This window comes from Micromonospora sp. NPDC049801 (assembly GCF_040656575.1).
GTDB lineage: Bacteria > Actinomycetota > Actinomycetes > Mycobacteriales > Micromonosporaceae > Micromonospora.
In genome coordinates this window covers 112,547-170,217 of sequence record NZ_JBFAMS010000012.1, presented here as the reverse complement: position 1 = coordinate 170,217, position 57,671 = coordinate 112,547, and the positions used below count along the sequence as shown (strand labels likewise).

The window sequence follows — 57,671 nt, the reverse complement described above, 5'->3', positions numbered from 1 at the left end:
AGCCACCGCCTCACCGTCATGACCCTCATCCTCACCTCGGTCGGGATCGGCATCGGGGCCATGGCCGTCGGCGACGCACCTCGTGCGGTCATCGCCCTCACCCTGGCCATGTTCGCCACCCTCGCCGCACTCGCCGCCATCACTCTGCGCTGGAAGATCAGCGTGCACACCGCCGTGGCTGCCGGCGCCACCGCCATGCTCGCCAGCCAGCTACCGACTCTCTCGATCGCCGCCCTGGCCGTCGTCGTGGCGGCCGTGGGATGGTCCCGCGTCGCGCTGCGCGACCACACCACGGCGCAGGTCGTCGCCGGCGGGCTCCTCGGCACCGTCGTCGCGGGCCTGATCTTCGCTAGCCTCACCTGATCCCGTTAGCGATAGTTGACAGCCGAGCGCCTCGCTCGGCTATTCTCGGCGACACTTCGTGCCGTTTGCAATCGCATACAGGCTGACCTGCGTCCGTCCGAGGTGCCCCATGCCTACGCCCCTGCCGAGGCGGCGATGAGATCGCTCACGCTCGCACCCCTCGTACCCCTGGCGCTCGCCCTGAGCGTCGCCGTCGCGGCCACCGGCAGCGGCAGCCTCGAACCCGCCGCCTCCACCACAGGCTGCCTACCCGCCCTGGCGCCCGGAAGCGCCGCGCAGACCGAACTGAAGGACCTCGCGCCGACCGCTCTGGCGCACGCCCAGAGCATCTACACCGCGTCCGTTCAGATGAAGCTGCCCGCCAGGGCCGCCGTGATCGGCATTGCCACCGCTCTGCAGGAGTCCCACCTCAGGAACCTCGCCAACGCGAACGTCCCCCGCTCCCTGACCCTCCCCCACGACGGAGTCGGCGCCGACCATGACAGCGTCGGGCTCTTCCAACAACGACCACTCCCGCCCGACGGAGCAGGCGGATGGGGCACCGTCCAAGAACTCATGACCCCGGCCATCTCCGCCACCAAGTTCTTCACCAAGATGCGCGGCATACCCGGCTGGGAAACCCTCCCCCTTACTGTCGTGGCCCAGCGCGTCCAGGTCAGCGCCTTCCCCGACGCCTACGCCCAGCACGAACCCCTCGCCACCGCCATCGTCAGCGCACTCACCGACGGCAGCCTCACCTGCTCACCGGGGGCCGGCACCTGGGTCAAGCCCATCAACGGCACCTTCACCAGCGGCTTCCGCACACCCGAACGCCCCACGCACGACGGCGTGGACGTCGCCGCACCCAAGGGAACCCCGATCTACGCCGCCAGCGCCGGAGTCGTCATCACCGCCAAGTGCGGCAGCGCCAACTGCGACATCGACGGCTCACTCAACACGCCAGGCTGCGGATGGTACGTCCAGATCCGCCACGCCGACGGCACCGCGACCCGCTACTGCCACATGCTCCACCGCCCATACGTCACCGTTGGGCAGACCGTCAGCCCCGGACAGCAACTCGGCGTCGTCGGCACCAGCGGCCACTCCAGCGGGCCACACCTGCACTTCGAAACCCACACCAGTAACCCACCGAACAGCGCCAACGCCACAGAGCCCTTCGCGTTCATGACCACTCGCGGCGTCCACCTAGATTGATCGTGACGTAGGGAATAACTGCTCAGGCCCAAGTCAACGAGTCAGACGACGACGTTCCGAACGAAACCTCCACGGGCTGCACGCTCGCGCGTTCGCGTTTCGACCCTCCGAGCTAATCTGGCACCGTCCAACACGGACGAATGAACCATGGGATCCGACCGGCCTGGGAAGCCCGGTGGACCCACGCAGGCATCACAGTCAGCGGCGTAGCGATATTCATTGACAACCAGCCTTCCCTGGCCACGGACCTTGACAACTGAAGCGCCCTGACATTCAGCAGATACCCGCCACCCTCCGCTGGTCCGGAACCGTCTGCGATCACACCACAAGCGCAAGGTTCCGAACCAGCAAACCCACTCAAAACCGTCATCGCAGACACCAGCCAGACCCAGATCCATGAGTGCTCATCTATTTTCCCAGTCCGCGAAGGGTTCCACCAGTCGGATACGACCGGTCTCCGTTGCAGGTCGCCGGCGGGCTGCAGCATGTGCATCGGGGTCCGGGTTCCACCGGTCGGATACGGCCGGTCTCCGTTGCAGGCCCTGGGCAGACGTCATCGTCACCCAGCTCAAGATGTCGTTCCACCGGTCGGAGACGGCCGGTCTCCGTTGCAGGGCCATGATCAATGTCCAGACGTCGCCGCCCTTGCCGCAGTTCCACCGGTCGGAGACGGCCGGTCTCCGTTGCAGGGTGGTCACGCTGCTCGCGGAGCGGCCGTGGTCGGGGTTCCACCGGTCGGAGACGGCCGGTCTCCGTTGCAGCGGGTACGGGCACCGCTACCACGACCGCGACTCGCTGCGTTCCACCGGTCGGAGACGGCCGGTCTCTGTTGCAACTCTGGTCCGTTGGGGGCAAGGCAGGATTCCCCCCGGTTCCACCGGTCGGAGACGGCCGGTCTCCGTTGCAGCGTCGTCGCGGTCGCGGTCGCCTCGTGGGCGCGCGCCGTTCCACCGGTCGGAGACGGCCGGGCTCTGTTACTGCAGGCGACAGGGCATCCGGAGCGCCGAAGGAATCTCCCGTGGCTGCAATCTCCGGCGAAGGGCCTTCCCTCAGCGGATTCCTTGTCGCCCGCCAGTCGGCTGAGCAGTCTTCGCGGCCGAACTATGTTCCGGCAAGAAGATGCCATATCCGAAATGGCTCAGTTGTCCGAGAATGAGTGGCCCCGGCTGCTCATGGTCGAACTCCAGGCGTAGTCCGATTCCGCGGCGGGCGTTGGTGAGTTTCTCCGACTGACGGTATCGGCGGTAGGTCAACGCCCATCGGTCGGACATTCCTTCTTCTGGGTTTAGGCGGGTGACGGTTGCTGGTGGCAGATTGCGGTATCCGAGTTCGGTTCGGATGTCGGCGGTGATGTATTGGTCGAGGGTTTGCCGTTTCGGGTATCGGACGGCGAGGTATGGAGTGAGGCTGCGCCATCGGCGGGCGGGGCCGCACAGCTCTGGTGCGACCTGCTGGACGGTGCCGGTGGCTTGCAGCATCAGCTTGACGTCGGGGAGGCCTTTCACGTGGTAGTCGCCGCGGCGTCCGGAGGCGCTGCGGATGCCGATGAGTTGGCCGATTTCGTCGAGCATGAGTCCGCCGGGCACCCAGACAAGGAAGCTGGTCACGCCAGCGCCGGCTTGCGCTCCGCTGGGGATGGGGATCCAGTGTGCGTGCTGGTGGTTCGTGGCGGCCCCTTGTTGGCCGAACAGTCCGGGTCGGTTGCTGTCGAGTTTGGTGGCGGCGAGTCGGTGGATTTCGTCGGCGAGCAGGACGGCGTGGGTGGCCTTGAGCGGTGCACGTGAGGTGATGGCGAAGCGGATCGCGGTCACCGCGCTGTCGACGTCCCGCTTCCCAGCGGGTGCTGATGGTTCGGCGGGTTCACGGGCGTAGCGGACCCAGCGTGTGTCGGGTGGCAGGGTGCGGCGTCCCTTGCGTACTTCCAGGGTTGTCGCTTCGAGGATTGCCCGTCGGATCGGCCCTGCCGGAGCGAGTAGCCGTACGGTTTCGGTCCCGGCCGGCGTCGGTCGCCACCAACTGGCGTCGGGCTCAGGGTTGGTGTCAAGGAGCCGGGCTTCGCAGACGGAGTCGGCTCGGCCGAGGTAGGGGATCAACTCGACGAGCTTCGCCAGGGTGTTCCGCTGCTCGTTTGAGAGGGTCGCCGGCCACTGGATGAAGAGGTCTTGGTCGCGCGGAACGGACAGGTACGGATCAAGGGTGAGGTCGGTAGACCCAGTCGCCCCCGTGGTGTGGTCGGCGTCGGGCAGGTAGTGGCGGCTGTGGCCAGGGCCTGCGGGTGGGGCTTGGTAGATGGGCAGGTCACCGAGGGTGTGGAGGAGTTCGTCGAGTGTGGGGGCGGGGAGGTCGGGCCAGCGGGTGTACCAGGTCGCGACGAGCGCGCGGAGCAGCCGCCATGGTGATGGTGGCCATTCGACCGCTCCTTCGTTGACGCTGCGGTCCCAGGCGGTGGCGTGGTAGCGGCCGAGGGGGAAGCGGACCGCGAGGGTGATCGTCATCCCTTGCCCCGTCCGGTCCAGACGGCGGTGGTGACGGTGCCGAGCTGGTCGCCGCATTCCTCGATGAGTTTGGCGACGCGGCGGGTGGCCTCGGCGGTGTCCGGCCGTTCCCCTTCCATGCCGACGACTTCCAGGTCACAGGCGGTTCGCAGGCGGAGTCCGCCGTCGAGCAGGGTGCCGATTTCGAAGTCGATGAGTGCTTCCAGCAGCGCGGTGGCGGAGTCGGACAGGCCGTAGGAGCGTAGTTGTGCGTGGTCGACGGAGAAGTAGGCGGTGATTTGCTTCGCGGTGTACTCGACGCGGTGGTGCGGCACCGTCCCGTATCCCTCGGCGGTCGCGCCGTCCTTCGCCTCGTTGATCACCACGTCGCGTTTGACCCCGCCGCTGACCGCCGGGCGGACGTCGTATGCCTCGATGAAGCTGGTGACCGCGCGGGCGATCCGCGGCTGCCACGGCCACCCCTTGCGGGCGAAGAACACGCCGTGGACCAGGGACACCGGGTCGAGCGCGAAGCAGGCGCGGGCCACCGCGCGGTGATCCAACGGTCGGCCGGCGGTGAGTCCGAGGCGCTCGCGCATCCACTGCTCACCTTTGACGCCGTCGACCGCGCCGTTCATGACATAAGCGGAGGCCAACCGGTGTGCTTCAAGCCGGCTGGAGGACAGGAACGCGCCGTCGCCGTCGACGACGCGCACGTACGGCAGACCGGACAGTTCTTCGCGCTGCTCGGCGCGGGCGTCGTCCCAGGTCGTCGCCTCCAGGCGGTTCGCCATCGACTGGGTGGACTCGACCAGCAACGCCCTCCCGTCGGTGGAGTCGAACTCCGCGGCGCCGAGGTCGGGGAACCCGGCGGGTTGGAACCGGGATCCCATGAGCGGACGCAGGTCAGCCTTGATCACCGTGCGGTGGTTGGTCACAACGTCTCCTTCAGGAGTTCGGGGGCGTGCGCGGTCTCGCGCGGTTCGTCGGAGGCGATCGGGGTGCCGAAGTAGCGGCGCAGCATTCGTTGGGGTTGCCGGCAGCGCGGGACCAACGCCGCCGCGAGCGCGTGGCCGTCGATCGGGATCTGTGCCGGCGCCGGCACCGCGTCCCAGCCGGCTTGGCGGAGCCGGCGGACGGCCTCGGCGTGCACGGCGGGTAGGTGTCCAGCGGCGAGCCGGGCGGGCCAGTCCGGGCTGAGCGCCCACCGGGGCACGTCACCCTGGGCGCGGCGTGGGGGTGCCATGCCCTCGGCCAGGGGGTGAAGGAGCCCGAGGGTGGCGATCGGGACGACGGGTTCGTCGGGGTCGGCCCAGGTGTGCTCGACGCCGTCCCAGCGCAGGGCGAGGCAGGCGCGTAGCCACAGGTCCAGGGCGTCGTCGTCGAGGCGGTTGGGTGTGGCGAAGGCGTGTAGGTCGAGAGGGGGAACCCGTATTCCGCGGCGGAAGGTCGGGAAGCCGCGGAACGTCTGCTCGCTGGGCTCGTCCACGGCGGTACGGCTGCGCCACAGCAGCACGTCGGTCAGGACCTGGCGCAGCGGTCGCAGTCCGAATCCGGGCACCACCGGGCTGGCACGCCACCGCGGGTGCGGGTCGACGGGCAGCAGCAGGTGACGCATGGTCCGCGACTCTTGCCGGGGGGCTGCTGTGGCGGCGGAGGCTATGCCCACCGCGATCCGCAATTCGGGGCGGCTGGCCCGCGTGAGCACCTCAAGAAACTCGCCCGCCGGCGGTGGTGTCCGCACGGGCACAGCGTCACGGGTGCGCCCGCTGCGGCCGACGGCCTGTTCGAGGTCGGTCACCGAGGCGAGGAGCCGGGCCAGCGGCAGCGCTCCGCCGTCGCGGACGTAGGCGAGGTGGGCGGTGTCGAAGCGGCGCAGCCGTTCCCCGACCGAGCCGGTGCCCGCGCCGCGGCGTACCCAGGACACCCAGTCCTCCAGCCGGGCGGCGAGGCGTACCTCCGGTCGGTCCACGACCGTCACCCGGTCCAGTGGGACCGCGACGTGGGCGAGGCCGTTGCGTTGGTGCAGGCCGTAGCGGGCGAAGGCGTCGACGCCGCGTGCGACGCCGAGGCTGCGGGTGGCGGCATAGAACTCGACGGACCGGCGGGCGGGCCGCCCACGCCAGGCCGCGCGGGCGTCGGAGAACAACTGCCGGGTCTCGGACAGGCTGAACGGCCGCTCCCACAGCGGCGCCCAGATCTCACCCCGGCTCACCTCACTGGAGGCGCCGCTCGTCGACCCGTCCGGGGTAGCAGCCACCGTGAACGGGATCGCCGCCCGCCCCGCCTGATGCTGATGGCGGCGCACAGCGGTGGAGGCGAAGAACAACGCCCCCTCGACCATGAGCACGAAAGCCCACGGATTCACGATCGCCTCCGCCGCACCGAACGGCGACGAGTTCGGCCCACCCGTAGACAGCGGGTCGAACTGACCCGCGGAGGCCCGACTCAGCGGCACCGTCTCCTGACCCGTGAGCAAATCCTGGGCGAGGGCACGAGAGCGGTCGACCTGCACCGGCTCGGTCGCGAGAACCTCGAGTAACCGTTGATGGAAGGAGGTGGAGAACTCCAACCGGCCGTCGTTGCCACCCGAGCCCAGCAACGGCGGGAAGTAACTCTGGTCGCCGACGAGGACCACCGTGGCGTCGATCCACGGCAGCAACGCGTCCGGGGCCCGGTTCCGGAACTGGCGGATCGTGCGTTCCTTCGTCCACCCCTGCGAACGAGACCGCTCGCCCACTGCCGTGGCGGTCACCATCGCTTGCCGGAACGCGTCGAGGCGAGGTGAGGGATGCGCGACCAACGCGTCGAGGGCCTGTTTCGGGGTCTTGTCCTTCGCCCCGAAACCGCTTCCCTCGTTCCACGGGCTCAGCACCGGCGTCGGCGTATACCGATCCACCAACCACCCGCCAAGGTCTGGCACCGTCGTGTCGAGCACCAGCCCGTCGTCGGTCCAGCAGGCGGTCACCTCCGGGTCGGTCTGCTCGCCCAGCACCCGGAACAGGCCAAGACCAGCGAGGTACGCGCTCAACGGCGTCGGACGCAGCCCCGCCAACACGTGCCGGGTCACGCGGCTGTCCCCGGGTTCGCGCTGGCCCGCCAGTCGGCGATCCGCACCAACGTCTCCAGGTACGCCAGCACGAACGGCCCGTACCGATCCCGCAGACCAAGAGCAGTCCGCGTCCATGACCGGGCACCACCGAGGCCGAACTGATCCAGGTCGACGGTCAACGTGCCGCCTGGTTGTCCCAGCAGGTCTGAGGTCAGCACCACCTCGTTGCGTTTCAACCCGAGCAGCCGGTCGTCGTCGGTGTCATCCGGCCCGCGGACCTGGACCCGCAGCTTCCCGTGATGAGCCAGCACCAGATACCGCACCAGATCCGGATCCTCAACGCCGGCGAGCAGGCCACGTAACGGACCATCCAACAGCAGCAACGACACCAACTCGTGCCGGAAGTTCGTGACCCCACCCGCGTAGGCCAGCCGGCCGGCGACCGCGGACTTCGCCCACGGACGCCCACCCTCAACGTGCTCACGCTCATCCGGCGGCGCCAGGGCGCAGAGAGCGTCCTGCCAGGCCGGATGAGTCTTCCCCGCGTCGTGCGCGTACGCGGCGACGGCCACGGCGTGCAGCACCGGCGCCGGGAGAACCGGGTTGATGCCGCTGATCAACGCCCGCGCTTGGGCGCGTACATCCGTGCTGTGTTGCTCCAGGCTCACCCACTGCGGCTGCGCGACGCTGGCATCATCCTGCTGATACGCGTCCTCCGCCCCGGCGGCTTGGTCCATACCGGTCGCGGGCACGGGAACGGGGTCCAGCGAGGGGCAACCCGGCACCGGCCGACGCACCGATGGATCGAAGCCGGACTCCGGGTCATAACCGCCCGCGCTCGCCGCGACCACCAGCACCTCACCCGGGCGGGCCGGCTGCCGATCACTGACCCGAGTCCACTGACCCGTCGCCTGCGCGAAGCGCCACACTGGGACGCGTTTCGCGAGAGCGCGCAACTCACCGAGGGGCACCCGGCAACGCCACCTCGCCTCCGGCGCCTTCGCCTCCCCCGCCGGCCGCCCGCTGGCGTCCGTAGGCGCCCACACCGCCCAGGCGAGCAACACGTCAAGCTCGTCGGCATCGCGCACATACGGGCCCACATCCAGATCCGCCCCGGTCAGATCCGGTGCGGTATCGAACAACGCGAGGAGATCCGCCCGGCGCAGAACGGTGACCTCAGGCTCCGTAACGAGCACATCGCGAGCGAGGAGATCCTCACTCGTCACCGCAACGCCGTCCAGCACCGTCAGCTCGGCGACGCTCGCGCGCACATCCGCTTCCTCATACGGCAGGTGCTTGACCGGCGGCAGCCACCACAGCTCCGCATCGGTCAGCAGACCCCGCCGGTTACACCGCCCCGCCCGCTGCACAACCGACGGCCACGGAGCCGCCTCCGTGACCAACACCGCCGCATCAAGATCAAGGCCGGCCTCGACCACCTGAGTAGCGACCACCACGTGACCAGCGCCCGAAGGCTCGGCGCTGACTGCCTCCGCCAAGCGCTCCCGTTCTATCCCCCGAAACCGGGAGTGCAGCAGCGTGAGGGGTACCGATTCCTTCCGCAGGGCCGCGTGCACACCGCGTGCCGCAGCGACCGTGTTCATCACCACCAGGGTCAAAGTCCCCGGCCGGTGCCGCCGCAGCACCGCCGCCGCGATCGACGCGTAGTCGCCGGGCTCCACCGGAAGCCGGGCAACCGAACGCTTCGCGTTCAACCGGACAGCCAACTTCCCCACCCGGTCGCCCGCCTCGACGCGCACCACGTCGGACTCGACCGGGACTGGGTTATCCACCGTGTCGAGCAGGCTCGCGGAAACGGTGGCCGACATGCACGTCAGGCCGGTCGGCTCAGCCGTCGGCCACGACCCCCCGCCACCGGTACGAGTGAACGCCGCGAGCTGCCGCAACGTCGTCGTCGACTCCGGACACAACTGGATCTCATCAATCACCCACTGGGCGCCGTTCAGGACCAGGGCGAAGTCGATGGGGTAGATGGCCCGAGAGATGCCATAACCGCGGTTGAGCGCCTTACTGACCAGCGAGTCCACCGTGCCGATCAGAATCGCCAGCTGATCCATCTCCAACCGCCAACGCCGCTGAGACTCCCCCGCCCCACCCATCACCACATGCAACGCGACCGTCTCGGACAACCCAAGGTTCGCCAACCACCTCTCGGTCTCCCGCGCTACCTGCTCCACCAACGACCGCTGCGGCAGCGCAAAGACCATCCGCCGCGGCGTGCCGACCGGATCAGGCCCGTGCAGCCGCCGCCAGAGCCACGCCAGAATGATGCCCGTCTTCCCCGCACCCGTCGGCGCCTGAACCACCGCAGGAAGACCATCGTGCGCCAACCGCGCCTGGTACCCATACGGCAACTCACCGGACGCCAACTCGAAGAACGCGTCAAAAGACGTCACACAAACTCCTCATCGGACCCGTCCGGGAGCATCGTCCACCCGAACCCATCGAGCCGGACCACCAGACGATCGGGAGACAGCCTCATCGACTCCACGTCATACACCCTCGGTATGACACTGTCAGGATCCAGACGAAACCCGGCCACGACCCAAGCCCGCCAACCGACCAACGCCAGGCACACTGCCCCGCACGCCAGGCGCACGCCCAGGGACCCTCACGTCAAGCTATGCACCGCGTCGATGTTGCTTCGACTCTCCCGGTAGAGACTCCGAGCTAATCTGGCACCGCCCGACACGACGACGACGCGACGGGACCCGATTGGGTTTAGTAAGTCTGGCGAACTCACGCAGGTATCGCCGCCAGCGGCACCGGGCCATTCATTGACAGCCAGCCCCCGGCCACGGACCTTGACAACTAAAGCGCGGCCATCTCCGGCAGGCACACGCTGCCTCCGCGGTTCGGAACCGTAGGCGATCACGCCACAAGCGCGAGGTTCCGAACCAGCAAACCCGGGCAAATCTGGCATAGCAGGCACAGCATAAGCGCGACTACATTAGTGCCCATGCATTTGACCAGTTCAGGAAGGGTTTCACCGGCCGGACACGGCCGGTCTCCGTTGCAGCTTGGTGTTGGCGTCGAGCGGCACGTCCGGGAGGTAGAGGGTTTCACCGGCCGGACACGGCCGGTCTCCGTTGCAGCTTGCCCTTGTGATCCTCGGCCCAACTGGCGAGAGCGAGTTTCACCGGCCGAACACGGCCGGTCTCCGTTGCAGCGCCTGCGCGTTGCCCGGGAGCGCGTAGTCGACGGTGGTTTCACCGGCCGGACACGGCCGGTCTCCGTTGCAGCGCCGTCAACACCACCACCGGCACCAAGCTGCTGTACGTTTCACCGGCCGGACACGGCCGGTCTCCGTTGCAGCGTCGACGCGGACAGCGGACCGAGGGTGACGCCGGCGTGCTTCACCGGCCGGACACGGCCGGTCTCCGTTGCAGCTTCGACGGCTGGCTAGCGAAGGTGAAGGCCCGTTACGGTTTCACCGGCCTGACACGGCCGGTCTCCGTTGCAGCGACGAACGGATCGCGCCGTGGCGCACCGAGCACTACAGTTTCACCGGCCGGACACGGCCGGTCTCCGTTGCGGCGCTGCCGGGGTGAAGCGGAAGTTGGCACCGCAGATCAAGTTTCACCGGCCGGCCGGTTACGGCCGGTCTCCGTTGCAGCGCGATCTGGCCCAGTAGGTGGTGCGGCGGGGTCTGGGAGTTTTACCGGCCGGATAAGGCCGGTCTCCGTTGCAGCACCCACGCCCGGCCGCTGGTTGAGCGGTGGCGGCTGACTTCACCGGTCGGAGACGACCTGGTCTCCGTTGCAGCGCCACCGACGCAAGCGCGACGGCTTCCCACGAACGCCCTTCGGCAGCCGTTCCATCAAAGAACGATTCGGCCAGTTCCCGTAGCAGCGAGGGCGGCACCCAGCTGGATGCGACCGTGCCGGCGAGGCCGTACCTTGGCATGGCTGACGAGGCCTCGACTGGCGACGTCACCGTACGTAGCGTCCACCCGGGCCCACACTCAGCCGCGTTCCCCCATTGAGTGAACCTAACCCGGCATCCCGAAGGCCCCCTCGGACCGTCAACCAGGAACTTGGGACATGCAGATTTAACGATGAACTTGCCCAGGATTTCCCCATAACGACGATCGAAAACTGCCCGAGCTAACCGAAGATACTCCAAAAAGTGACTACTGAGTCACTCAGAGTTGGCGCACTATGGCACCTCGCAGCACCCGCGCTGAACTGGGAAAACAACTCTCCACTAGCCCCTCCAAGGCCGGCCTCCCATTACGACCAACCCAGTCTGGTCGCCGCCGACCAAGATCTACACCATTTTCGAGGGTACGTCCGAGATCCAGCGACTGGTCATCTCCCGAGCGATCTCCGGCATGCAGATCCGCTGACCCTCCGCTCCTCGCGCCCGACCAGCGTCGGGTCGGCGGCCGCTCCGGCCGACGGCCCGACCGGTCGGCGCGGGCCCAGGTCGGTGCCGCCAGACCCGTACCCGGCGATCCTGCTTCTGCCTAACCGTGCCGACTACGTCACCCCACGCCGACGTCGGCTGGGCCGCCCGGCGCGTCGGGTGCATGATCAAGGAAGACGCCCCGCCGGATGGGGCTGTCCGCGCACCGCCCCCAAGGAGGTCTGCGGCATGGACCTGCCGTTCGTCGTCACCACGCTGACCCGTCGCGGTCTGCTCACCCCGGGCCGCCCGGTCCGAATCGCCTCGCAGCTCAACGCGCTGCGTACCTGGGGATGGAGCCTCGCCGGCGAACTACGCCAGGCGGCCGCCCGCGACCCCGGGCGACCGGCGATCATCGACGAAAACGGCGTCGAGCTGACCTACCAGGCGCTCCTCGACCGGGCCGAGCGGATGGCCCGGTCGATGCGGTCCGGGCTCGGCGTACAACCCGGCGAGCGGATCGGCGTCCTCTGCCGCAACCACCACGGGCTCATCGAGACGATCGTCGCGGCGACCCTGCTCGGTGTCGACGCGGTGCTCGTCAACACGGGCCTCTCCGCCGCCCAACTCGCGACCGTCGCCGAGGAACAGCGGCTGCGGCTGTTGGTGCACGACGACGAGTTCGCCGAACGGGTCCTCGGCCTCCCCGCCGAACTGCCCCGCCTCGACGAACGCGCCCGCGAGGAACTGGTGGCCGGGGCGCTACCGGGCGAGCTGCACCCGCCGGAGCGCGACGGCCGGATCATCGTGCTGACCTCGGGCACCACCGGTGCTCCCAAGGGCGCCCGCCGTCCCACACCCAGCGGCTTCGGGCCGCTCGTGTCCATCATCGACCGCATACCCCTGCACACAAAGGACCGGGTGCTGATCGCCGCCCCGATCTTCCACACCTGGGGATTCGCCGCGCTCCAGGTGTGCTTCGCGCTGCGGGCCACCATCGTGCTGCACCGCCGCTTCGACCCGGCCGCCACGCTCGCCGCCCTGGTCACCCACCGCTGCGACGCCCTCTTCGCCGTACCCGTGATGCTCCAACGACTGCTGGAGGTGCCCCCACCGGACCCACGCCCCACGCTCAAGGTCGTCGCGGTCAGCGGATCGGCCCTGCCCGGCGGGCTCGCACCGAAGTTCATGGACGCGTACGGAGACGTCCTCTACAACATGTACGGGTCCACCGAGGTCTCCTGGGCGTCCATCGCCAACCCGGCGGACCTGCGCCAGGCACCCACCACGGCCGGCCGACCACCACACGGCACCCGACTGGAACTGCTCGACAACGCCGGCCAACCGGTCCCGCCGGGACAGGTCGGGCGCATCTTCGTCGGCAACGAGATGCTCTTCGAGGGATACACCTCGGGTGCCACCCGGGAGACCCGCGACGGGTTGCTCGACACCGGAGACCTCGGCCGGCTCAACCCCGACGGACTGCTCTTCGTGGACGGCCGGGCCGACGACATGATCGTCTCCGGCGGCGAGAACGTGTTCCCGTCCGAGGTGGAGGACCTGCTCGCCCAGCTACCGCAGGTACGCGAGGCCGCCGTGATCGGCGTACCCGACCCCGAGTACGGCCAGCGACTCGCCGCGTTCCTCGCCCTGCACCCCGGCGAGACGCTCGACCCCGAGGCGGTCCGCGAGTACGTCCGGCACTACCTGGCCCGCTTCTCCGTACCCCGGGACGTGGTCTACGTGAAGTACCTGCCCCGCAACGCCACCGGCAAGGTCCTCGCCCGCGAGCTGCGCCGCTACTACGGCTGAGAGGTCAGCCCGGGATCGTGATCCGGCCGGCGATCGCGGCCGCGGCGATGTCGGTGCGATGCTGCGAGCCCGCCAACTCCACCCCGTCCACCAGCGCGTACGCCGCCTCCCGGGCAGCCGCCAGGTCGCGGCCGGTGGCCGTACCACAGAGAACCCGGCCGCCGGCGGACAGCAACGCGCCGTCGCCGGCCCGGCGGGCGGTGCCCGCGTGGATGATTCCCGGCCGGTCCGCGCCGGTGATCACATCGCCGGTGCGCGGCGCGGCCGGGTAGCCCTGCGCGGCGAGCACCACGGTGACGGCGGCGCCGTCCCGCCAGCGCAACGGCGGGTGCTCGGCCAGCGTGCCGGTGGCCGCCGCCTGCAACAACCCACCCAGGGGAGTCTCCAGCAGCGCGAGCACCACCTGGGTCTCCGGGTCACCGAAGCGCGCGTTGAACTCGATCACCCGGGGGCCGGCGGCGGTCATCGCCAGGCCGACGTAGAGCAGGCCCGCGAACGGCGTGCCCCGGCGGCGCAACTCGGCCAGCGTCGGGTGCACCACGTCGCGCATGACGTCGTCGACCAGGCCCGGCGGTGCCCACGGCAGCGGCGCGTACGCTCCCATGCCACCCGTGTTGGGGCCGCTGTCGCCGTCGCCGATCCGCTTGAAGTCCTGCGCTGGCAGCAGCGGCAGGGCGGCCTCGCCGTCGGTGACCACGAACAGGCTGACCTCCGGGCCGTCGAGGAACTCCTCGACCACGACTCGGCCGCACTCCGCGGCGTGCGCCAGCGCGGCGGACCGGTCGTCGGTCACCACCACGCCCTTGCCGGCGGCGAGACCGTCGTCCTTCACCACGTACGGCGCGCCGAACTCGTCGAGCGCACGCGCGGTGCTCTCCTCGTCCGTACAGACGTACGCCCGGGCGGTCGGCACCCCGGCGGCGGTCATCACGTCCTTGGCGAACGCCTTCGAACCCTCCAACTGGGCGGCCTCGGCCGACGGGCCGAAAACGGCGATGCCCTTGGCTCGTACGGCATCGGCGACACCGGCGACCAGCGGCGCCTCCGGGCCGATCACCACCAGGTCGGCTGCGGTCTCCACCGCCAGCGCCGCCACGGCGGCCGGATCGGTCGCGGTAACGGCCTTCAGCTCGGCGACGTCGGCGATCCCCGGATTACCCGGAGCGGCAATCAACGCGTCGACAGCCGAATCGCGAACCAACCCGAGGGCAAGCGCATGCTCGCGCCCCCCACCACCCACCAAGAGAACCCGCACAACGCCCCATCCTACTGCCCACCCAACCCCCCACCCCGCCCCGCCGCCCCGCCGCCCCCCGGGCCCTCGCCCCCGGCCCCGGCCCCCAGCCCCCGCCCCCCCCCGGTGATCAAGAGGTTTGCGTCAGGAAGGGGCGCGGATTTGACGCAAACCTCTTGATCATCGGCGTTGGTCCTGGTTTTTCGTGATCGCCTTGCGGACGGTCCAGGGGATGTAGTCGGGGCGCAGGGTGTCCTGCCAGGTGAAACGGAGGATCGTCCAGCCGGCGTTGACCAGGCGATTCTGACGGTGGCGGTCAGCGAAGGCGGCCTCCGGGGTGTCATGGGCGCTGCGACCGTCGGCTTCCGCTATCACCCTCGGCGCGCGCCACCCGAGGTCACCGATGCCGAGCAGGTAGCCGTCGTCGTCGCGTACCTCCAACTGCAAGGCGTCCGGCGGCACCCCTCCGTCGACACATCGCAGCCGGGTACGCGTTTCCAGGGGCGACTGTGCACGGCCGTCTGCTTCCGCCAGCCAGGGTCGTGCCGCGACCGCACCCCGCCGACCCCGGATCAGACGCGGGATCACGTCGAGGTCGTCCGGCGTGACGAGCCCCTGGCAGAGCGCCGAATCGAGGACGGAGACTGCCGAGTATCGATCAGCACGCAGAATGACGTCCGAAATCGTGCGAAGCGGAGCGGTCGCGCGGACACCCGCGACCGTTGCTATCTCGCCGGGACCCACGGTGACCTGGTGTACGACCAACCAGGGCGCCAGCGCGCGCTGAGGCCGGGGCCTGTCGACCGGCACCGATACGTGCACCTGTGACGTCCGCCGCAGGCCGGCGATGCCGTGCACCTCGAGCGCCGTGTCGAGGACCGCGAAGGCAGCCGGCCCGAGGCTCGCGGTCGCTGCCCGGATGCGGGCGCGTCGCAGCGTCGAATCGGACGACGCTGCCTCCGGGACGTAGCACCCACGCAGGAGCCCCTGCCACCTGCCGGACCGACACAACTGTCGGACCTGGTCTCTCGTCAGACCGGCGCGCAGGGCCTGGGCCAGGGTGACGATCCCGTCCTGCCCGGCCGCTACATCACGAAGCACCTGGTGTGGTCCCACCCCCACACCCTGCCCACCGCCACACCCGCACCCAAGCCCCTGTGGATAACCCCAGTTCCCCTGTGGAAAACCCAGACGGCTTGTTCCCGTCGATCAAGAGGTTCGCGTCAAATTCGCGCCGATTCCTGACGCGAACCTCTTGATCACCGAGACGAATGGGGTGGGGGTGGGGTGGGGTGGGGGTTGGGTTTGGGGGTTAGGGGAGGAGGGGGTGTTGGAGTACGTTTTCGTCTCGGCCTGGGCCTACGCCGATGACGCTCACCCTCGTGTTGCAGAGTTCCTCTACGCGGGCGATGTAGCGACGGGCGTTCTCCGGCAGGTCTTCGGGGGTGCGGGCCTTGGTGATGTCCTCCCACCACCCGTCCAGCTCCTCGTACACCGGCGTGGCGTGGTGGAAGTCCGTCTGGCTCATCGGCATGTCGTCGACCCGCTTGCCGTTGATCTCGTAGCCGACGCAGATCGGCACCTTCGGCAGCCCGGTGAGCACGTCCAGCTTGGTGATGACCAGGTCGGTGACGCCGTTGAGGCGGCAGGCGTACCGGGCCACCACCGCGTCGAACCACCCGCACCGGCGCTCCCGGCCGGTGGTGGTGCCGTACTCCGCGCCGATCTTGCGCAGGTGCGCGCCGTTGGCGTCGAACAGTTCGGTCGGGAACGGCCCCGAGCCGACCCGGGTGGTGTACGCCTTGCTCACCGCGATCACCTGGTTGATCGCGGTCGGCGGGATGCCGGCGCCCACGCAGGCGCCACCGGCCGTCGGGTTGGACGAGGTCACGAAGGGGTACGTGCCGTGGTCCATGTCCAGCATGGTGGCCTGCGCGCCCTCCAACAGCACCGTCTCGCCCCGGTCCAGCGCGTCCCAGAGCATCGCCCGCGTCTCGGCGATGTACGGCTTGAGCCGCTCCGCGTACTCCAGGTACTCGTCGACCGTGGCCTCGAGGTCGATCGCCTTGCGGTTGTAGACCTTGAACAGCATCTGGTTCTTCTCGCGCAGTGCGAGTTCCAGCTTCTTGCGCAGGATGCCCGGGTCGAGCAGGTCCTGGAGTCGGATGCCCATCCGGGCGACCTTGTCGCCGTACGCGGGGCCGATGCCCCGACCGGTGGTACCGATCCGGGACGAGCCGAGGTACCGCTCGACGACCCGGTCCAGTGCCCGGTGGTGCGGCATGATGAGGTGCGCGTCACCGGAGATCCGCAGCCGGGACACGTCCACGCCACGCTCGGCGAGACCGTCGATCTCGGCGAGGAGCACCTTCGGGTCGACGACCACGCCGTTGCCGATGACGATCATCGCGCTCGGCGAGAGCGCCCCGGAGGGCATCAGGTGGAGCGCGTACTTCTGGCCGTCCGGGGTGATCACCGTGTGCCCGGCGTTGTTGCCGCCGGAGTAGCGCACGACGTAGTCGACCCGCTCACCCAGCAGGTCGGTAACCTTGCCCTTGCCCTCGTCGCCCCACTGAGCGCCGATGAGCACGATCGCTGGCATCTCTTCCGCCTCCAGAAGGCTCGGGTGCCAGATGGCGACCGGTTGGCGAGCCCGGGGTGTCAGGTTAACAAGTAGTGACGGCGCGACCGGCAGGGGTCGCGTCGAGAGGCGGGAGGCTCCTTCGGTGTACGACGTGGTGCTGCTCACCCTTGCGTCGGAGCGGGACGCTTCCGGCGGGTGCGGCAGCGGCGAGGCCTGCTGCGGCGGCGCGGACGCGACCGGCGCGGGCGTCGACGGAACCGGACCGACGCCGGGTGACGCCGACAGTTGCGCCACCGATCGGCCCCGGGTGCCGGTGCTGGCCTGCGCCGACGCGCTGACCGCCCGGGGTGCCCGGGTGCAGATGGTCACCGCCCGCTCGGACGCGGAGATCGACGCCGTACTCGCGCAGCTCGACGGCCCGGCCCGTCCGGACGGCCTCACCTGGCCGGACGCGGACGGCAAGACCCGGCTGGTCGTCGCCACGGCCAGCGACGGTCAGTTGCGCGCCGTGCTGCGCCGGCTCGTTCGGCGGTACGCGCCAGCGCCGAGCCGTCGCCCGGCGGACCTGCGTGACGACCGGACCCTGCCCGACCTGCCGCCGGTCGCCGTACTCCCGCTCGACCCGGCGCGCGGCGGCGCCCAGCGGGACCTGGCCGCGCAGTTCGGGTTGCCCCGCGACCCGGCGGCCGTGGCGGCCGCGGTGCTCGACGGCACGCCGCGTCGGCTGGATCTGCTGCGCAATGACGGCGGCTCGGTGACCCTGGACGGCGCGCTGTTCGGGGCCGCCGACGACGCGGGTCGGCCGCTGCACTGGCGGGCCCGGGTGGAGGTCGACGACACCGTCCTCACGAACGGTGACGAACCGTTGCTGGCCTGCGCGGTCGGCAACGCCGGCGGGTACGCGTCGCTCGAGGACGTGACGTTGCTGGCCGCGCCGGACCCGGCGGACGGCCAGGTCGAGGTCGCGGTGGCCGTTCCGGTGGTCGTCAGGTCGACGTGGGGTCGCAAGCGGGTACGCCTCGAAGTGCGGCGGGCTCGCGGACGGGCGGTGTCGGTGCTGCCCCGCGAGGGAAAGGTGCCCTACCTCGACGACGGCGTCGAGGGTGAGCTGACCCGCAAGCGCTCGTGGTGGGTCGAACCGGGTGCCTGGGCGGTCTGGGTGGTCTGACCCCCGTTTCGCCGACCGGCCCCGGTCGGCCGGTGGGCCTATCCTCGCAGGAGGACTGGGGAGGAACCGTAATGGACAAGAACGCCGACCGGGCGCAGGTGCCCGGCCAGCAGCCGGTGCCGGAGCGGGACATCGAACCACTGTGGCCGCCGGATCCGGCCGAGCAGGGCGCAGAGGTGGTACCGCCGTGGGCAGCGGTCGCCGAGCAGCGCGGCGCCCCGTCGCAGTCCGCGCCTGCGGCCGTGTCACCGCCGGTCGCCGCACCGCCGATCACGGCGCCGTCGGTCGGCCGTCCTGGCGTCCCCGGGCAGCCGGGCGCGGCGGCCCTGCCGCCGCCGTCGCCGTCGGACTATCCGTCGCTGACCGGGGCGGTGCCGCCACCGACGGGCTGGGGCGCGAACGGGCCGGGCGGGCCGGGCACGGGCTGGGCGCCGGCGCAACCGAGCTGGCCTCCGGCCGACCCGCCGGCCGCGGCAACGACGTCGCCCGCTCCTCCGGCGCTGCCCGCACCGCCGACGCCACCGCTGCCGCCCGCCGTGGGCGGGCTCATCGGAGCCGGCAACGACTCGTCGCCGTCGTCCACCGGCACGCCGACCGCCGAGGGCGCCACGCCGAACCCGGCGGCCACCGCCGCCGTCCCGACCCCCGGCCAATCGGGCGTGTCGGGTGGGGTCGACCTGGATCTACCGTTCTCCCTGGATCGCCCGCCGGTCGTGGCCGCGCCCGCCGACGGTGCGGCCACCGCAAGCCCCGGAGCAACAGCGCCACCCGCAGCAGGGCAGCCCGCAGCCGGCGCGGCAACGGCAGACCCCGGCACGGCCGGCCAGGCCGCAGGGCCGGCAGCGGAACCGGTGTCGCAGGGTGGCGGGGAGACCACGCCTGCCGTCGGGGCGGCTCGGCCCGCGGCCGAGTCACCCTGGGCGTATCCACCGCAGCGACCGGCCAGCCCGACCCCATCGGCACCGGAGCAGGTCGACATTCCGCCGCCACCGATCCCCACCCCGCCGGTTCCGCCACCCCCGACACCCGCCGTCGACAGCGGCGGCGCGGCGGGGCAGACGTACGCGGGGCAGGTCTACGGCGGCCAGGCGGCGATTCCTGGCCAGGCCGGCCCGGCGAAGCCACCGCAGCAGGACGCCGTCCCGACCCCGCCGCCTGGGCCGTTCCCCCCGTCGCCGGGCTGGTATCCGCCGCCCTGGCAGCAGGGCGCGGCGGCGGCTCCACCGGTCCCGCCGCAGCAGTACCAGGAGACCGACCCGGTGGCGCGGGTGCCGGCCACGGGCTACCCGGACGCCACGTGGACGCCGGAGACCACGGCCGCGCCGACGGCGGAGGATTTCGCCCGCCGTCGGCAGGTCCGGCCCGCCGACCCGGTGGCCACCATGGGCGTACGGGCGGTGGTCAACAAGATGGGCCTGCTCCGGCTCTCTCCGGGGCGGCACGAGCAGGAGCTCAAGCGGGACATCGAGATGGTGCGCCGCAACTTCGGCGGGCTGCGGCAGGTGACCGTGGTCAACCCGAAGGGCGGCGCCGGTAAGACGGTGGCCATCCTGCTGCTCGCCATGACGTTCGGTCAGAAGCGCGGCGGCTACGTGCTGGCCTGGGACAACAACGAGACCCAGGGCACCCTCGGGATGCGCGCCCAGCAGGACTTCCATGCCCGCACGGTGCGCGACATGCTGCGTGATCTCGGGCAGTTCCAGGGCGCGCACGGGCGGGTCGGCGACCTGTCGCAGTACGTGCGGTCGCAGGGCGAGGGCATGTTCGACGTGCTCGCCTCGGACGAGTCGGCCACCGGCGGCGAAATGCTGACCGCAGCCGCGTTCGCCGAGATCCGCGAGGTGGTCAGCCGGTTCTACAAGCTGATCTTCGTGGACACGGGGAACAACGTACGGGCGCAGAACTGGCAGGCGTCGATGGACGCCACCGACCAGCTCGTGGTCACCATGTCCGCCCGTAACGACTCGGCGGAGACCGCCGCCCGGATGCTCGACCACCTCGAGCAGAGCGGCCGGCAGCGGCTGGTCCGGCAGGCGGTGACGGTGGTGTCGATGCCACCGTCCCGCAAGGAGATCGACCTGCCGGCCATTCAGGAGCACTTCGCGGCTCGTACCAGGGCGGTGCTGCTGGCGCCGTACGAGCGGCTCATCGACAGCGGCGAGCCGATCCGGTACGGCGGTCTCTCCGCGGCCACCCGGGACGCCTGGCTGAAGATCGCCGCAGCGGTCGCCGAAGGGCTCTGAGCAGCCGACGGCCGGCCCGGTGTCGGGCCGGCCGTCGGAATGAGGTCAGTTGCTGGCCAGCGCGTCCGCCGCTGCCGGGTCGCAGTCGCGCAGGAACTGGGCGCAGCGGGCCGCCTCGTCGGCCTCGCCGATCTCGTCGGCGGCGCGGGAGAGCACGTACAGGCAGCGCAGGAAGCCCCGGTTGGGCTCGTGGGACCACGGCACCGGCCCGTGGCCCTTCCAGCCGTTGCGGCGGAGCTGGTCCAGGCCACGGTGGTAGCCGGTGCGCGCGTACGCGTAGCCCGTCACCACCGCGCCGGTCGCGAACGCCCGGGCGGCGAGCGCGCCCCACGCTGCGCTGAAGGTCGGGAAGCGGGCCGCGACCTCGGCGTACGCCTCGTCGGTGCCGGCCTCCTGGGCAGCGGCCAAGGCGGCGTCGGCCTCGTCGTTCGCGGGCAGGAGGGTGGCCGGTGGCTCCGGCAAAAGGTTCTGCATCGCCCCATTCAACCCGCTGGACAGGGCGACATGCGAGCGGGTCGGCGGACGCGTCCCGCTGAACGGCTGAGGAGTTCATCACGCCTGCGGCCTATGCCGCCGCCAGGTGTTTTCCACTACAACTAATGGTCCGGAGCCTCCCCAGGACCCGGTTACGCAGGAGCCCGGTGGCCACGACCGCCGGGCTCCTGTCGCGTCCCGGGGCCATCCGGGGTTTGGCCGACCCCGCCGAAGGGGCAGGATGGCCCGGTGCCGACCCCACCACCCACCGACGTCATCGAACCGCACCTGCACGCCGACGAGATCCAGACCCGGGACGAATTCGACCGGCAACTGGTCACCGGCCGGCTGACCGGGCTGACCGTGCAGGGGCTACGCCTCGACCTCGCCCCGGTGCCCGACCTGACCGGCATCGAGGTCACCGGCGCCCTCTTCGTCGGCTGCCGGTTCGCCTCCCGGGAGGTCGGCGCCGACCTGGTCCGGCGCGGCGCGAACGTGGTGCCGCCGTTCTCCGGGCTGCCGTACCCGACCCAGCCGGCGCACCTCTACACCCCGGACGACCTTGCCGCCGGGTTCGTCGAGGGCGGGTTCGCCGGGATGTACGACACCCGGGTGTACGAGCACTACCGGGCACACGGCGGCGCGCTGCCGGACGTGAAGGAGGCGCTCGGCCAGCGGCTGCACGACCACGGCGTGGACAACGCGCTGGGTGACGCCACCCGGGCCTGGTTGGCCGCGCACGGGTCACAGTCGGTGGTGGGCATCATGGGCGGTCACGCGGTGCGGCGCGGCAGTCCCGCGTACCGGATGGCGGCGGTGCTGGGGTGGGAGCTGGCGCGGGCCGACCGGCTGGTGGTGACCGGCGGCGGCCCCGGGGTGATGGAGGCCGCGAATCTCGGCGCCTTCCTGGCGGACCGACCGGCGGCGGACCTGACCGCGGCGATCGACCTGCTGGCCACCGCGCCCGACTTCACCGACCACCACCGGTACACGGCGGTGGCGTTGACGATCCGGCAGCGGTACGCGGGCGTACCCCGCCAGCGGGGCGACGACCTCGGTTGGGCGCGGGCCGGCGGGCTGGCCATCCCGACCTGGTTGTACGGGCACGAGCCGGCGAATCTGTTCGCGGGGCGGATCGCGAAGTACTTCTCGAACGCGATCCGGGAGGACACCATTCTGCGCCTCGCCCGGGGCGGCATCGTGTTCGCGCCGGGGCGGGCGGGCACGGTGCAGGAGGTGTTCCAGGCGGCCACCAAGACCTACTACGGCACCGACGGGGCCAGCGGCGCGTACATCTTCCTGGACCGTGACTACTGGACGCGGGAGCTGCCGGTGGAGGCGCTGCTGCGCCCGCTGCTGGCCGCCTCGCCGTTCGGTGACCTGTCGTCGACGATCCACCTCACCGACGACGTCCGCGAGGCCGTCTGCCTGCTGACCGCTTGAAAGGAAGGGCCCCTTATTAACAGACGTCTGTTAATAAGGGGCCCTTCCTTTCAAGCAACTACTTGGTCATCGTGGTGCCGGTGGAGCGCAGGTGCTCGCACGCCTCGACGACGCGGGCGGCCAGGCCGGCCTCGGCGGCCTTGCCCCAGGCGCGCGGGTCGTACTGCTTCTTGTTGCCGACCTCGCCGTCGATCTTCAGCACGCCGTCGTAGTTGCGCAGCATGTGGTCGGCGACGGGCCGGGTGAAGGCGTACTGGGTGTCGGTGTCGATGTTCATCTTCACCACGCCGTAGTCCAGCGCCTCACGGATCTCGCTGAGCAGGGAGCCCGAGCCGCCGTGGAACACCAGGCTCAGCGGCTTGTCCTTGCCGTACTTGGCACCGACCGCCTCCTGGATCTGGTTCAGGATCTCGGGGCGGAGCTTGACGTTGCCCGGCTTGTAGACGCCGTGCACGTTGCCGAAGGTCAGCGCCGCCATGTAGCGGCCCTTCTCGCCGAGGCCGAGCGCCTCGACCATGGCCAGGCCGTCCTCGGTGGTGGTGTAGAGCTTGTCGTTGATGGCGTTCTCGACGCCATCCTCCTCACCACCGACGACGCCGACCTCGATCTCCAGGACGATCTTGGCCTTGGCGGCCTCGTCGAGGAGCTGGGAAGCGATCTGCAGGTTCTCGGCGACCGGCACGGCCGAGCCGTCCCACATGTGCGACTGGTACAGCGGCTCCTCGCCGCGCTTGACCCGCTCCTGCGAGATGGCCATCAGCGGACGCACGAACTTGTCCAGCTTGTCCTTCGGGCAGTGGTCGGTGTGCAGGGCGATGTTCACCGAGTACTTCTTGGCCACCTCGTGCGCGTACGCGGCGAACGCCACCGCGCCGGTGACCATGTCCTTGATCGAGGGACCGGACAGGTACTCCGCGCCACCGGTGGAGACCTGGATGATGCCGTCGCTCTCCGCGTCGGCGAAGCCCTTGAGCGCCGCGTTCAGCGTCTGGGAGGAGGTCACGTTGATCGCGGGGTACGCGTACCGGCCAGCCTTGGCGCGGTCCAGCATCTCCGCGTAGGCCTCGGGGGAAGCGATGGGCATGTGATGTGCTCCTTACTTACCACTCTCGGCCGTGCTGGCCGCTGTTGTTCGTCTGTGCGCCGGACCGCGCTGTCCTCCGCCCGGCAGTATCCCGCAGGTGAGGTGCGCAGGACCAACCGAGGGGGTGTCAGCCGCTCACCGGGTGTCCAGACGGTCCGGCACGATGACGCTGATCAGCCAGGTGACCACGGTCATCACGATCGCTCCCCAGAACGCCGCCCAGAAGCCGTCCACCTGGAACGGCAGGTCGAGCCCGCGCGCGATCCGGTCGGTGAGCAGGAAGAGCAGCGCGTTCACCACCAGGGCGAACAGGCCGAGGGTGAGCAGGTAGAACACACAGCCGACCACCCGGATGATCGGCTTGAGTACGGCGTTGATCACACCGAAGATGAGCGCCACCACGATCAGCGTGAGCACGGTGTTGCCACCCGAACGGCCGTGCACGTCCACCCCGGGCACGATCAGCGTGGTCACCCACAGCGCGACCGCGGTGATCGCCAGTCGGATGAGGAAGCCCACGGCACCATCCTGGCACCGGCTCCCGCCGTCCCGGGGTGATTCGGCCGACTCGGCTTGCCGGCGCGGAGTGGCCGCAGCCCGTACGGTGGTGGGAGCCGTGCCCCGAGACCCCGGGAGGGACGATGGGTCAGCCCGATGAGGACTTCACCCCCGGCGACCACCTCGCCGCGGACGAACGCGATCCGGAGGCGGAGCCGGCCGACGCGGTCGAGCAGGCCACCTCGGTCGACCCCGCCTACGTCGACGGCGAGCCACACCGCGGCATGGAGGTCGACGACTGGGACGCCATGGAGCAGGCCCGGGTGGTCACCGGGGACGAGGACGACTACCGCTGACCTGCCCCACGACCGTTGTCCGTTGGGGCAGAGGTGTCCAGCCGTTCGGTTCGTTCGACAAATATCGATAGCACCGGGTCACCGAAAGTGTCGGGGTCTCCCTAGGTTGGGCGAGCGCCACCACTGTCTCATCGGGAGGACCCCCATGCTCAAGCAATCGATCCGCTGGCTGGCGGGGCTGGGTGCCGCAGGAGCGTTGATCGTTGCCTCGGCAACCCCCGCCGTCGCCGCGGCAACGATCGAGCCGTACTTCCAGGACTCCACCCTGGCCGGCGGCTCGGAGAAGGTCAGAAGCCTGTTTCTGTACGCCGACGAGGCGACGAGCCTCAGCGACGTCGCCGTGCGGTACGACTACCGCTCACTGGCCAACAAGATCACTATTGCCCCCTTTGACCAGCAGGAGTGCGCCACACCGGAGCCGGGCGTTCTCGTCTGCGCGGAGTCCTTCGGCGTCACCCTGAACGAGGTGCCGCCGCTCGGCAGCGGGATCTACCGAGGCGCTACCAAACGGGTGGCCCTGACCGCCACTCAGGACGCGCAGCTCGGCGACTCCGGCGACGTGGTGATCAGCTTCGAGGCAGCGGGCGGGCGGCAGGGCAGCTACACCTCGCGGGTCCGCATCGGCGAGGGCGTCGACCTGGCCGGCGGGCCGTTCACCTACCCTTCCTCGAAGCCGGGCGGGAAGGTTTCGGTGCCGCTGGCCGTGTCCAACGTCGGCGACGAGACCGTCACGGGCTTCGTCGCGGTCTTCGACCTTCCGTACGCGATCCGGACCAAGGATCGGTTCAGCAACTGCCTCTACTCCGACGACCACCTGGTCTCCTGCCAGTTCGACCAGGAGATCCCGGCGGGCGAGGGGCTCGCCACCACGTTGAACCTCGAACTCGCCAGGGACACCTACGCCCCGAGCAACCTGTCCGGCTATGCCCAGTTCATGACCGCTGCCGACTTTGCGGACCTGACCCGGGTTCGCGAAGCCGTTGGCGCGCGAGAGGGCGCGCGTGGCAGCGGCCCGAAGCTGACCCTGACCGCGGCACCCAGCGGGATGCGGCAGGCCGACCAGACCGACGTCGGCCCGGGCTACGACTACACCGGCTGGATCATCAAGGTCACCGGCAGGAACGGCACCGACCTCGCGGCGATCGGCGCCACGCTCAAGGGCAGGGCTGGCGCTGTCGTCACGGCCACCGTCGGTTTCCGGAACAACGGCCCGGCGACGCTCGACAACGTGAGCGAGGAATACGAGGCCGCCACACACACAGTCGTCGAGCTGCCGCCCGGCACCACAGCCGTCGGAGTCCCCGACAGTTGCGAACTGCGGCCGGGCACCCGCACGTACCAGTGCGCATCGGAAATGCTCCTGGTGGCGGGCGAGACCTACACCGTGGAGTTCCGCCTACGTATCGACAGGGTCGTCCCCAACGCCAAGGGCACGGTATGGGTCAACGCGCCGTGTGAGTGTCCCGCCGGCGGGGGCTTCAGGGGCGACATCAAGCCGGCCAACGACCGGGCCACGATCCTGGTCAACCCGGGCCAGGGCGGCGGCAGCGGTGACGGAGGCAGCGGTGGCGGTGGTTCGCTGCCCATCACCGGCACCCCCACGAGCCTGCTCGCCAGCCTCGGTGGCCTGCTGCTCGCCGCCGGCCTCGGCGCGTACCTGATCGCCCGACGTCGCAGCAGCCACTTCGTCGCCTGACCGACCCCGCCTGACCGGCACCCCGCCGTCGTTCGTCCCCTTGGCGGTGGGGTGCCGTCGCAGTCCACGGAGTCACCGGGCTTGGTCGACCAACGTCGGGTGACGGGCCGCCCAGTCGCCGAGGCGGTCCTCCCGCAGCGCCTTCAGGAAATCCGGCACGAACGTCGGGTCGGCCCGCAGCGAGCGGTCCCTCGCGCTCGGCAGGGCCACCGGCAGACCGAGCCCGACCGGCTCGACCGACCGCAGCGTGGGCACGAGCCGCAGCAGGTCCAGCACGGCCGCCCGGTCGGGTGACACCACGAGGTCCGGGCCGACGGCGGCCAGCAGTCTGGCGAGGCGTACCGGATCGGTGAGTGCGCCCCGGTCGGTGGTCTGGCGGACGAGACCGGCGGCGAAGAGACGGGCGTTGCGGTCCCGGTCCTGGCTCCCCGCGGGCAGACCGTAGCGCTGGCGGAGCAGGTCGACCGACGCGGCGCCGTCGAGACGTTGGCAGCCGGCCGGGAAGACCCGCCGGGTGTGCACGGATCGCACCCGCTCGCTCAGGCAGACCGGCACACCGCCCACGGCGTCGGTCAGCGCGCTCACGGTGCGGTACGTCAGCACCACGCCGGCATCCACCCGTACCCCGGTCAGCTCGGCCACCGTGCGCCGGGTCAACTCGTACCCCTTGGTCATCTCCGGCCGGGTCGACCCGACGCCGGCCGGAAAAGCGGCGTTCAGCTTGTCGGTGCCGTGGCCCGGGATCGACACGCCCAGGTCGCGGGGCAGCGACACCAGGTACGGGCGACTGCGGTCGGCCGGGATGTGCACCAACAGCACCGCGTCGGCCCGCGTCGCCGCCGGCCCGTCGCCGTCGATGCCGAGCAGCAGGATGTTCAGCGCGCCGGTTGGCACCGGTCGAGCGGACTCACCGAGCAGTTCGGCGGCCGGCGGCGGCCCCCCGCGCTCCGGAGTCAGCAGCGGCACCCCGATCCCCAGCACCCCGAGCAGCGCCAACGCGACACCACCGGCCTGCCAGCGGCGACGCCGACGGCGACGGCGGATGGTCAGGCGGTCGATCGCCGCGCGCAGCGGGCCGGTCGGCGGGGTCAGCGGCTCGTGCCGGGCGAAGGCGGCACGCAGGTCATCCTCGATCATGAGGGAACCTCCACGTACTCGGCCCGGAGCGTGGCAAGGGCCCGGGAGATGGACGAACGGACGGTCCCGACGGCACAGCCGAGGATGTCGGCGATCTCGGCGTCGGGCAGATCCTCGTAGTAACGCAGCACGAGGGTGGCGCGCTGCCGGCGCGGCAGCCGGGACAGCCAGGTCCAGATCTGGTCCCGGTCCACGGCGGACTGGGCGTGGTCGGCGGACGCCGGCAGGGACTCGTCGGGCTCCCCGCGCAGCAGTACCCGACGCATCCACGAGCCGCGCTTCCAGTCGACGTACTGGTTGGTGAGCATGCGGCGCACGTACCGCTCGGGCGAGTCCGCGCGGGCGACCCGCCGCCAGTTCAGTTGGACCCGGACCATCGTCTCCTGCACCAGATCCTGCGCCTGGTGCGGATCACCGGTGAGCATCACCGCGTACCGCAGCAGCGGGGCAAGCCGCGTGTCCGCGAACTCCTCGTACGTCACTGCACCTCCCGGGTTCCTGCTTCAGTTGACGGGAGCGGACCCGCTGAACATTGCGGTGGCGGTGATCAGCCTTTCGGTTCGTCCTGCTGACCAGGCGGTGATCAGGGACGACGCCGAACCTTAGCGGTTCCTTAAGATCCACAGGCTGCACCTGAATCCCCCTACTGGAGGAATCCCCCTCATGCTCACCCACTCCAGCCGGCGCTGGCTCGCCGGACTGGGCGTCGCAGGCGCGTTCGTCGCCGCCTCCGCCAGCCCGGCCCTCGCCGACGAGGCCCGTTTCGATATCGCCACGCATGACGTGCTCGTGGCACCGGGTCATTCCACGTCCGGCTACCTCTACGCCCGGCCGACCGATGACGAGTCCGAGCCGACGTTCGGCGAGACCTCGGTGGACGTCGACCTCTCCGCGGTCGCGGACTTCGCCATCGTGGAGCCGATGTGGGGCTGGACCTGCGACGTCTCGCCGACGAAGCTGCACTGCGAGAGCGAAACCGAGGACGGCAGGCCGCCGTGGTTCGACTACACGGTCTCGGGTAAGGACGACGCGAAGCCGGGGCAGCAGGGCTCCCTGGCGATCAGCATCACCTCCGGCGGCAAGACCGCCAAGGCGACGGCAGGCGTCACCATCGCCGAGGGCGTCGACCTGGCGGGCGACCCGACCGTCGAGGCCAGCGGCGCCCCGGGCACCACGGCAGGACTGCCGGGTGTCGTTCGTAACACCAGCGAGACCGCCATCGATGGCGCCGTTCTCGTGTTGCAGGCCCAGGAACTCGCCGCCTACGGCGGCGACCACTCGAACTGCAGGTCCGACGAGTGGGGCATGGTCGCCGTCTGCGCGTTCGACACGAAGATCGAGCCGGGCAAGTCGTACAAGCTCTCGAACGGCATGCCGATCAAGGTGAGCGCGAAGGCACGCACCCGTGCGACCTTCTCAGTGGCGCTGTCCTGGTGGACCACTGACGACTGGGACCTGGCGTCCAAGGACTCGCCCATGGAGGACTTCAAGCCCGGCAACGGCGACAAGCTCCGCCTGGTCGAGCAGTCGATGCAGGCAGCACGGGTGCCGCAGACCGACGTCGACGTGTCGAACGACGTCACCATCGGGAGCGTTCGGGTAACCGGCAACACTTCGGCTGACCTCGCGGCCAAGGGCGCGACCGCAAGTGGCAAGAAGGGCGACGTGGTCACCGTCGCGCCGAGCTTCACCAACCTGGGGCCGGCGGTGCTGGAGTACATCGGCCAGGGCACGCCGGACCTCGGGATGGAGGACCTGCCGGTTCGGGTGACCGTTCCGGCCGGCACCACGGCGGTAGAGGTCGACCCCAACTGCGTGCCGTTCAAGCCGGGCACCGCGTGGGACCCGTGGGACGCGGCCTGGGGTGAGCCGGGCGCGAAGGAGTACGCGTGCCTGAGCCTCGAGACCTGGCCGGACGACGTGACCACGTACGAGTTCCGACTTCGGATCGACAAGGTCGACGCGAACGCCTCGGGTGCTGTCACCACCGTGCTCGCCGGTGACCCGAACAAGGGCAACAACACGGCGACGATCGTGATCAACCCGGCCTCGTCCAGCGGCGAGGGTGGCGGCAACGGTGACGGTGGCTCGCTGCCGATCACCGGTCAGTCGACCGGCCTGCTCGCCGGCCTCGGCGCGCTGCTGCTCGCCGCGGGCGTCGGCGGCTACCTGGTGGCCAAGCGCCGCCGGACCCGCTTCGTCGCCTGATCCATCCCAGCGGTACCGGTGCCCCGTCGACCACGCTGGTCGGCGGGGCACCGTCGTATCCGGCAACCGGGTGGTGAGCACCGGTCCGGCGCGGCCCGGACTGCGGGCTTCGGTACCCTTTGTGGCCGTGGACACAGCTGAGAAGACCCGCGCTCTCACGGAGAGCGTCGCCCTGAACCCGCTCGATCCCAAGGACCTGTTGCAGACCTTCGGGCTGGTCGGCGTCTGGGTGATCCTCTTCGCCGAGACCGGCCTGCTGGTGGGCTTCTTCTTCCCCGGCGACTCGCTGCTGTTCCTCGCCGGGGTGGCCGCCTCGCCGGTGGCGGACGCTATCTTCGGCGACGGAACCCGCCTCTCGCTGGCCGGTCTGCTGATCGGGGGACCGATCTGCGCGATCCTCGGCGCGCAGTTGGGGCACTGGCTCGGTGCGCGGTACGGCCGACGGATGTTCGAGCGGCCCAACTCGCGGCTCTTCAAGAAGGAGTACGTGGAGAAGGCCGAGTACTACTTCCAGAAGTTCGGCCCGGCCAAGGCCGTGGTGCTGGCGCGTTTCATCCCGATCGTGCGGACGTTCCTCAACCCGGTCGCCGGGGCGCTGGGCATGCCGGCCCGGCAGTTCCTGCTGTGGAACATCGTCGGCGGGGTGCTCTGGGTGGACGGCATCCTGCTGATCGGCTACCTGCTCGCCGACCGGATCTACAAGGCGATCGGCGATAAGATCGACCACTACATCCTGCCGGTGGTCGCACTGATCATCCTGATCTCGGTGCTGCCGATCTTCTTCGAGTTCCTCCGCGACCGGCGGGCGCGCAAGCGGGGCGAGGCGGTCGCGGTCGTCGCGGCGGCCAGCGCCGCGGGCGCCGTGGACGCGGTGCGTGAGAAGTTCGACCACGACGAGCACCCGCACGACCGTCGCGGGGGGCACGGCAACGGTCAGCAGCGCTGATCCCGGGTACGACGACGGCCGGCCCCCTGGTGTGGGGGTCGGCCGTCGGCATGTCGGACCCGGCCTCCGGCGGTGCGGCCGGGGACGAGCAGGTATCAGCTACCGGTGGCGCCACCCCTGGTTCGCCACCGGACACCGCCCCGGGTACGAGACGGTGCGCAGCGCCTTACGTCAGCGGGCCTTCTTGGTGGCCCGCTTACGCGGCGGGGTCAGCAGGTCGGCGATCGTCGCGATCGCGCTCGGGACCAGCCGGTAGTACGCCCAGACACCGCGCTTCTCCCGCTCCAGCAAGCCGGCCTCGGTGAGGATACGCAGGTGGTGACTGACCGTCGGCTGGGAGAGGCCGAGCGGCGCGGTCAGGTCACAGACGCACGCCTCGCCCTCGGGGGCCGACTGGATCAGGCTGAGCAGCCGCAACCGGGCGGGATCCGCAAGGGCCTTGAGGACCCCCGCGAGACGCTCGGCATCGGCACGTTCGATCGGCTCACCGGCAAGCGGCGAGATCTGAGGCATAGTCATTTCGGCCAACGCAGTTCCCACGTATTCCATCCTTCCACCAGCAGCATCGATCCGCCTGCATATCAGCAGATACGAATCGGCAGACTTTTACGCCACAAGGCCGAGGTCAGCCAACGTATAGGCCGCCCGGTACGGCAATCCGGCGGCTCGCACCGCGTCGCCGGCGCCTCGATCAACAATAACCGCCACGCCCACGACTTCGGCTCCGGCCTCGCGAAGAGCCTCGACGGCGGTCAACACACTTCCGCCCGTTGTGGACGTGTCCTCCACCGCCAACACCCGGCGGCCGGCCACCTCCGGTCCCTCGATCCGTCGCTGTAGACCGTGTGCCTTGCCCGCCTTGCGCACCACGAAGGCGTCCAAGGCGCGGCCGGTTCCAGCGGCGGCGTGCAGCATCGAGAGCGCGACAGGGTCCGCGCCCAGGGTGAGGCCACCGACCGCGTCGTACTCCCAGTCGGCGGTCAGGTCGAGCAGCGCCTTACCGACCAACGGAGCGGCCTGGTGATGGAGCGTGACGCGTCGCAGATCGACGTACCAGTCTGCCTCGCGCCCCGATGACAACGTGACCCGTCCGTGGACCACAGCCAGGTCGGTAATGAATTTGCGCAGGTCGTCGTGGTCCCCCATGGCGATAGAGGTTACTGCGCAACTCTGAACGCCGTGTGGACGGGCCTGCCGAATCAGGGCGGTGAGACACCGATGACGGGCGATGTCCGACTACGCTCAGCGACTGGCTCGGTCGCGGTGCGCCAACGACCGACGGCGGCGTCTCCGGCGCGACGACGCGCCCAGGGCTCAGCGTTCCTCGCGACCGATCCGGCCGCGGGTGTCGCGCGAGACCACTTCGAGTAGCCGGCGCGGCGCGTGCCGCAGACCGGCGACGGCCACCTTGTACTTCCACGCCGGAACACTCACCAACTTGCCTTTGCGCAGGTCACGCAGGCCCTCTTCGACGACGTCCTCGGCTCGCAGCCACATCCAGTTCGGCGTTTTGGACATGTTGATGCCGGCCCGCTCGTGGAATTCGGTACGGGTGTAACCGGGGCACAGAGCCATCACCCGGACGCCGAAAGGGCGGGCCGACTGGCCCACGGACTCACTGAAATTGGTGACCCACGCCTTGCTGGCCGAGTAGGTCGACCCGGGCATCACCGCGCCAAACCCAGCAACTGAAGAGACATTTATCACTGCCCCATCGCGCCGTTCGGTCATCGGACGTAGCGCCGCCAGTGTCAATCGCATGACGGCGTGCACATTGAGGCGGAGCAGCCGCGCCTCGTCCTCCGCTGTGGAGCGCAGGAACGGCTTGTTCAGGCTGATGCCGGCGTTGTTGACCAGGAGGTGAACGGGAGCGTCGGACGCCAGCCGCTGTTCGACGGTGGCGCAGCCGTCATCGGTGGACAGGTCCGCCGGCAGCGTCTGGACGTCGTGCCCGTGTCGGGCGCCCAGCTCCGTGGCCATCGCGGCCAGTCGATCCGCGTCCCGGGCGACCAGCACCAGGTGCCAGCCGTCGGCCGCCAGGCGCCGGGCGAACGCCGCGCCGATGCCGGCGGTGGCGCCGGTGATCAGGGCCCGTCGCTCGGGGGTCGTGGATTCGAGCGTCACGGGCGGTCCTCACCTGGGCGGGTACGGGGGCGTGGCCGGCGCCTGCGGGGGTTGGTGCGACGCGGGCGGGAACGCGGACGGCGCGGTCGGTGCCGTGCGGCGGTGTCGACCGAACCAGGCGTTCGCCGCCGGCAGGGCCAGCAGCGCGGCTACCACAAGGTAACCGAGGGCCTGCCCGACGGAAAGCCCGGCATTGAGCGGAATCCACCAGGACGGGTACGCGTCCGAGAGCAGGCCCAACAGCTCGGCGGTGGCCCGCTCGTCCGCCCCCAGCCGCAGCGGCGCGGCGCGTTCGCCGACGAGCACCGCCACGCTGCAACAGCCCGCGAGCAGGCCGAGCCCGCAGACCACCCAGATGGCCACGCGTACGCCCCGTCGACCCGTCAACAGTCCGAGGGCCAGTCCGGCGAGCACGAGCGCGGACAGCCCGGCGACCACCGCGGTCAGCGCCGCCGACGCGCGCAGCAGGGCCACCACACCGTCGATCTGCTGCGGGCTGGCCGAGGTGTTGCGCGCCACGGCGCGGAACTCCCCCACCGTCCGGCCCAGCACCGCCAGGTCGACGGCGGCGTACGCGAGCGCGCCGACCGCCATCAGCAGCAGCACGGCCGTGGCCGCCGGGACCACGGCGGGCCGGCGGGGCGGTGCCGGTTCGGGGTACGACACGACGGATCCCTCCGGTAGGCGTCGGGTTGCAACCTACTCGGAGGGATCGTCGGCGTCGTGCCTATCCGTGGATCAACTCGTCGACGGCCCGGTGCTGCCGGGGCGGTCCGCCGGCGGCGTGTCGTCCGGACGGTCCGAGCTGGACGGGTTGGCCGGCGGGGCGGTCGGCTGCTCCGGCCCGGACGCCTGGCCGGGAGTCGACGGGTAGGCCGGCTCCCCGCTGGACGGCTGACCGGGAGTCGACGGGTAGCCGGGCTGGTCGGACGCCTGCGGGTAGCCGGGCTGGCCGGACGCCTGCGGGTAGGCCGGGTAGCTGGCGCCCGGGGTCGGCGGCTCCCACGCGGCGGCGGGCTTGCGGAAGAACTCGTTGGACTTCGGCAGGGCCAGCAGGATCAGTGCCGCCAGCAGAGCGAGCAGGCTGACCACGCCGAGCAGGAGGCTGACCGGGGTGATCCAGGACGGCAGCGCCTCGTCGAGGCGGCGCTGGACCTCTTCGGGGCTCGGCATGTCGCCGCTGCCGCTCCCACCGGTGTTGAAACCGCCGGCCGCCCCGCTGAGCAGGGTGCCACCCGTGCAGCAGACCATGATGCCGCCGACGATCCAGGTGGTGATCCGGGCGCCGTTACGACCCTGGTTGTTGAAGATGGCCAGCACGCCCAGCACGACGGCCAGCAGGAGCACGAGGATCGCGCTGCCGAGGCCGAAGGCGAAGAAGAAGTCCGCGACCTGCTCCGCCCCGTCGGCGGAACTGCCCGCGTACGCGTCGCGGAGCACGTCCCGGGTCTTGCCGATGGTGGAGAGGGTGATGATGAGACTGATCACCTGGCACGCCAGGAACAGGTAGAGCAGATAGCTGGAAATCGTCACGGTGGAGGGCCGTTGGCGGGTCGGCGTGCTCGGGGAGTCGACCACGATTCTCCTTTCCTAGATTGGGCCCACACCGTATCGGCAACCGGCCACTGCGGCATGCCGTGCCGAAAGCGGCGCGCCCGGCGAGGTCGCTCAGCGCGCGTCGTCGACGGGTCGGATCGCCAGGTCGGCCGGATCGAGCAGGTCACCGCGCGCGACCCGCCAGCCCTCTTCGCCGTACGCCTCGAAGGAGAGCCGGTCACGCCCGCCCGACTCGTAGTCGTGGTAACGCATCGTCCCCGCCGCCGGCAGGCCGGTCTCCCCGGTGGAGGTGTAGCGCGCCTGCCCGGTCTCGGCCCAGGTGTACCGCCGCCCGCCGAGGTCGATGGTCGGCGCGCCGGGGGTGACTGTCGCGCCGGGCTCGGCGGTCCAGAGCACCAGCTCCAGCTCGGGACCACCATCACCCTCCACAGAGAGCCGGTGCGGCGTGCCGGAGGCGTCGTCGAGGAGGTGCTGCACCCACGTCCAGCCCCCCTCGACCAGTCGGATGGTGCCGCTCACGACGTACTCCCGCTGGCGGATCCGCACGCGGTCACCCGGAGCCAGCCGGCGGGTCGGCGGGAGGCCGGTGGGCCCGGCCGCGGCCCGGCGCCGGGCGCGCACGACGGCCACGAGCACGACCGTCATGAGTACGACAACGGCACCCACCAGGGACGCCAGCGACCCGTCCACCCGACCACCTCCCCAGGTACGTCGGCGCAGACGGTAACAACCTGGCGCACCGAAATGAGTCGCGTCGTGACCGAAAGCTCAGCCACCCACGACGGACCGCGGAACGCGTGGGGGTGTGCGGCGATTGTCAGGCCGCCGCGAGTCGCTGCGTGGCGTAGTCGCCGAGGGTGGAGCGACCCATGACGCAGCCGACGAAGGTGGTGAACTCGGTGGAGTCGTCGCGCAGCGACGTCCAGGTCGCCTGGGCGGCGGCCGGGTCGACTCGTTCCAGCAGCGTCGCCGCGTACGCGCGGCCGGCGGGCGATCCCTCTGCCAGCAGGTGGTCGAGTTGCCGGCGTACCTCCTCGGGGTGCTCGTCGAGTGCTGCCTCGACGCGGTGGTACGCCTCGGTCACCGGCAGCACCTCACCGGCGAACCCGACACCGCCGAAGGCCAGCGTGTCGGCGGTCATCAGCTCGTCGACGGCCGCGCGAAGGTCCCGCTCCCACCTACTCATCCCGAACATGCCCCACTCCTTTCCCCGCCGGCCCGCCTCTCACCCTGTTGATCAAGAGTTTTGCGTCATGGGAAGACGTCCCGATGACGCAAACCTCTTGATCGCGGGGCTCAGGCGGGGGTGACCGTCAGGGCGTTTCCGGCGGGGTTGAGGTCGACCTTGACCGTGTTGCCGTCCCGGATGGTTCCGGAGAGCAGGGCCTTGGCCAACTGGTCGCCGATGGCGGTCTGCACCAGGCGGCGCAGCGGTCGGGCGCCGTAGATCGGGTCGTAGCCGTGCTCGGCCAGCCACCCACGGGCGGACTCGGTGATGTCCAGCGCCAACCGACGGTCCGCAAGACGGCTTCGCATCCGGTCGAGCTGGATGTCCACGATGGAGCGCAGATCGTCCCCGCGCAACGCCGCGAACACCACGATGTCGTCGAGCCGGTTGAGGAACTCGGGCTTGAAGTGCGACCGGACGACGGCGAGGACGCCCTCGCGGCGCTGCTCCTCGGCCAGCGTCAGGTCGCTGATCACCGACGACCCGAGGTTGGAGGTGAGGATCAGGATGGCGTTACGGAAGTCGACCGTCCGGCCCTGGCCGTCGGTGAGCCGACCGTCGTCGAGCACCTGGAGCAGCACGTCGAAGACGTCCGGGTGCGCCTTCTCCACCTCGTCGAGCAGGATCACCGAGTACGGCCGGCGGCGGACGGCCTCGGTGAGCTGGCCGCCCTCCTCGTAGCCGACGTAGCCGGGCGGGGCACCGACGAGGCGGGCGACGGAGTGCTTCTCGCCGTACTCGCTCATGTCGATGCGGACCATCGCCCGCTCGTCGTCGAAGAGGAACCCGGCGAGCGCCTTGGCCAACTCGGTCTTGCCGACACCGGTCGGTCCGAGGAAGAGGAAGCTGCCCGTCGGACGGTCCGGGTCGGCGACACCGGCCCGAGCCCGGCGTACGGCGTCGGAGACCGCGCCGACGGCCTCGGCCTGGCCGACCACCCGGCTGCCGAGCGACTCCTCCATCCGCAGCAGCTTGGCCGTCTCGCCCTCCAGCAGCCGGCCCGCCGGGATGCCCGTCCAGGAGGCGACGACCGCGGCGATGTCGTCCGAGCCGACCTCCTCCTTGAGCATCGCGCCGTCGGCCTGGAGCCGGGCCAGCTCCTCCTCGGCCTGCGTCAGCTCGACCTTGAGGGCCGGGATTCGGCCGTACCGCAGCTCGGCGGCGCGCTCCAGCTCGCCGTCGCGCTCGGCCCGCTCGGCCTCGCCGCCCAGGCGCTCCAATTCCTCCTTCGCGGTGGAGAGCTTGGTGATGTGGCTCTTCTCGGTCTGCCAGCGCTCGGAGAGCACGGTGAGCTGCTCGCGCTTGTCGGCCAACTCCTGGCGCAACCGGGCCAACCGCTCGGCGGAGGCGGCGTCGGGCTCCTTGGCCAGCGCCATCTCTTCGATCTCCAGCCGGCGTACGGCCCGCTCGATCTCGTCCACCTCGACCGGCCGGGAGTCGATCTCCATTCGGAGCCGGGACGCGGACTCGTCGACCAGGTCGATCGCCTTGTCCGGCAGGAACCGGTCGGTGATGTACCGGTCGGAGAGCGTGGCGGCGGCGACCAGCGCGGCGTCGGTGATCCGTACGCCGTGGTGCACCTCGTAGCGCTCCTTGAGCCCGCGCAGGATGCCGATCGTGTCCTCGATCGTCGGCTCGCCCACCAGCACCGGCTGGAAGCGGCGCTCCAACGCCGGGTCCTTCTCGATGTGCTCGCGGTACTCGTCCAGCGTGGTGGCGCCGACCATCCGCAGCTCACCACGCGCCAGCATCGGCTTGAGCATGTTGCCGGCGTCCATCGAGCCCTCACCCTTGCCGGCGCCGACGACGGTGTGCAGCTCGTCGAGGAACGTGATGACCTGCCCGTTGGAGTTCTTGATCTCCTCCAGGACGGACTTCAGCCGCTCCTCGAACTGGCCCCGGTACTGCGCGCCGGCAACCATCGCCCCGAGATCCAGCGAGACCAGCTTCTTGTCGCGCAGCGACTCCGGCACGTCACCGGCCACGATCCGCTGGGCGAGACCCTCGACGATGGCCGTCTTGCCAACGCCGGGCTCGCCGATCAGCACGGGGTTGTTCTTCGTACGCCGGGAGAGCACCTGGATGACCCGGCGGATCTCGGAGTCCCGGCCGATGACCGGGTCGATCTTGCCGTCGCGGGCGCTGGCGGTCAGGTCGACGCCGTACTTGCTGAGCGCCTGGTAGGTCTGCTCGGGGTCGGCGGTGGTGACCCGCCGGTCTCCGCCCCGTACGGTCGGGAAGGCCGCGATCAGGGCCTCTTCGGTGGCCCCGGCCGACTTCAGCGCGGCCGACACGGCACCGCCCACCCGGGCCAGACCGGCGAGCAGGTGCTCGGTGGAGGTGTACTCGTCACCCAGCGGGCGGGCGATCTGCTCGGCGGCCCCGATGGCGTTGACGAACTCGCGGGCCAGGGTGGGCTCGGCGATGCTGGAGCCCCGCGCGGCCGGCAGGGCGTCGACCGCACGATCGGTGGCCCGGCGCAGCTCGGCGGGGTCGGCCCCGACGGCGCGCAGCAGACCGGCGGCGGTCGAGCCTTCGGTGTCGAGCAGGGACAGCAGCAGGTGCCAGGGCTCCACGGTCGCGTGGCCACGCTGGTTGGCCAGGGAGACGGCACCGGTGATGGTCTCGCGGCTCTTGGTGGTGAGTTTCTCGGTGTTCATGGGCTCCCCCGGATCGGCGTTGTCCACTGTCTTGGACGCAACCAGAGTTGAGCGTATTCCACTCAACCTTACCGTGTGACGCCTGTCACTCGCGGGGTCGCCACCGCCAGTCGAACTCCCCGGCGGCCGGCGCCGGGCCGGGCAGCTCGCCCGCCTCCGGCACCGTCGACAGGCCGCCCAGCAGCACCGCGAGCTGCCGGCGGCGCAGCTCACGGGTGCGCTCCACGTCGGGTACGCGCACAGCCGCACACCCCTCCAGCACCAGCCCCAGATCCTGTACGACCACGTCGGCGCGCAGCCGCCCACTGGCGTGCGCCCGCTCGACGAGCGCCGAGGCCAGCTCGCCCGCGCGTACCGCGTCCCGACCCATCTCCTCGGTCGGCGTGAAGGTGCCGGCCAGGTGGACGGTGAGCGAGTGCACGTCGGCGTCGACCACCCGGGCCAGGAACCCGGCGAACGCGGCCCAGTCGTCCGGCTCGGCGTGCGCCTCCTCGGCCACCGCGATGTAGCGGCGCAGCCCGTCGTGGCAGAGCTGGCGCAGCAGGGCCTCCTTGCCCGCGTACCGCCGGTAGAGCGCGCTGATCCCGACGCCGGCGCGGTCGGCGACGGCGGCGATCGGGGCCTTCGGGTCGTCGAGGAAGACGGCGCGGGCGGCTTCGAGGATCACCTCGTCGTTGCGGGCGGCCTGGGCGCGGCGGCCGGCCAGGGGCTTCGTCGACATGGGTCGAGGCTACCACTGGAACGGATCGTTCCGGTCTGCTACCGTGATTGCAGAACGAAACATTCCGTTCCGAAGGAGTCCCGAGATGACCGGCACCGCGATCCGCCCGTTCCGCGTCGAGATCCCGCAGACCGCCCTCGACGACCTGGCCGCCCGCCTGGACCGCACGATCTGGCCCGCCGAGCTGCCCGGCGTCGGCGACACGTACGGGATGAGCGGCGACCGGGTCCGCGCGCTCGCCGACCGCTGGCGCGACGGGTTCGACTGGCGAGCCGTCGAGGCTCGGCTCAACACCCACCCGCAGTTCGTCACCGAGATCGACGGCGAGCAGATCCACTTCCTGCACGTCAGGTCGTCCCGGCCGGACGCCACCGCCCTGGTGCTCACCCACGGCTGGCCGGGCTCGGTGCTCGAATACCTGGACGTCATCGGCCCGCTCACCGAGCCGAGCGACCCGGCCGCACCGGCCTTCCACGTGGTCATCCCGTCGCTGCCGGGCTTCGGATTCTCCGGCCCCACCCGCAGCGCCGGCTGGAACCGGCACCGCACGGCCCGCGCCTGGGCCGAGCTGATGAGCCGCCTGGGGTACGACAGCTACGGCGCGGTCGGCAACGACGGCGGCTCGTTGATCTCGCCGGAGCTGGGTCGGATCGACCGCAAGCACGTGCTCGGCGTGCACGTCACCCAGATCTTCTCGTTCCCGTCCGGCGACCCGACCGAGTTCGCCGACCTCTCCGAGGCGGACCAGGCGGCGCTGGGGCACCTCCAGTGGTTCTACGAGAACAAGTTCTCCTTCAACCAGGTGCACAGCCAGCAGCCGCAGACCCTGGCGTACGCGCTGGCCGACTCGCCCATCGGGCTGCTGGCCTGGAACGCGCAACTCTTCGACGAGAGCCTGGACGCCGACTTCGTCCTGGCCAACGTGGCCCTCTACTGGTTCACCGGCACGGCCGCCTCGGCGATCCGTTTCTACTGGGAGGACGCCCACGCCGACGAGCAGCCGGCCGAGCCGACCACGACGCCCACCGCGGTGGCCATGTTCCCCGGTGACTTCCAGTCCATCCGCCGCTTCGCCGATCGCGACCACGCGAACATCGTCCGCTGGACGGCCTACGGGACCGACGTGGAGGGGCGCGGTGACGTCGGCGGCCACTACGCCGCCCACCAGGCGACCGACGTCCTGGTCGACGACATCCGCGAGTTCTTCGCGCAGCTCTGATCGACTCGGTTTCCCGGAAGTTGGGGTGTCCTGGAGGTCCGGACACCCCGACTTGCGTGACGTCGAGTCGATCAGGCTAGACGTCAGGCGTTGTCGAGGATGATCTTCGTCCAGCGACGCTCGGTCACCCAGCCGACGCCGAGCAGGATCCCACCGTCCCCGCCGATGGCCACGATCGTGCCGTCGGTCAGCACGGACAGGCTGCGGTCGGGGCCGATCGGCCAGGGCAACCCGGTGTAGCGACCGTCCTCCCCGACAGCCCCGGCGCCCGCCGGGCCGGTCACCGCGAGCAGCCCGCCGCCGATCGGTGCGACGGATTGGATTTGTGGCGGAGCGCCGTCGACGCGGATCAGATCCCACCCTCGGCGCAGTCGCCAGAGCGCCGGGAAGGATCTGCGGTCCGGGCGCGTCCCGACCAGCCAGGCCGTCCCGTCCCCCTCGACGTGGGCGTTCAGAGCGGCGATTTGCCCGTCGGGTGCCGGCACCGGGGTCTGCTGCCAGCTCCGCCCCCGGTCGAAGGAGACAGCCGCGTACAGCTTCCCGTCCTTCTCCCCGGTCGCGACCAGCAGCGGGCCGTCGCCCGCGTCGACCGCGTTCAATCCGGGTACGCGGGGCTGCGCGGCCAGCGGGCGCAGCCGTTGGCCGTCCCACTCGCCGATTTGATCACTGCCCTCGATCACCTGAAATCGACTCTGGGCGCCCACCCACTGCGGCGGCGGCCCGTCCAGCGCGTGCGTGAACGAGGTGCCACCGTCGGTCGAGGTCCACCAGCCGTGCGGCTCACTCCACAGCGTCAGAACCCCCGGCGCGGCGTAGAGCTGGTGGTTCTCCGCCGCCGGGTGGGGATGTCGCAACTCCCGCCAGGACCGTCCGCCGTCATCGGTGCTGAACAGTCGCGCCGGACAGGCGTCGTCGGGCGGCGGCTCGCCGCAGTTGGCGAAGAGGGCGTAGCCGCGCTCGGCGTCGACGAACTCGACGTACGGCGGGTCGTACCGCTGGGGAACGGCGACCCGGACGCGGCGCTCCCGCGCGACGGCGGCCGTTGGAGACGGCGCGGTGACGGTTGCCCCGGGCGACGCGGTCGGCGGTTTACGGCGGACATCGCCGATCGAACACGCAGCCAACAGAGTTACGAGCAGCAGCACCACTGTCCGACCCGATATCCGTCCGATCATCGGCGTCTCCGAAGCGGTAGCCTTGCCCGGGTGCGAGTACGTGTGGAACAGACTGCCTTACCGGGCATCGGAGTGCGTCACGATCTGGTGACCGAATCCGGCCGGCGGCTCGGCGTGGTTTCCCACCGCAACGGCCGCCGTGATCTTGTCCTCTACGACCCCGACGATCCCGACGCCTGCCAGGCGGACATTCCGCTGACGGACGACGAGGCGGAGGCGCTGGCCGACATCCTCGGCGCTTCGCTGATGCTCGGTCAGCTCTCCGGGCTGCGCGAGCAGGCCGCTGGGCTGCTCACCGAGCAGATCGCCATCCCGGCGGGGTCGCGGTACGTCAACCGTCCGCTCGCGGACACCAAGGCGCGTACCCGCACCAGTGCCTCCATCGTGGCGGTGCTGCGTGACGGCGAGGTCATCGTCTCGCCGCTCCCCTCGTTCCGCTTCGCCGCCGGTGACGTGGTGGTCGTCGTCGGGACCCGCAGAGGTCTCGACGGTGTGTCCGCCATCCTCGCCGACAGTGACCCGGACGGCTGAGGCGGATGCACGATTTCACCACACTGCTCATCGAGGTTGGTGCGCTCCTCCTGCTGCTCGGGCTCCTGAGCCGGCTCAGTCGCCGCTTCGGCCTCTCTCCCATCCCCCTCTACCTGCTCGCCGGGCTCGCGTTCGGGCACGGCGGGCTGCTGCCGCTGGACGCCAGCGAGGAGTTCTTCGCGGTCGGCGCCGAGATCGGCGTGATCCTCCTGCTGGTGATGCTCGGCCTGGAGTACTCGGCCAACGAGCTTGTCGGCAACCTGCGCTCAGCGGCACCCGCCGGTCTGATCGACGGGGTGCTCAACGCGCTGCCCGGCGCGGGGTTCGCCCTGCTGCTCGGCTGGGACTGGGTGGCCGCCCTCGTACTCGGCGGCATCACCTGGGTCTCCTCGTCCGGCGTGATCGCCAAGGTCCTCGCCGACCTGGGTCGCCTCGGTAACCGCGAGACCCCCGTGATCCTCTCGGTGCTCGTCATCGAGGACCTGGCGATGGCGCTCTACCTGCCGCTGGTCACCGCCGTACTGGCCGGCACCGGCCTGCTCGGCGGCGGAATCGCGCTCACCGTCGCGGTGGGCACGGTGCTGATCGTGCTGGTGGTCGCCATCCGGTACGGCCACCTGATCTCGTCCGCCCTGTCGGCGAAGGACCCGGAGGCGCTGCTGCTCGGCGTACTCGGCCTGACGTTGCTGATCGCGGGCATCGCGGCGTCGCTGCAGGTGTCGGCGGCCGTCGGCGCGTTCCTGGTCGGCATCGCGCTCTCCGGCCCGGTGGCCCACCACGCGACCGAGCTGCTCTCGCCACTGCGGGACCTGTTCGCAGCCGTGTTCTTCGTGTTCTTCGGCCTGACCACCAGCCCGCAGGACATCCCGCCGGTGCTGCTGCCGGCGCTCGCGCTGGCCGTGGTCACCATGGGCACGAAGACGCTCACCGGTTACCTGGCGGCCCGCCGGGTCGGCATCGCCGAACCCGGTCGCTGGCGGGCCGGTCTGGCGCTCGTACCCCGAGGTGAGTTCTCCATCGTCATCGCCGGCCTCGCGGTCGCGGCCGGCAGCGTCGAGCCGCGGTTGGCCGCGCTCGCCGCGACGTACGTCCTGATCACCGTGGTGACCGGACCGGTCCTGGCCCGGCTGCCCGACTTCCCGTGGTTCAAGCGGTGGTTGCGCAACCGCGCCTCGGCCCAGCGGCGTCAACCGGTTCCCGTCCACGACTGACGTTCGCCGCCGCTGTCCTGCCCGGGTGAGGTGCGACAGCGGCGCTGGCCAGGGCACCCGAACGGCCGTTCGGGTCGGGCCGGCCAACGGTTGCCGAATTGCGCCTTACGGGTACTACCGCAGTAACCGACGGCGGGTTACCGTTTCGCCCCAGCAGCCAGGGTCCGCAGGCAGCGTTGCCACCCGCGGGCGAGAGCGGAAGGTTGGCCGGTGAGCGTGCAGGAGTCGACGTTCCACGGCTTCGCGAACCCCGTCGATCCGAGCCCGGCGGAGTTGCGAGCTTGGGCGTACCAGCCGGATTCGGTCCCGTTGGCGTCCATGCCACCCGACTGGGACCTGCTGGTCTCGGGTGACCGGCTGGTGTTGACGCTCTTCGATCTGGCCATGGACCCGACGTGCCCGGCCCGGCGCTTCGCGCTGCACTGCCTCTACATCTACGCCGCCGACGGCATCCGGACGAACTTCCGGGCCCATCCCAAGCGCCGCTTCCGCAAACTCGTGGAGCAGGCCGAACGCGACGGCGACGAGCTGATGAAGATCTGGGCGCACAACGGCCGCGTACTGCTGGCCCGGCCGGATCTCTTCGTCTACCGGGACTGGTGCGAGGGCGGCCTGGTCCGCGAGAACCGCCGCCTCGGCTGAGCCCGCGCCCCTCATTGCGCCGATCTTGCACTTTCTGTGCCGACTTACTCCGGGAATCGGAACATTTCACCGTACGAAAGTGCAAGATCGGCGGGGTAGGGGCGGCGTGGCGAACGGGCCGGGACCCCCCGTGGGTCCCGGCCCGTACGTCGGTCGCCGGTTCAGTCGCGCTTGCGGTCCGGTTCCGGTTGGGTCGGCTCGCCCTGCTCGGCGAACCGTCCCTCCTTGATCCGGTCGCGGAACGTTCCCTCGGTGACCTTGTCGAACTTCTCGCGGACGGTGTCAGCCAGGCTTTCCAACCGCTCCTCCGTCTGCTGAGCGACTTTCTTCGCCGGCTCCGCCATCGCTCCCCCTCGCCATGCCGGTAGGCCCGAATTAAGCCGTTTGGACCCCGTATCGACAGGTTAACGGAAGCGGCCCGGTCCGCGCCGGGAAATCGGAGCGCGGGCCGGGCCGAGGAAGCGGTACGTGGGGTCAGCGGTCGGTGTTGCGGCGCGGACGCCAGACCACCAACGCGGTGGACGTGCGGTTGGTCGGCACCAGATCCCGACCCGGGAAGCGCGCCAGCGACTCCAGCTCGGCCACCCGGCGGTAGGCGGCGTCCAACTCCGCCTCCAACCGCGCGACCCGCTGCTGCGCCTGCTCCAGCAGCCGCTCCAAGCCGATGATCCGCTTGACGCCGGCGAGGTTGATCCCGTCGTCCTGGCTGAGCCGCTGCACCTCGCGCAGCAGCACCACGTCCCGGACGCTGTAGCGACGACCACCGCCAGCCGCCCGGCCAGGCTGCACCAGCCCCAGCCGGTCGTACTGGCGCAGGGTCTGCGGGTGCATCCCCGCCATCCGCGCCGCCACCGAGATCATGAGCACCTTGGCCTCGTAGGCAGGGTCACCCGAACCGAGGAACTCGCCCGACATCCCGCTCACCTCCGCGTCCATCCCACCGGACTATCCGACCCGACGCACACGCGCGTCGAGATGTTCCCGCGCCGCCGGCGGACTCTGCTCGGCGAACGCCTCCAGCGCGGCCCGCGCCTCGTCCGTCAGTCGGGCGGGCACCACCACGTCCAGGGTGACCAGCAGATCCCCGGCCTGCCCGTCGCGGCGGACCACGCCCTTGCCCCGGGCCCGCAGCACCCGCCCGCTGGGCGTGCCCGGCGGCACCCGCAGCGTCACCGCGCCGTCGAGCGTGGGCACCCGCAGGTCCGTGCCGAGCACGGCCTCCGGGAAGGTCACCGGCACCGTCAACGTCAGGTCGTCTCCGGTACGCCCGAACAACTCGTCCGGTCGAACCTTCACGTGCACGAACAGATCGCCGGCCGGGCCACCGCGCTCACCCGGCTCGCCGCGCCCGGCCAGCCGGATGCGTTGGCCGTCGGCCACCCCGGCCGGGAAGCGCACGTTCATCGTGCGGGTCTTGGTGACCCCGCCGCTGCCGTGGCACTCCGGGCACTTCTCCTCCACCACGGTCCCGACGCCCTGGCAGTTGCCGCACGGCTCGGAGAAGCTGAACGACCCCTGGTTGCGGGTCGTCACCCCGGCCCCGTGGCAGACCGGGCAGGTACGCGGCTGGGTGCCGGGCTTGGCGCCGTTACCGTGACAGGTGTCGCAGACACCGGGTGCGCGCAACGTCAGCGGCAGGGTCACCCCGCGCACCGCGTCGCCGAAGTCGAGCGCCACCTCGGTCTCGACGTCCCGGCCCCGGGCCGGACCACGCGCCGCGGCCTGCCCACCGGCCTGCCCGCCCGAGAAGATCGAGCTGAACAGGTCCTGGAAACCGGCGCCACCGCCGAAACGGCGGTCGCCGCCGCCCGCTCCGCCGCCGAACAGGTCGGAGACGTCGAACGGCATCCCGCCCGGCTGGCCGCCGGCGCGGGCGTTGCGCCGGAACGCGCCCGAACCGAACAGCGAACGCATCTCGTCGTACTCCCGGCGACGGCCGGCGTCCGACAGCACGTTGTACGCCTCGGAGACGGCCTTGAACCGCTCCTCGGCCTTCGGGTCGCCCGGATTGTGATCCGGGTGCGATTCCCGGGCCAGCTTGCGGTACGTCTTCTTGATGTCATCCGCGGAGGCGGCCTTGTCCACGCCGAGCACGGCGTAGAAGTCCTTCTCGAGCCAGTCCTTCGAACTCACCGGTCCACCCCCTTCCGACCGTCGTGGCCCGGCCGTCCCGCCCGCCGCAGTGCGGGGGGCGGGACGGCCCGGTCACCGTCTCGCACTATTCCGGATCCGCGACCGCGACCAGCGCGGGGCGCAGCAGCCGCTCACCGAGCTGGTAGCCGCGCCGCATGACCTGCACGCAGGTCGGCTCGCCGACCTCGGCCGAGGTCTGGTGCGCGACGGCCTCGTGCCGGGTCGGGTCGAACGGGTCGCCCTGCTCGCCGAAGGCGGTCAGGCCGAACTTGCCCAGCGCGGCGGTGAGCTGGTCCGCCACCGTTCCGAACGGTCCGACCAGGTCGCCGTGTTCCCGTGCCCGGTCCAGGTCGTCGAGGATCGGCAGCAGCGCGGCCAGCACCGAGCCGGTCGCCTGCTCCTGCACCAGGGCACGGTCACGGTCGACCCGCTTGCGGTAGTTGGCGTATTCCGCCGACACCCGCTGCAGGTCCCTGGTCCGCTCGTCGAGCTCGGCGCGGAGCGCCTCCAACTCGGCGCCGAGCGTGGTCCCGGTGCCGCCCACCGGCTGCGCCGGGGCGTCCACCACCGGCGGACCGGAGGGTTCCGGCCCGTCGGTGGCGTTGACCTCGACCTCGATCTCGTCGACCACGACCTCGGCGTCCTCGACCAGACCCTCGGCCGGTGCGCCGGTCTCCGCGTCGGCGGCGGTGCCCTCCGGCTCCGTCGCGTCACTGAGCTTGCGGTTGTTGCGGATGACGACCCGCTCCTCGGCGCCGGTGGTCGACTCCGTGGGCGCGGAGCCACCCGGCGTCGACCCGGTGTCGTCCGAGTCGGCGGCTCGTGGCTTCTGCGTCATGGGGCTACCTCATCCCTTCGCCGTGAATACGTGTCGGAGGTGGGCAGTCACTTCTTGCCGTCCTCGTCCACGATCTCCGCGTCGACCACGTCGTCCGCACCGCCGGTCTGGGCACCACCCGTGGCACCGGTCGCGCCGGTCGCACCCGGGCCGGCCTCGCCGCCGGGCTGGCCCTGCTCGGCCTGCTGGGCGTAGAGCAGCGAACCCGCCTGCTGGGAGACCTGTGCCAGCTTCTCGTGCGCCGACTTGATCTTCTCGATGTCCTGGCCGCCCAGGGCGCCCCGCAGCTCGCCGAGCGCCTCGTTGAGCTGCTCCCGGTTCTCGCTGGGCAGCTTGTCGCCGCTCTCGGCCAGGAACTTCTCGGTCTGCCACTGCAGCGCCTCGGCCACGTTGCGGGTCTCGGCGTCGTCGCGGCGGCGCTTGTCCTCCTCCGCGTGCTCCTCGGCGTCCCGGCGCATGCGCTCGATGTCGTCCTTCGGCAGCGAGGAGCCGCCGGTGATCGTCATCTTCTGTTCCTTGCCGGTGCCCAGGTCCTTGGCGTGCACGTTGACGATGCCGTTGGCGTCGATGTCGAAGGCGACCTCGATCTGCGGCACGCCGCGCGGCGCCGGCGGGAGGCCGGTCAGCTCGAAGGTGCCGAGCTTCTTGTTGTAGGCCGCGATCTCCCGCTCGCCCTGGAACACCTGGATCAGCACCGACGGCTGGTTGTCGTCGGCGGTGGTGAACACCTCGGAGCGCTTGGTCGGGATGGTGGTGTTGCGCTCGATGAGCTTGGTGAAGATGCCGCCCTTGGTCTCGATGCCCAGGCTCAGCGGGGTCACATCGAGCAGCAGGACGTCCTTGACCTCACCCTTGAGCACACCGGCCTGCAGGGCGGCGCCGACGGCGACGACCTCGTCCGGGTTGACGCCCTTGTTGGGGTCGCGGCCGGTGAGCTGCTTGACCAGGTCGGTCACGGCGGGCATCCGGGTCGAACCACCGACGAGGATGACATGCTCGACGTCCGAGATCTTGATCCCGGCGTCCTTCACGGCCTGCTCGAACGGGCCCTTGCAGCGGTCCAGCAGGTCCTGCGTCATCCGCTGGAACTCGGCGCGGCTCAGCGTCACGTCGAGGTGCAGCGGGCCGGCGGAACCGGCGGTGATGTACGGCAGGTTGATGTTGGTGGTGGTGGCGGCGGACAGCTCGATCTTGGCCTTCTCGGCGGCCTCACGGAGGCGCTGGAGGGCCATCTTGTCCTGACCGAGGTCGATGCCGTGCTCACCGCGGAACGTCTTGACCAGGTGGTCGATGATCCGCTGGTCCCAGTCGTCGCCACCGAGGTGGTTGTCACCGCTCGTCGACTTGACCTCGATGACGCCCTCGGCCAACTCCAGCAGCGACACGTCGAAGGTGCCGCCACCGAGGTCGAAGACCAGGACGGTCTGCTCCTTGGAGCCCTTGTCCAGCCCATACGCCAGGGCGGCCGCGGTCGGCTCGTTGACGATCCGCAGGACGTTGAAGCCGGCGATCTCACCGGCCTCCTTGGTGGCCTGACGCTGGCTGTCGTTGAAGTAGGCCGGGACGGTGATCACCGCGTCGGTGATCTGCTCGCCCAGGTACGCCTCGGCGTCCCGCTTGAGCTTCATCAGGGTCCGGGCCGAGATCTCCTGCGGGGTGTACTTCTTGCCGTCGATGTCGACGGACCAGTTCGTGCCGACCTCACGCTTGACCGAGCGGATCGTCCGGTCCGGGTTGGTCACCGCCTGGCGCTTCGCGACCTCGCCGACGAGCACCTCGCCGTTGCGGGCGAACGCGACGATCGACGGGGTCGTCCGCGAGCCCTCAGCGTTGGCGATGACGGTGGGCTCACCGCCCTCGAGAACGCTGACGCAGGAGTTCGTCGTGCCGAGGTCGATACCGACCGCACGTGCCATCTTCGCTTCCTCGCTTCGTAAGGTTGTGCAGGTGACGGGCACCGCCCGCGACTGCTCGGCGGGCGCCGCCCGCAGCGGGCCCCACCACAAGTTGAGTGAACTTGACTCAATAGTGCCACGCGCCCGCGAATCGTCAAGTCGAGTTGAGCCGACCCGACGCAACCCAGACGTTATTACCGTCCGGTTGTCTTCCCTTGCATCGGTCGGGCACGCTTTAGCGGTGACGACGCACGGCGACTCCGCCACCCGTTCCGGCGCGCCCGCCGTCGCCGCCCGCACCGTCCCTCCGGACGCCGCGGAGGAGCCCTCCGTCACCAGCGGGGACGACAGCCTCCCCGGCGCGCTGTCGGGCCTGAGGGCCGCGATCGGCGCCACCCGCTATCCGCTCGCGCTGCCCTCGGCCACCTCCGCCCGGCAGGCCGCCAACGCCCTCACCGACCAACTCGACGACTACCTGCTGCCCCGACTCGCCCGGCTGGACGCCCCACTGCTCGTGGTCGTCGGCGGCTCCACCGGCGCGGGCAAGTCGACCCTGGTCAACAGCCTGGTCAAGGCCCGGGTCAGCGCCGCCGGGGTGCTGCGACCCACCACCCGTTCCCCGGTGCTGGTGTGCAACCCGGCCGACGCGACCTGGTTCCGGCAGGGCGACCTGCTGCCCGGGTTGACGCGTACGACCGAGCCGAGCGACGACCCGCGCTCCCTGCACCTGGTGACCGCTCCGGCCCTCCCCCCGGGCCTCGCGTTCCTCGACGCGCCGGACATCGACTCGGTGGTCGACGCCAACCGCGCGCTCGCGAGCCAGCTACTCGCCGCCGCCGACCTGTGGTTGTTCGTCACCACCGCCGCCCGGTACGCCGACGCGGTGCCGTGGGAGCTGCTGCGCAGCGCACGGGCCCGGGGTGCCGTGATCGCCATGGTGCTCGACCGCGTCCCCGCCGAGGCCAGCGACGAGATCGCCGCGCACCTCGCCGAGATGCTCGCCGCCCAGGGCCTCGACCGCGCCCCCCTGTTCGTGCTGCCGGAGACCTGGGTCGACGGTCAGGGGCTGCTGCCCGAGGGGGTCACGGCGCCGCTGGCCGAGTGGTTCGCCCGACTCGCCGCCGACGCCGACGCCCGCGCCGCGGTGGTCCGGCAGACGCTCGACGGCGCGCTGGCCGCCCTGCACCCCGCCGTCGAGGATCTGGCCGACGCCGCCGACGAGCAGGTCACCGCCGCCGACGCGCTGGACGAGAGGGTACGGGCGGCGTACCGCAGTGCCGAACGGACCGTCGAGCAGGGTCTGCAGGACGGTCGACTGTTGCGCGGCGAGGTGCTGGCCCGCTGGCAGGAGTTCGTCGGCACGGGCGAGTTCTTCCGCACGCTGGAGGCCCGCATCGGGCGTCTCCGGGACCGGGTGGTGGCCGCCGTCACCGGCCGTCCCGCGCCCTCCGCCGAACTGCGCAACGCCATCGAGTCGCAACTCGTCACCCTGCTGCGCGGGGTGGCGTCCGAGGCCGCCGAATCCGCGTACACCGGGTGGAAGGCGCACCCGGCCGGCGCGGATCTGCTCGATCCGGCGCTCGCCCACCCGAGTGGCGACCTGCCCGAACGCGCCGAGCGGATGGTCCGGGACTGGCAGCGCGGGGTACTGGAGCTGGTCCGCGTCGAGGGCGGCGACAAGCGCTTCGTGGCCCGGACGGCCGCGTACGCGGTGAACGCCACCGGGCTGGCCGTGATGATCGCCGTGTTCGCCTCGACCGCGTTCATCCCCACCGGGTTGGAGGTGGCGACGGGGGCCGGCACGACGGTCGCCGCGCAGGCCGTACTCCAGGCGATCTTCGGCGACCAGGCGGTGCGTACCCTTGCCGCCAAGGCCCGGGTCGACCTCCTGGCGCGGGTGCGGACGCTGCTGGACGCGGAGGCCGACCGCTTCCTCACCCGCACCGCCGACGCCCGGCCCACCGAGGCGGCCGGCGAGACGCTGCGCCAGGCCGCCGGGCGGGTCGAGCTGGCTCGGCACCGCAGTGGCCTGGCCAGCGACGACGGCAACCTGCCGGCCGGTGACGAGGAGAGTTCGCGATGAGCAACATCGCCGGCCGGGTACGCGAAGCCTTCCGCGGCAACCAGCGGATCGACCCGGACGGGCTGATCGCCCGCCTGGACGCCGTACGCCGCCTCCTGACCGCCGTCGACGGTCTGCTGCCCGACGCCGAACTGGTGCCCGCGCACACCCTGGTCGAACGGGCCGGCACCCGGCTCGCCCTGTCCCGCGACCACACCGTCGTCGCCCTCGCCGGCGCGACCGGCAGCGGCAAGTCCAGCCTGTTCAACGCGCTGGCCCAGCTCGAACTCTCACCGGTCGGCGTCCGCCGACCCACCACCGGCGTGACGCACGCGTGCGTGTGGGGGCCACTGGAGGACGCCAACCGGCTGCTCGACTGGATCGGGGTGCTGCCCCGGCACCGCTTCGTCCGCGAGAGCGCGCTCGACGGCGACGACGAGACGCCCCTGCACGGCCTGATCCTGCTCGACCTGCCCGACTTCGACTCCGTGCAGCGGTCCCACCGCCTCGAAGTCGACCGGCTGCTCGGCCTCGTCGACCAGGTGGTCTGGGTGGTCGACCCGCAGAAGTACGCCGACCGGGTCATCCACGACAGCTACCTGCGCGAGTTCCACCGGCACCGGGACGTCACCCTGGTCGTGCTCAACCAGGCCGACCGGCTGCCGGCGGCCGAGCTGCCCCGCGTCCTGGACGACCTGCGCCGACTGCTCGACTCCGACGGGCTGACCGGCGTACCCCTGCTCGCCACCACCGCCATCGACCCGGCCGGCATGGTCGGGCTGCGCAGCGCGCTGGAGCGCACGGTCGCCGAGCGGCAGGCCGCCCTGCGTCGACTGGCCGGCGACGTCGACACCGTGGTCGCCGGGCTGGACGAGATGATCGGCTCGGCCCGGCCGGGGGGCGGTCCGGACGACGCGACCGTCGCCGGGTTGAACCGGGCACTGGCCGGCGCCGCCGGAGTACCGGCGGTGAGCGAGGCGGTGGAGCGGGCGTACCGACATCGGGCCGGCGCCGCCACCGGCTGGCCGGTGGTCCGGGGCTGGCGGCGGCTGCGGCCCGACCCGCTGCGCCGGCTGCACCTGCCCGGCCCGGCCGGCGCGGACGCCGACCCCGCCGAGAGCCTGGTGGCGGCCACCTCGGTGCCCGATCCGACGGCCGCCCAGCGGTCGGCGCTCGGTCTGGCGATCCGTGCGGTGGCCGACCGGGCCGGCGGCGACCTGCCCGCCGCCTGGCCGACGGCGGTGACCTCCGCGGCCCGGTCCCGCCTCGACGACCTGCCGGACGCGCTGGACCGCGCGATCGCCGGCACGGACCTCGGCCTCGACCATCAGCCGGTGTGGTGGCGGGTCGTCGGTGGCGTGCAGTGGCTGGTCACCCTGGCCGCCGCCGTCGGTCTGGGCTGGCTGGCGCTCGGCTACGCGCTGCGGGCACTCGGCCTGCCCGCGCTGGACAACCCCATGGTCGGCCAGGTGCCCATGCCGACCGTGCTGCTGCTCGGCGGCCTGCTGGCCGGGCTACTGACGGCGGCGCTGACCCGACCGGTCGTGCGCTGGGCGGCCCAACGTGCGCGGGCCCGCGCCCGGCAGCGGCTGACGGTCCGGGTCGCCGAGGTCGGCGAGGAGTACGTGCTCGCCCCGGTACGGATCGTGCTCACCTCGTACGCCCAGGCGCGCGACGCGCTCGGTGAGGCTGCCCGCCGCTGACGCCTCTGCGTACGCCCCGAGCGGCGTAGGGTCGAAGCATGGCCACGCCTCAGACCCCTTACGACGCGGTGCTGCACGCCGCACGCGACGTGACCAAGCTGGAGTCCGCCCTCGACGCCGAGATGCTCGGCAGCGCGCTGCTGGGCAGTGTCTACGCAATCGCGGAGACCGACCGCGACACCGCCGTGCGGGAGTTCGTCACCGGTTTCCTCGCCGCCACCGCCCGCCGCCGGATCGCGGCGGCGACCACCATCCGCCAGGTCTTCGCCGCGCTCGTCCCGACCGCCGAGGGCGTCGAGCGGGTACGCCCCGGCACCCAGGCCCCCGCCTGGTCCAGCCAGCTCACCCGGGTGCACCTCACCGGCAGTTGGGCGTACGGCGACGTCTACGGCGACCAGACCTCCTACCTCGCCACCTTCGCGTACGACGACGCGGCCGGCGGCCCGGAGCACGCGCTGGTGGCCCTCGTCGACCACAACATCGGAATCACCAAGGACATCTTCGTCGGCGGGCCCGCCGAACGGATCCTGGACCAGGTCCGGCAAATGTGCGCGGACGACGAGCTGACCTGGTTCCGCACCGAGGACCCGTCCCGGCTGCGCGGCGAGGTGGCCCGTCACCTCTCGGTCACCGACGACCTGGGCGAACTGCCCGGCGAGGGCTCGCTCGCCACCGACCGCGCGCTCGTGGGCGCCCGGCTCGCGGTGCTGCCCATGGCCGCCGGGCCGACCGGCCCGGCCGAGGTCGAACCGCTGTCCGCCGCCGAGCGCACCGACCTGGTCCGGCGGTTCCTGGCGTCGCCAGAAGCCGCCCGGTTCGGGCTCGACAGCGTCGACGGTCCCGAGCTCGCGTCGCTGCACTTCTGCCTGAGCCTGCTACTGGACCACGCGGCGTCCTTCCCCGACTCCGACCCGATGCGGTGGAGTCCGGCGGTGTCCGGGCTCTTCCTGCTCGACTGGGTGCACCGCCGTGCCGTGCTCGACATGGACGACGCGGCGATGCTGCCCCGGGTGCTGCGCGCCTGGGCCCGGTACGCGTCACAGCAGCGCGGGCTGCCCGAGGCCGCCGCCGAACGGACCGACGAGGCGATCGAGGAGATGGTGCCGGAGTTCGCCCGGCTCTACTCGACCGGCGAGCGGCGTAGCCCGGCCACGGCGGCCGTCGCGCAACTCATGGCCGACGGCGTGGACCCGGACGACCCGGCCGCGCTCGACGCCTGGATCGAGGCGAACCGGCACCGACTCGCCGACGACGGCGCCTGACGGCATCCGGGCGGGTGGCAGCACCAGGCCACCCGCCCGATGGTCCGCTCGGCCGCGTGGTTTGCCCGCTCAGCGCAGGGCACCGAAGACGACGGCGGCGATCAGCGCGCCGAGCACCCCGCCGGCGAGCACCTGCGCGACGGTGTGGTCCCGCAGGCGTACCCGGGCCCAGCCGACCACGCCCAACAGCGGCGCGGCGACCAGGAGCCCGCGTCCGAAGGTCAGCGCCAGGATGACCAGGGTGCCGGCGGAGACCGCCGAGTGGATCGACATCTTCCACCAGTGGCTCACCGACACGGCGACCACCAGTCCGACCAGCCCCGCCACCGCCAGCGCCAGCAGGGGCCGTGGTGCGCCGAGGACGACGAGCAGGGCCAGCCCGGCGGTGACCGAGCCGAGTCCGACCAGCAGCGGCACCCGGCGCTGCTCCCGACGGCCGATGTGGTGGTCGGTGAGTCGCCCCCGGCGGACCCCACCGACGATGTAGGCGAACGGGATGCCGGTGACGAAGACCGTCGCGAGCAGGCCCCACACCAGCCCTCGAACGCTGTCCCGACTGCTGTGCCAGCTCACGGTGATGATCAGTAGCGACACCAGCACGGCCGGCGCGGTCAGCTCGGTGACGAGCCGGGCGACCCGCAGCCCCGGACCGGGACGAGGGGCGACCGGGCGGGGTTCCGCACCGCCGCCCACGCCACCCCCTGCTACTCGCCACCGTTGACCAGCGCCGTCTCGGCGGCACCTGCCCGTCACCGTACCGCCGAGACGGCCCTCGAATGCACGGGTCCGGCCGCCGCCAGGCAGACCCACCCAACGCCCCACCCCCACCCCCACCCCCACCCCCACCCCCGCCCACCTCCGCGGTCGCTCGCGGTGATCAAGAAGTTTGCGTCACCGCGACCACGATCCTTGACGCAAAGCTCTTGATCACCGGAGTTCGGCGGGTGATGGGCTGCGCTGGGTCGCCGGAGCGCTTGACGTCGTCGGTCCGGGCGGGGGCGTCCACGATCGCGCCGATCTTGCGGTTTGTGCTGTCGTTATGTGCCGTATCGAGTCTTATGTCGCGACAGAAAGTGCGAGATCGCGGCGGTCTTCGGGTGCGGCGGCGGGACCGGGCGTGAGCGTCGGGGACGGCGCGGTGGTGGGCTCGGGTGAGGTGGCGGATGGGCGTGGGGTGGCGGATGGGCGTGGGGTGGCGGATGGGCGTGGGGTGGCGGATGGGCGTGGGGTGGCGGATGGGCGTGGGGTGGGGGACGGCGGGGCGGTGGTCGCCGGGGCGGTGGTCGCCGGGGCGGAGAGGGTGCTGGTGGGGACGGCGGTGGGGGTCGTCGGATCGGTGGGGGTCGTCGGATCGGTCGTGGCGGGGGTTCCCGGATCGGTGGCGGTGGGGGTCGTCGGATCGGTCGGCGACGGGCTCGGGGTGGACGTCTCGGTCGGGTCCGGATCCGGATCCGGGGGCGCGGTCGGCGACGGCACCGGCGACGGGCTGGCCGGTGGCCCGGCCGGCGGGGCGCTGCGGGTGGGCCGGGGCGCCGGCGGCGCGGACACCACCCGGCGGGTGGGCACCCGGTCGTCGACGTGCGGGCCGTACCACGAGTCGTCCGGGACACGCCGGGGCGCGCCGGGCAGCCAGCCGGTGGTCGCGGTCGGGCCGGCGCTGGGCGGGCCGGGGGACGGGAGCACGGGCGACGGCGGCTGACTGGTCACCGGCATCGGGATGACCACCGGTCCGACCGACGGGGTCGGGATGAACGGTGTGCTGGTGTCCGGCAACGCGGAGGTGCCGGGAGTGGCCGAGCCCGCGCTGATCGCCGCGAGCACGGGCATCGACGCGGTGCCGGCCAGAAGTGCGACGGTGAGCAGGTATCCCCGGGAGGGACCACCCGCGCCGGATGCCCGGTGCGCTCCGATCACCCGGCGGTAGCCGCCCGGCGAACGGTGGCGGCCGAGCACGGGCGTGCCGGGCCCGTCACCTGACTCGTCCACCGCACACCCCTCGTCGTCGGACCCTGCGGGTCGCTGTGGGCACCGCGCGAGGGTGTAATCCGGCTAATCACCCGATCGGCGCGATCCTGCGTAATCAGCCTCGCCCAGTTACGGTCCGTCAGCCAACACCCACCGCGTGTCGACACGCGGCACTGACCGAACGGTGACGAATCAGCACCGGATCACCCGGTGGACGCGCAGCGGCATGATGGCGACAAAGGGCGGCAAACCGTAGACGGTCGGAATGCGACCCGGGCGTACTGTGGGCACGCTCACCTGCTCTGCGAATATGGAGCACGACGGCAACGCAGCCGCGACCTCCGCGCACCCCCGCGGCAGACGCGGCCCGGCGCCGGCGCTCCCGATCCGGGTTCGGCCAGAACCCGGCTCACGCCGCGCGGCAACCCCCACCCGGGCTAGGCGCGGCCGCCAGGAACCGGTCCGGCAGCAGCCGGACAGGCGCACGAGTTGCGTGGCCGGGTGACCCCCCGGTGCCGACGCAGACACGACAGGGAGAGACCGATGGCAAAGGGCGACCCCGGGGGCACCACCCGCAGCAGGCGGGCAGCTCCCCGCTCCAGAAAGGGCGCGGCCGGCAATCCCGAGCTGGTGCAGCTGCTCACCCCCGAAGGCGAGCGGATCGACAGCGCCACCGGACCGGACGGCACCGAGTACCGCGTCGACTTCACCGACGAGGAGTACCGCGGGCTCTACCGCGACCTGGTGCTGGTCCGCAAGCTGGACGCCGAGGCGACCGCGTTGCAGCGGCAGGGCGAGCTGGGCCTCTGGGCCAGCCTGCTGGGCCAGGAGGCGGCGCAGGTCGGCTCGGGGCGCGCCCTGCGTACCCAGGACATGGCCTTCCCGACCTACCGGGAGCACGGCGTCCTCTACTGCCGGGGCATCGACCCGATCATGCCGCTCGGCCTGTTCCGCGGCGTCGACCAGGGCGGCTGGGACCCGAACGAGTTCAAGTTCAACATGTACACGATCGTCATCGGGGCGCAGACCCTGCACGCGACCGGGTACGCCATGGGCATCACCATGGACGGCAAGGTCGGCACCGACGACGGCGAGGCCGCGATCGCCTACTTCGGTGACGGGGCCACCAGCCAGGGTGACGTCAACGAGGCGTTCGTCTGGGCCAGCGTGTTCAACGCGCCGCTGGTCTTCTTCTGCCAGAACAACCAGTACGCCATCTCCGAGCCGCTGGAGCGGCAGACCCGCGTCCCGCTCTACCAGCGGGCCGCCGGCTTCGGTTTCCCCGGCGTACGGGTGGACGGCAACGACGTGCTGGCGTCGTACGCGGTGACCCGCACGGCGCTGGACAACGCGCGGCACGGGCAGGGCCCGAGCCTGATCGAGGCGTACACCTACCGGATGGGCGCGCACACCACCTCCGACGATCCGACCCGCTACCGGATCGCCAGCGAGGTGGAGTCGTGGCAGGCGAAGGACCCGATCCTGCGGGTCAAGACCTTCCTGGAGAAGCAGCAGATCGCCGACGCGGCCTTCTTCGTCGAGGTCGACGAGCAGGCCCGCCGCGAGTCGGTGCACCTGCGCGAGCGGGTGCTCAGCATGCCCAACCCGGAGCCGGTGACGATGTTCGACCACGTCTACCCCAACGGCTCCCCGCTGCTCGACGAGCAGCGTGCGCAGTTCAACCGCTACATGGAGTCGTTCGAGGGGAGCGCCCACTGATGGCCACGGAGACGCTCACCCTCGGCAAGGCCCTCAACACCGGTCTGCGCCGCGCGCTGGAGAACGACAACAAGGTCGTCATCATGGGCGAGGACGTCGGCAAGCTCGGCGGCGTCTTCCGGATCACCGACGGACTGCAGAAGGACTTCGGCGACCAACGGGTGATCGACACCCCGCTCGCCGAGTCCGGCATCATCGGCACCGCCGTCGGCCTGGCCATCCGTGGCTACCGACCGGTCTGCGAGATCCAGTTCGACGGCTTCGTCTACCCCGCGTACGACCAGATCGTGTCGCAGGTGGCCAAGATGCACTACCGCTCCGGCGGCAAGCTCAGAATCCCGATGGTGATCCGCATTCCGTTCGGCGGCGGCATCGGCGCGGTCGAGCACCACTCCGAGTCGCCGGAGGCGTACTTCGCGCACACCGCCGGTCTGAAGGTCGTGACCTGCTCAAACCCGCAGGACGCGTACGTGATGATCCAGCAGGCCATCGCGTCCGACGACCCGATCGTCTTCCTGGAGCCCAAGCGGCGCTACTGGGAGAAGGGCCAGGTGGACCTGGACGCGTCGCTGTCCGACGCGTACCCGCTGCACTCGGCCCGGGTGGTGCGGCCCGGCACGGACGTGACCGTGCTGGCGTACGGCCCGATGGTGCGCACGTGCCTGGAGGCCGCGACGGCCGCCGCCGAGGAC

At 71.1% G+C, this 57,671-nt stretch carries 49 protein-coding genes and 2 CRISPR repeat arrays (2 of these 51 running past the window's edge); of the genes, 21 read left to right on the top strand and 28 right to left on the bottom strand.

All coding sequences use genetic code 11. The features are described from left to right. Positions 1–363 carry the 3' portion of a phosphoesterase PA-phosphatase gene (locus AB0I89_RS21980; protein ID WP_357129670.1) on the top strand. Its footprint begins 231 nt before the window's first position, so the window shows 363 of its 594 coding nt (coding positions 232–594); its start codon lies beyond the left edge, outside the window; the stop codon is at positions 361–363. A gap of 135 nt (positions 364–498) precedes the next feature. Further along, complete coding sequence (locus AB0I89_RS21975; protein ID WP_357129667.1) at positions 499–1,557, top strand: M23 family metallopeptidase; 1,059 nt, start codon at positions 499–501, stop codon at positions 1,555–1,557. 430 nt (positions 1,558–1,987) lie between these two features. Further along, a CRISPR array of direct repeats spans positions 1,988–2,529; the repeat unit is 28 nt; unit sequence GTTCCACCGGTCGGAGACGGCCGGTCTC. Between the two features lie 77 nt (positions 2,530–2,606). Here AB0I89_RS21975 and csb2 read toward each other — a convergent pair. From csb2 to cas3, 4 genes are read right to left on the bottom strand one after another with little or no spacing between them, the layout of a single operon-like run. After that, positions 2,607–4,052, bottom strand: coding sequence for a type I-U CRISPR-associated protein Csb2 (csb2, locus tag AB0I89_RS21970; RefSeq protein ID WP_357129664.1), 1,446 nt, complete (start codon positions 4,050–4,052; stop codon positions 2,607–2,609). Continuing rightward, complete coding sequence (cas7u, locus tag AB0I89_RS21965; RefSeq protein ID WP_357129661.1) at positions 4,049–4,969, bottom strand: type I-U CRISPR-associated RAMP protein Csb1/Cas7u; 921 nt, start codon at positions 4,967–4,969, stop codon at positions 4,049–4,051. The genes csb2 and cas7u overlap by 4 nt, the downstream gene beginning before the upstream one ends. After that, positions 4,966–7,101: a type I-U CRISPR-associated protein Csx17 gene (gene csx17, locus AB0I89_RS21960; protein WP_357129658.1), complete on the bottom strand. Its 2,136-nt coding sequence runs from the start codon at positions 7,099–7,101 to the stop codon at positions 4,966–4,968. The genes cas7u and csx17 overlap by 4 nt, the downstream gene beginning before the upstream one ends. Continuing rightward, positions 7,098–9,500 (bottom strand): CRISPR-associated helicase Cas3', encoded by a 2,403-nt coding sequence (gene cas3 / locus AB0I89_RS21955; RefSeq protein ID WP_357129655.1) that lies wholly within the window; start codon positions 9,498–9,500, stop codon positions 7,098–7,100. Before cas3 ends, csx17 begins: the two co-directional genes overlap by 4 nt. A gap of 587 nt (positions 9,501–10,087) precedes the next feature. Continuing rightward, positions 10,088–10,870: direct repeats of the CRISPR family, unit length 37 nt; unit sequence GTTTCACCGGCCGGACACGGCCGGTCTCCGTTGCAGC. Positions 10,871–11,700: 830 nt separating this feature from the next. On the opposite strand from cas3, the gene AB0I89_RS21950 reads away from it, so the two are divergent. Then, positions 11,701–13,263, top strand: coding sequence for an AMP-binding protein (locus tag AB0I89_RS21950; protein ID WP_357129652.1), 1,563 nt, complete (start codon positions 11,701–11,703; stop codon positions 13,261–13,263). A gap of 4 nt (positions 13,264–13,267) precedes the next feature. On the opposite strand, the gene purD is transcribed toward AB0I89_RS21950, so the two are convergent. The 3 genes from purD to AB0I89_RS21935 form a co-directional block, all read right to left on the bottom strand. Beyond that, positions 13,268–14,518, bottom strand: coding sequence for a phosphoribosylamine--glycine ligase (gene purD, locus AB0I89_RS21945; RefSeq protein ID WP_357129649.1), 1,251 nt, complete (start codon positions 14,516–14,518; stop codon positions 13,268–13,270). 159 nt (positions 14,519–14,677) lie between these two features. Next, positions 14,678–15,613 carry a type IV toxin-antitoxin system AbiEi family antitoxin domain-containing protein gene (locus AB0I89_RS21940; protein WP_357129647.1) on the bottom strand — a complete coding sequence of 312 codons (936 nt, stop codon included), beginning with the start codon at positions 15,611–15,613 and terminating at the stop codon, positions 14,678–14,680. A gap of 196 nt (positions 15,614–15,809) precedes the next feature. After that, positions 15,810–17,099, bottom strand: coding sequence for an adenylosuccinate synthase (locus AB0I89_RS21935; protein WP_357129644.1), 1,290 nt, complete (start codon positions 17,097–17,099; stop codon positions 15,810–15,812). Positions 17,100–17,223: 124 nt separating this feature from the next. Between AB0I89_RS21935 and AB0I89_RS21930 the strand changes: the two genes are divergently transcribed. Together AB0I89_RS21930 and AB0I89_RS21925 are read left to right on the top strand one after the other, a co-directional pair. Then, a complete protein-coding gene (locus tag AB0I89_RS21930) occupies positions 17,224–18,249 on the top strand; it encodes a hypothetical protein (protein ID WP_357129641.1) in 1,026 nt (341 codons plus the stop codon). A gap of 71 nt (positions 18,250–18,320) precedes the next feature. Further along, positions 18,321–20,492, top strand: coding sequence for a chromosome partitioning protein (locus AB0I89_RS21925; protein WP_357129638.1), 2,172 nt, complete (start codon positions 18,321–18,323; stop codon positions 20,490–20,492). Positions 20,493–20,537: 45 nt separating this feature from the next. On the opposite strand, the gene AB0I89_RS21920 is transcribed toward AB0I89_RS21925, so the two are convergent. Beyond that, positions 20,538–20,966, bottom strand: coding sequence for a DUF3151 domain-containing protein (locus tag AB0I89_RS21920; RefSeq protein ID WP_357129635.1), 429 nt, complete (start codon positions 20,964–20,966; stop codon positions 20,538–20,540). 249 nt (positions 20,967–21,215) lie between these two features. Between AB0I89_RS21920 and AB0I89_RS21915 the strand changes: the two genes are divergently transcribed. Continuing rightward, the gene (locus AB0I89_RS21915; RefSeq protein WP_357129632.1) at positions 21,216–22,409 is read left to right on the top strand and encodes a hypothetical protein; all 1,194 of its coding nucleotides are present in this window, start codon (positions 21,216–21,218) and stop codon (positions 22,407–22,409) included. 58 nt (positions 22,410–22,467) lie between these two features. Here the strand turns inward: AB0I89_RS21915 and fbaA are convergent, their stop codons facing one another. Both fbaA and AB0I89_RS21905 read right to left on the bottom strand, forming a co-directional pair. Then, positions 22,468–23,493 carry a class II fructose-bisphosphate aldolase gene (gene fbaA, locus AB0I89_RS21910; RefSeq protein ID WP_357129629.1) on the bottom strand — a complete coding sequence of 342 codons (1,026 nt, stop codon included), beginning with the start codon at positions 23,491–23,493 and terminating at the stop codon, positions 22,468–22,470. 135 nt (positions 23,494–23,628) lie between these two features. Beyond that, positions 23,629–24,012 carry a phage holin family protein gene (locus AB0I89_RS21905; RefSeq protein WP_354860252.1) on the bottom strand — a complete coding sequence of 128 codons (384 nt, stop codon included), beginning with the start codon at positions 24,010–24,012 and terminating at the stop codon, positions 23,629–23,631. A 122-nt stretch (positions 24,013–24,134) separates the two neighbouring features. On the opposite strand from AB0I89_RS21905, the gene AB0I89_RS21900 reads away from it, so the two are divergent. Further along, positions 24,135–24,347 (top strand): hypothetical protein, encoded by a 213-nt coding sequence (locus AB0I89_RS21900; RefSeq protein ID WP_357129625.1) that lies wholly within the window; start codon positions 24,135–24,137, stop codon positions 24,345–24,347. Between the two features lie 145 nt (positions 24,348–24,492). After that, positions 24,493–26,043, top strand: a complete 1,551-nt coding sequence (locus tag AB0I89_RS21895; RefSeq protein ID WP_357129622.1) for an LPXTG cell wall anchor domain-containing protein — start codon at positions 24,493–24,495, stop codon at positions 26,041–26,043. Between the two features lie 72 nt (positions 26,044–26,115). Here AB0I89_RS21895 and AB0I89_RS21890 read toward each other — a convergent pair whose 3' ends face one another. Next, on the bottom strand, positions 26,116–27,180 hold the full coding sequence (locus AB0I89_RS21890; protein WP_357129619.1) for an LCP family protein: 1,065 nt from the start codon (positions 27,178–27,180) through the stop codon (positions 26,116–26,118). Then, the gene (locus AB0I89_RS21885) at positions 27,177–27,662 is read right to left on the bottom strand and encodes a SigE family RNA polymerase sigma factor (protein WP_357129616.1); all 486 of its coding nucleotides are present in this window, start codon (positions 27,660–27,662) and stop codon (positions 27,177–27,179) included. The genes AB0I89_RS21890 and AB0I89_RS21885 overlap by 4 nt, the downstream gene beginning before the upstream one ends. A 181-nt stretch (positions 27,663–27,843) precedes the next feature. Between AB0I89_RS21885 and AB0I89_RS21880 the strand changes: the two genes are divergently transcribed. Then, positions 27,844–29,388, top strand: a complete 1,545-nt coding sequence (locus AB0I89_RS21880) for an LPXTG cell wall anchor domain-containing protein (protein WP_357129613.1) — start codon at positions 27,844–27,846, stop codon at positions 29,386–29,388. Between the two features lie 121 nt (positions 29,389–29,509). Further along, positions 29,510–30,334, top strand: a complete 825-nt coding sequence (locus AB0I89_RS21875) for a DedA family protein (protein ID WP_357129610.1) — start codon at positions 29,510–29,512, stop codon at positions 30,332–30,334. Between the two features lie 171 nt (positions 30,335–30,505). Here the strand turns inward: AB0I89_RS21875 and AB0I89_RS21870 are convergent, their stop codons facing one another. The 9 genes from AB0I89_RS21870 to AB0I89_RS21830 form a co-directional block, all read right to left on the bottom strand. Then, positions 30,506–30,883, bottom strand: a complete 378-nt coding sequence (locus AB0I89_RS21870) for a metalloregulator ArsR/SmtB family transcription factor (protein WP_007454255.1) — start codon at positions 30,881–30,883, stop codon at positions 30,506–30,508. 57 nt (positions 30,884–30,940) lie between these two features. After that, complete coding sequence (gene pyrE / locus AB0I89_RS21865; RefSeq protein WP_355048453.1) at positions 30,941–31,480, bottom strand: orotate phosphoribosyltransferase; 540 nt, start codon at positions 31,478–31,480, stop codon at positions 30,941–30,943. Positions 31,481–31,648: 168 nt separating this feature from the next. Beyond that, positions 31,649–32,458, bottom strand: a complete 810-nt coding sequence (locus AB0I89_RS21860) for an SDR family oxidoreductase (protein ID WP_357129607.1) — start codon at positions 32,456–32,458, stop codon at positions 31,649–31,651. Between the two features lie 9 nt (positions 32,459–32,467). After that, positions 32,468–33,124 carry a hypothetical protein gene (locus tag AB0I89_RS21855; protein WP_357129604.1) on the bottom strand — a complete coding sequence of 219 codons (657 nt, stop codon included), beginning with the start codon at positions 33,122–33,124 and terminating at the stop codon, positions 32,468–32,470. Between the two features lie 72 nt (positions 33,125–33,196). Then, the gene (locus AB0I89_RS21850) at positions 33,197–34,036 is read right to left on the bottom strand and encodes a hypothetical protein (RefSeq protein WP_357129601.1); all 840 of its coding nucleotides are present in this window, start codon (positions 34,034–34,036) and stop codon (positions 33,197–33,199) included. A gap of 90 nt (positions 34,037–34,126) precedes the next feature. Then, the gene (locus AB0I89_RS21845; protein WP_357129598.1) at positions 34,127–34,705 is read right to left on the bottom strand and encodes a DUF4178 domain-containing protein; all 579 of its coding nucleotides are present in this window, start codon (positions 34,703–34,705) and stop codon (positions 34,127–34,129) included. A 127-nt stretch (positions 34,706–34,832) separates the two neighbouring features. Then, positions 34,833–35,210, bottom strand: coding sequence for a hypothetical protein (locus AB0I89_RS21840; RefSeq protein ID WP_357129595.1), 378 nt, complete (start codon positions 35,208–35,210; stop codon positions 34,833–34,835). 101 nt (positions 35,211–35,311) lie between these two features. Further along, positions 35,312–37,903 (bottom strand): ATP-dependent chaperone ClpB, encoded by a 2,592-nt coding sequence (gene clpB, locus AB0I89_RS21835; RefSeq protein WP_357129592.1) that lies wholly within the window; start codon positions 37,901–37,903, stop codon positions 35,312–35,314. An 85-nt stretch (positions 37,904–37,988) separates the two neighbouring features. Then, positions 37,989–38,624 carry a helix-turn-helix domain-containing protein gene (locus AB0I89_RS21830; protein WP_357129589.1) on the bottom strand — a complete coding sequence of 212 codons (636 nt, stop codon included), beginning with the start codon at positions 38,622–38,624 and terminating at the stop codon, positions 37,989–37,991. Positions 38,625–38,709: 85 nt separating this feature from the next. Here AB0I89_RS21830 and AB0I89_RS21825 point away from each other — a divergent pair, with 85 nt between their 5' ends. Then, positions 38,710–39,843: an epoxide hydrolase family protein gene (locus tag AB0I89_RS21825; protein WP_357129586.1), complete on the top strand. Its 1,134-nt coding sequence runs from the start codon at positions 38,710–38,712 to the stop codon at positions 39,841–39,843. 83 nt (positions 39,844–39,926) lie between these two features. Here AB0I89_RS21825 and AB0I89_RS21820 read toward each other — a convergent pair whose 3' ends face one another. Continuing rightward, positions 39,927–41,018 (bottom strand): hypothetical protein, encoded by a 1,092-nt coding sequence (locus AB0I89_RS21820; RefSeq protein ID WP_357129583.1) that lies wholly within the window; start codon positions 41,016–41,018, stop codon positions 39,927–39,929. 30 nt (positions 41,019–41,048) lie between these two features. On the opposite strand from AB0I89_RS21820, the gene AB0I89_RS21815 reads away from it, so the two are divergent. The 3 genes from AB0I89_RS21815 to AB0I89_RS21805 all read left to right on the top strand — a co-directional run bounded on the left by AB0I89_RS21815 (position 41,049) and on the right by AB0I89_RS21805 (position 43,402). Continuing rightward, positions 41,049–41,549 carry a TrkA C-terminal domain-containing protein gene (locus tag AB0I89_RS21815; protein ID WP_355048462.1) on the top strand — a complete coding sequence of 167 codons (501 nt, stop codon included), beginning with the start codon at positions 41,049–41,051 and terminating at the stop codon, positions 41,547–41,549. Between the two features lie 5 nt (positions 41,550–41,554). Beyond that, complete coding sequence (locus tag AB0I89_RS21810) at positions 41,555–42,760, top strand: cation:proton antiporter (RefSeq protein ID WP_357129579.1); 1,206 nt, start codon at positions 41,555–41,557, stop codon at positions 42,758–42,760. 210 nt (positions 42,761–42,970) lie between these two features. Continuing rightward, entirely contained in the window at positions 42,971–43,402 is a 432-nt protein-coding gene (locus tag AB0I89_RS21805) for a hypothetical protein (protein ID WP_357129576.1), read from the top strand. Between the two features lie 161 nt (positions 43,403–43,563). Here AB0I89_RS21805 and AB0I89_RS21800 read toward each other — a convergent pair whose 3' ends face one another. From AB0I89_RS21800 to dnaK, 5 genes are all read right to left on the bottom strand, one after another. Further along, positions 43,564–43,746, bottom strand: a complete 183-nt coding sequence (locus AB0I89_RS21800) for a hypothetical protein (RefSeq protein WP_357129573.1) — start codon at positions 43,744–43,746, stop codon at positions 43,564–43,566. A 130-nt stretch (positions 43,747–43,876) separates the two neighbouring features. After that, on the bottom strand, positions 43,877–44,317 hold the full coding sequence (locus tag AB0I89_RS21795; RefSeq protein WP_355048782.1) for a helix-turn-helix transcriptional regulator: 441 nt from the start codon (positions 44,315–44,317) through the stop codon (positions 43,877–43,879). 30 nt (positions 44,318–44,347) lie between these two features. After that, positions 44,348–45,535 carry a molecular chaperone DnaJ gene (gene dnaJ / locus AB0I89_RS21790; RefSeq protein WP_357129570.1) on the bottom strand — a complete coding sequence of 396 codons (1,188 nt, stop codon included), beginning with the start codon at positions 45,533–45,535 and terminating at the stop codon, positions 44,348–44,350. Positions 45,536–45,620: 85 nt separating this feature from the next. Then, positions 45,621–46,373 (bottom strand): nucleotide exchange factor GrpE, encoded by a 753-nt coding sequence (gene grpE, locus AB0I89_RS21785; RefSeq protein ID WP_357129567.1) that lies wholly within the window; start codon positions 46,371–46,373, stop codon positions 45,621–45,623. Positions 46,374–46,420: 47 nt separating this feature from the next. Continuing rightward, complete coding sequence (dnaK, locus tag AB0I89_RS21780) at positions 46,421–48,289, bottom strand: molecular chaperone DnaK (protein ID WP_357129564.1); 1,869 nt, start codon at positions 48,287–48,289, stop codon at positions 46,421–46,423. 220 nt (positions 48,290–48,509) lie between these two features. Here dnaK and AB0I89_RS21775 point away from each other — a divergent pair, with 220 nt between their 5' ends. The 3 genes from AB0I89_RS21775 to AB0I89_RS21765 are packed head-to-tail and all read left to right on the top strand — an operon-like array spanning position 48,510 to position 53,295. Beyond that, the gene (locus tag AB0I89_RS21775) at positions 48,510–50,351 is read left to right on the top strand and encodes an ABC transporter (protein ID WP_357129561.1); all 1,842 of its coding nucleotides are present in this window, start codon (positions 48,510–48,512) and stop codon (positions 50,349–50,351) included. Further along, a complete protein-coding gene (locus AB0I89_RS21770; RefSeq protein ID WP_357129558.1) occupies positions 50,348–52,033 on the top strand; it encodes a GTPase in 1,686 nt (561 codons plus the stop codon). Before AB0I89_RS21775 ends, AB0I89_RS21770 begins: the two co-directional genes overlap by 4 nt. 38 nt (positions 52,034–52,071) lie before the next feature. After that, on the top strand, positions 52,072–53,295 hold the full coding sequence (locus AB0I89_RS21765; protein ID WP_357129555.1) for a hypothetical protein: 1,224 nt from the start codon (positions 52,072–52,074) through the stop codon (positions 53,293–53,295). Between the two features lie 69 nt (positions 53,296–53,364). Here AB0I89_RS21765 and AB0I89_RS21760 read toward each other — a convergent pair whose 3' ends face one another. Continuing rightward, a complete protein-coding gene (locus AB0I89_RS21760) occupies positions 53,365–53,988 on the bottom strand; it encodes a phosphoesterase PA-phosphatase (protein ID WP_355048472.1) in 624 nt (207 codons plus the stop codon). A gap of 424 nt (positions 53,989–54,412) precedes the next feature. Here AB0I89_RS21760 and AB0I89_RS21755 point away from each other — a divergent pair, with 424 nt between their 5' ends. From AB0I89_RS21755 to AB0I89_RS21740, 4 genes are all read left to right on the top strand, one after another. After that, positions 54,413–54,994, top strand: coding sequence for a hypothetical protein (locus AB0I89_RS21755; protein WP_357129552.1), 582 nt, complete (start codon positions 54,413–54,415; stop codon positions 54,992–54,994). An 18-nt stretch (positions 54,995–55,012) separates the two neighbouring features. After that, on the top strand, positions 55,013–55,219 hold the full coding sequence (locus AB0I89_RS21750) for a hypothetical protein (protein ID WP_357129549.1): 207 nt from the start codon (positions 55,013–55,015) through the stop codon (positions 55,217–55,219). A gap of 584 nt (positions 55,220–55,803) precedes the next feature. After that, complete coding sequence (gene pdhA / locus AB0I89_RS21745) at positions 55,804–56,979, top strand: pyruvate dehydrogenase (acetyl-transferring) E1 component subunit alpha (RefSeq protein WP_357129546.1); 1,176 nt, start codon at positions 55,804–55,806, stop codon at positions 56,977–56,979. Beyond that, positions 56,979–57,671, top strand: the 5' portion of a protein-coding gene (locus tag AB0I89_RS21740; protein WP_357129543.1) for an alpha-ketoacid dehydrogenase subunit beta. 297 nt of this gene lie beyond the right edge of the window; the window shows 693 of its 990 coding nt (coding positions 1–693); the start codon lies at positions 56,979–56,981; its stop codon lies beyond the right edge, outside the window. Before pdhA ends, AB0I89_RS21740 begins: the two co-directional genes overlap by 1 nt.

What these genes read in the sequence shown, in the direction of transcription:
- dnaK (WP_357129564.1), bottom strand. Translation starts at nt 48,289, where the DNA reads ATGGCACGTGCGGTCGGTATCGACCTCGGCACGACGAACTCCTGCGTC.
- clpB (WP_357129592.1), bottom strand. Translation starts at nt 37,903, where the DNA reads ATGAACACCGAGAAACTCACCACCAAGAGCCGCGAGACCATCACCGGT.
- AB0I89_RS21840 (WP_357129595.1), bottom strand. Translation starts at nt 35,210, where the DNA reads ATGTTCGGGATGAGTAGGTGGGAGCGGGACCTTCGCGCGGCCGTCGAC.
- grpE (WP_357129567.1), bottom strand. Translation starts at nt 46,373, where the DNA reads ATGACGCAGAAGCCACGAGCCGCCGACTCGGACGACACCGGGTCGACG.
- AB0I89_RS21895 (WP_357129622.1), top strand. Translation starts at nt 24,493, where the DNA reads ATGCTCAAGCAATCGATCCGCTGGCTGGCGGGGCTGGGTGCCGCAGGA.
- AB0I89_RS21920 (WP_357129635.1), bottom strand. Translation starts at nt 20,966, where the DNA reads ATGCAGAACCTTTTGCCGGAGCCACCGGCCACCCTCCTGCCCGCGAAC.
- AB0I89_RS21820 (WP_357129583.1), bottom strand. Translation starts at nt 41,018, where the DNA reads ATGATCGGACGGATATCGGGTCGGACAGTGGTGCTGCTGCTCGTAACT.
- AB0I89_RS21870 (WP_007454255.1), bottom strand. Translation starts at nt 30,883, where the DNA reads ATGGAATACGTGGGAACTGCGTTGGCCGAAATGACTATGCCTCAGATC.
- csb2 (WP_357129664.1), bottom strand. Translation starts at nt 4,052, where the DNA reads ATGACGATCACCCTCGCGGTCCGCTTCCCCCTCGGCCGCTACCACGCC.
- AB0I89_RS21830 (WP_357129589.1), bottom strand. Translation starts at nt 38,624, where the DNA reads ATGTCGACGAAGCCCCTGGCCGGCCGCCGCGCCCAGGCCGCCCGCAAC.
- AB0I89_RS21770 (WP_357129558.1), top strand. Translation starts at nt 50,348, where the DNA reads ATGAGCAACATCGCCGGCCGGGTACGCGAAGCCTTCCGCGGCAACCAG.
- AB0I89_RS21935 (WP_357129644.1), bottom strand. Translation starts at nt 17,099, where the DNA reads ATGCCAGCGATCGTGCTCATCGGCGCTCAGTGGGGCGACGAGGGCAAG.
- AB0I89_RS21925 (WP_357129638.1), top strand. Translation starts at nt 18,321, where the DNA reads ATGGACAAGAACGCCGACCGGGCGCAGGTGCCCGGCCAGCAGCCGGTG.
- AB0I89_RS21900 (WP_357129625.1), top strand. Translation starts at nt 24,135, where the DNA reads ATGGGTCAGCCCGATGAGGACTTCACCCCCGGCGACCACCTCGCCGCG.
- AB0I89_RS21880 (WP_357129613.1), top strand. Translation starts at nt 27,844, where the DNA reads ATGCTCACCCACTCCAGCCGGCGCTGGCTCGCCGGACTGGGCGTCGCA.
- AB0I89_RS21890 (WP_357129619.1), bottom strand. Translation starts at nt 27,180, where the DNA reads ATGATCGAGGATGACCTGCGTGCCGCCTTCGCCCGGCACGAGCCGCTG.
- AB0I89_RS21750 (WP_357129549.1), top strand. Translation starts at nt 55,013, where the DNA reads ATGACCACCGGTCCGACCGACGGGGTCGGGATGAACGGTGTGCTGGTG.
- fbaA (WP_357129629.1), bottom strand. Translation starts at nt 23,493, where the DNA reads ATGCCCATCGCTTCCCCCGAGGCCTACGCGGAGATGCTGGACCGCGCC.
- pyrE (WP_355048453.1), bottom strand. Translation starts at nt 31,480, where the DNA reads ATGGGGGACCACGACGACCTGCGCAAATTCATTACCGACCTGGCTGTG.
- AB0I89_RS21800 (WP_357129573.1), bottom strand. Translation starts at nt 43,746, where the DNA reads ATGGCGGAGCCGGCGAAGAAAGTCGCTCAGCAGACGGAGGAGCGGTTG.
- AB0I89_RS21810 (WP_357129579.1), top strand. Translation starts at nt 41,555, where the DNA reads ATGCACGATTTCACCACACTGCTCATCGAGGTTGGTGCGCTCCTCCTG.
- AB0I89_RS21825 (WP_357129586.1), top strand. Translation starts at nt 38,710, where the DNA reads ATGACCGGCACCGCGATCCGCCCGTTCCGCGTCGAGATCCCGCAGACC.
- AB0I89_RS21765 (WP_357129555.1), top strand. Translation starts at nt 52,072, where the DNA reads ATGGCCACGCCTCAGACCCCTTACGACGCGGTGCTGCACGCCGCACGC.
- pdhA (WP_357129546.1), top strand. Translation starts at nt 55,804, where the DNA reads ATGGCAAAGGGCGACCCCGGGGGCACCACCCGCAGCAGGCGGGCAGCT.
- AB0I89_RS21975 (WP_357129667.1), top strand. Translation starts at nt 499, where the DNA reads ATGAGATCGCTCACGCTCGCACCCCTCGTACCCCTGGCGCTCGCCCTG.
- AB0I89_RS21795 (WP_355048782.1), bottom strand. Translation starts at nt 44,317, where the DNA reads ATGTCGGGCGAGTTCCTCGGTTCGGGTGACCCTGCCTACGAGGCCAAG.
- AB0I89_RS21950 (WP_357129652.1), top strand. Translation starts at nt 11,701, where the DNA reads ATGGACCTGCCGTTCGTCGTCACCACGCTGACCCGTCGCGGTCTGCTC.